Raw genomic sequence first — 56,997 nt, forward strand, 5'->3', positions numbered from 1 at the left:
CATCAATCTCCCAAATCAATGGGAAAATTGAATCAGAACTACAACTCTACTTCAACCGCGCCTTTTTCATCAAAATCGGCTCAAACCGGTCATTCATTCCATCTTGACGACTGGAGCGTTTTGGGTCGCTCCTATCTGCACTCGCGGCAGAAACCTGCGCGATCTGAGTAAGACCACAGTGAACTTGGACTTCATTCACGCAGCGCTGTTCCGTCCCCCAAACCGCAGCCACGATGACAGCATCGGATGGAACGCCACTCTGTTTGAACCCTCTCCCGCAAGTCGCTAATCTCCCCCCACACTCTTTGCCCCCTCCTTTTAAGAAAGCAATTTATGGGCCCGAAACCAGATCCCTTTTCAGGCGACCAAACCCTCCCAACGCGCGCTTCCGTCGTCGTCATCGGCGGCGGCATCATCGGCACTTCGACGGCGTTGGAACTGGCCGAGCGCGGCGTCGATGTCGTGCTTTGCGAGAAAGGAATCATCGCGGGCGAGCAGTCGAGTCGGAACTGGGGTTGGGTCCGGCAAATGGGACGTGACCCGCGGGAGATTCCGCTGATCCAGGAATCCATGCGGGCCTGGCGCGGCATGAACGAACGGATCGGGGCGGAGGCCGGTTATCGGGAGTGCGGCATCCTCTATCTCTGCGAAAGCGACGCCGACATGGCGGCGCGGGAGCAGTGGCTGGACGAGCACGCGCGGCCACACCAACTTGCCTCGCGCATGATCGCGGCGGAGCGCACGGCGGAATTGGCGCCCGGCTCGACCATCAAGTGGAAAGGCGCGCTCTATACCGAGAACGACGGCCGCGCCGAACCGCAGAAGGCCGCCCCGGCCATCGCCGAAGCCGCCCGCAGGCACGGCGCGAAGATCTTCACCAACTGCGCGGTGCGCGGCATCGAGAAGCAGGCCGGGCGGATCAGCGGCGTGGTCACCGAGAAGGGCCGGATCGACTGCGACGCGGTGGTCGTGGCCGGCGGCGCCTGGTCGCGGCGCTTCTGCACCAACGCCGAGGTCGAGCTGCAGGCCCTGAATGTGACCTCTTCCTGCCTGCGCACCGAGCCCCTGGAGACCGACCTGGAGGCTTCGGCGGCGGGCAACGGTTTTGCCTACCGCAAGCGCCTGGACGGCGGCTACACCGTGGCCCACGGCGGGCTCAGCGTCGCGGATATCGTGCCCGACAGCTTCCGCCTCTTCTTTCCCTTCATTCCCAACCTGAAGGCCGAGTGGCCGCACCTCAAACTGCGCCTGGGCAAACGCTTCATCGAGGAAGCGACCATGGCGCGGCGCTGGGCGCTGGATAGCGTTTCCCCCTTCGAGCAGGTGCGCGTCCTGGATCCGGAGCCGGTGTCCTCCATCATCGAGCACTCGATCCGCAATCTGAAAAAGGCCTACCCCGCCTTCGAAAAGATGAAGGTCGCCCAGACCTGGGCCGGCTGCATCGACGTGACGCCGGATGCCGTGCCGGTGATTTCCGAAGTCGAGGCGATCCCCGGCTTCTTCATCTCATCCGGCTTTTCCGGTCATGGCTTCGGCATCGGCCCTGGCGCCGGAAAACTGACCGCGGACCTGGTGACTGGCGCCCCGCCCTGCGTCGATCCAGCTCCCTTTCGCCACAGCCGCATGACCGACGGCTCGAAAGCGTCAATGATGGCCGAGGTATAGCCTGCGCCTTCCTCCGACCGACTACACGCACACCGAGTCCCAATTGAGCAATGGAACCCGCGCATTCTGGGATGGGCGATAGTGGAAATCCCTGGTCAGGGCATCAAGATCAATCTTCGACGCCAGCAACTGCAGTAGCGCCCCCTTGGTCATTGCAATTGCCATCTCGTTACCGGGGCACAGGTGTGCACCGGCACTGAAGGTAAAAACCACAGGATCAACGCGCCTGGGATTAAAATCTCCAGGGTCTGGGTTAACCTCTACGTCGCGATTGGCTGCCGCCAGAACCAGCAGGACAGCCTCGCCGGCTTTTATCTTTTCACCGGCAACCAGGCTGTCCACAGCGGCAAAGCGCCGTGTATTTTGGATTGGCGGATCGAAACGTGTGACTTCCCTGATGACGGCTTCGAGCAGGTCCGGATCGGTTCCGACCGCTTCCGCGAGCCCAGGCCTCCGCGCCAAGGCAACCAGACTATTACCGATCAATCCCGCCGTTGCCTCATAACTCTGAGACAAAAACCCGATCGCGTTGGCAATGATCAAACCCTCGTCATGACCGAGGTGCCGACAGGCCGATCGCGCGAAACTGCTCAGGAGCCCTTGGTCCAAGGGTCGCCCAAGGGGATTCCGGTGGCAAGGAAACTGGGCCTGTTGAAGCAACTCATAGAAAAGATCCCATAGGGATTCCGCTGCTTGCCGGCCCTGCTCAACCTGTTGAGGGTTGCTTCCTGGTGCAAGACACCGTGCAAAGTCGTTCATCCAATGCACGGTTTGGGGCAAGTGGTCGCTGGGAACGCCGAGCAGGGAACCGACAGCATAGATCGGCAGGCGGAAAGTAATGTCAGGCGCGGTTTCATCCTGGCTTTCGACGATCGGCAACTGCAAAAGGTGGTGCGTCCAGTCTTCGCTGCGTGTCGTCAGATGCCTTAAATCGACCGGAGTCAGAGCCTTGCAGATCGCTTGTTTCAGCGGACGCTGCGCGCCTCCATCCCTCATGCGCACCAGTCGCGCGAAGATATCCGCCGCCCGAGTCCCCTTGATCGCTGTCGGCACCGGCTCTTCCAGAGGGCGAACGGAAAAAGCACTGTCCTGGAGAATGGCCTCTACCACCCCTGCTCCGCTGGCGACCCAGAATCCAAGCCGTTCATCGAAATAGAGCGGGTGGCGCCCGACAAGTTCCCTGTAAAAACGATAGGGTGCCGGGTCAGTAACTGCGGAAATTGGATCCCTTGTCGGTTGGCGCAAGCCACGCACTTTGGGTTCCGGGTGAAGAATCTGCGCGGATGCTCCGGGCAGGTTCATATTTTGTGCTGTTGTGACACTGGACATGCTCAAAAGACTACAGCAGTCGACAACATCTATGTTTCGGTACAGACCGTAGTATCATTTAATTTCGATACCCAACCCAGTCATAAGTAATCGTAATGATGCTTCCCACGAATTCCTCGTTTGTCCACGGAAACCAATCGTGGCAACCTATAACTCCAATAGAAACAGAGCGACCTCGGCTGGGGTTTTCCAGAGACGAGACGCGACGTCTGACCGAAATATCAGCAAGGATCACATCATGGCCGTCTCCGCCGTCAAACCGCTTCGCGATAACGGGGCTTATTTCGAGCAGCGCGTCGATCTCGCCTGCGCGTTTCGTTGGACCGCGAAGCTGAACATGCACGAGTCGGTTGCCAACCACTTCAGCTTGGCAGTGAATGACGATGGCACGCAGTTCCTGTTGAACCCCAATGCCATGCATTTCTCTCGGATCCGTGCCAGCGACCTGATCCTGATCGATGCCAACGAGCCTAGCACCATGGATCAGCCCAATGCGCCTGAACGAACAGCCTGGGCTCTGCATGGCGCCATTCACCGCAACAACCCTCAGGCCCGCTGCGTCCTGCATGCCCATTCGAAGTACGCGACGGTCCTCGCCTGCCTGGCCGACAGCACAATCCCGCCGATCGACCAGAACACCGCGCGGTTTTTCAATCGAATCGCCGTTGACGAAGGCTACGACGGCATGGCCCTGGACGACGAAGCGGAGCGTTGCTCACAACTGCTCGGCGACAAGAAGGTCATGGTGATGGGCAACCACGGCGTCCTCGTGACCGGCCAGAACGTGGCGGAGGCTTTCGACTGCCTTTATTACCTCGAACGTTCCGCCGAAACCCTGATCACCGCCTATATGACTGGCCGGCCTCTGCGCGTCCTGTCCGACGAGGTTGCTGAAAAGACCGCACAGCAATGGGAAGATGACGCCTTGGGGCAAAACCACTTCCGCGAACTGAAGATGATGCTGGATCAAGAGGCGCCAGACTACCGCACGTAAGACCGCAGGTCCGCCGACGTGGGTGCGCCAAACGTCCTGATCCTCTGTTCCGACGAACATGCGCGCTCTGCGGCCGGCTGCTATGGACATACCGTCGTCCAAACCCCGACCCTCGACAGGCTGGCGGCGCAGGGCACCCGTTTTACACGGGCCTACACGCCCTCCCCGATCTGCGTACCTGCGCGGGCAAGTCTTGCCACGGGATTGCACGTCCACGAAACCCGCTGCTGGTCTTCGGCCGAACCTTATCACGGACAGATCGAAAGCTGGATGCACCGTCTACGCGCCGGCGGTCAGACCGTCGTTTCCATCGGTAAGTTGCACTTCCGCTTAAGCGACGACGACAATGGCTTCAGCGAAGAAATTCTGCCGATGCATGTCACCAACGGCGGCATGGGTTGGCCGCAGGGACTTCTCCGCAATCCCCTGCCCACCTTCGAGAGTGTGGCGGAACTTGCCGCCGAAACCGGGCCGGGTGAGAGCGATTATACCGAGTATGACAGGCGCGTCACGCGCGAGGCCTGCAACTGGTTGCGGGGCAGACCGTTGGCGGATGCAAAGGCGCCTTGGTCGCTGTTCGTCTCCTTCGTCAGTCCGCATTATCCCCTGACGGCCCCCAAACCTTTTTTCGATCTCTATGACGGCTGCGAAATACCTGATCCCCTCGATCGCGAGACCGCGTCCTGCACCGGTCACCCTGTCCTCCGTGAGATGGCCGGGTTCTGGGACTACGACAGCCATTTTGATCCGGACAAGCGTCGGCTCGCGCGCCGTTGTTACTACGGCCTCTGCAGCTTTCTAGACGATAATATCCGTCAAGTTTTGGAGGCCCTGGAAGACTCGGAACAGGCACGCGACACCTTGATTCTCTATCTAAGCGATCACGGCGAAATGCTTGGAAACCATGGTTTTTGGACCAAGTCCTTGATGTACGAAGATTCAGTCGCAATCCCGTTCCTTCTGGCGGGCGCAGGCGTGCCGCGCAGCGTCAATCGGACGCCGATCTCGCTGACCGATGTCGCCGCTACGGTCGAACAGGCAGCCGGTCTGTCGCCCAAACCCGCTGCCGAAGCTTGGCAGGGCCGTCCACTGCAGAGTTTTGTCGAGCAGCCCGAACCCGGGCGTTTCATCCTCAGCGAATACCACGACGGCGGCAGTCCGACCGGCTTTTTCATGCTCCGGCAAGGCGCTTGGAAATACGTCTACTACGCGGGCGGCTACCCGTCGCAACTCTTCAATCTCGAGGAAGATCCAAGGGAAACAAACGACCTCTCCTCAAGCGGCGCGGCAGAGGTTGCCCGCGAGGCATTGCACAAACAACTGATCTCGATTCTCAATCCGGAAGCGGTCAACAGAGCCGCTTTCTCCGACCAGGCGAGCTTGTTGGCGCAGTACGGCGGCGCGGAGAAGGTCCTTGCCATGCAAAGCTTCAACCATACGCCAGTCGACTAGGCTTCTTGAGTCTGATTCTTATTGGGTACGAGCGAACCACGCTTGCATCCGGCCAGTCTTTCCGGATGCCGTCTTCTTGGTTGTCCGCTAAAATCTGATCCACGCTGTCTATTCAGCTTACGAGGAGTCACGCCAGTATGCTCGCCAACACCGAGTTCTATTTTCTCCGTCACGGGGAGACTGACTGGAATCTGCAAGGTTTGGCACAGGGATTAAAAGACGTCCCGCTGAATGAAAATGGCCGGACTCAGGCCTATGCGGCACGCGCTGCGACAGCCTCTATTTCCATCGGAACCATTTGCAGCAGCCCGCTTTCACGCGCCCTTGAAACAGCAAAAATTATACAAGAAGCAGCGGCTTGTCCGATCGAAGTTATTGACGATCTGAAGGAATGCAGCTGGGGAGATTTCGAAGGGCAAGGAAAGGGCGATTGGTTCGACAGTTGGAAACGCGGCTCCCTGCAGGCAACGGGCGTTGAACCCTACGATTTTTTTCTGAAGCGCGCGTTGCGTGGCATAAACAGGGCACTAGCCTATCCCGGTCCGGTGCTGATCGTCGCCCATGGCGGGGTCTATTGGGCGGTACAAAAATACGGCGCGTTGGGCGAGGAATTTGACCTGCCGAACGCGACACCCGTCAGGCACAGGCCGCCACGGGATGACTTTCCCTGGTGGGAAACAACAGTTTTGCAGCCACAGCAAGCTGACTCGGATAACCGAGAGGGCATCGTTCCATGACTGAGTTTACCGACGCGCTGACGGCAATGGCCCGCAACTCCGCCTGGGCCAATCATCGGTTGTTAAGCGTCTGCTGCAAGTTGAGCCAAGACGAGTTTACTGCCGAACGAACGGGGTTCTTTCCGTCGCTTAAGGACACGCTTAATCACAATCTGCAGGTCGACTGCTTCTACATCGATGCCCTCGAGGGCAATCCCATGGGTCCGGCCGCGCGAGAGCTACCGCCGGAAGAAACCGCTCCAGCGCTCATGACCGCTCAATGCAAGTGGGATCAGCGTCTCATCGTCTTTTGCGAAGCACTGATGCCGCAGGATCTTCAGAGCGCAGTCCGGTTGGTCCGGGGCGCAGACGTCCAGGTCGACCGTGCCGATCGTGTTCTGCTCCACCTCTTCGAGCATCAAATTCATCATCGAGGTCAGGCTCACGCCATGCTCTCGGCAACATCGGTTGCGCCACCTCAGCTCGACGAGTTTTTCCTTGCCGGCGACCTCCCGCTTCGCACCAAAGAGTTCAAGGCCATGGGTTGGGAGTCAGATAAGCTGTGGCCTTAGACTTCTAGGTTGGAACTCCTATTCCTTGATGGCCTCAACCTAGGCTTGGGCTGCAGAATTTAGACCGCAGTCCTGCAGTTTTAAGCAAGCGAAGGTTACCCAGTGCCTTCGTCCGCTTCCGGCGGACGGTTTGCGCGGGAATTGACGAAAGCCTCCAGATCTTTCTTGGCCACACGCCAATCCCGGCCGAATTTTACGGCACGCAGGCTTTCGTCGTGAATCCACGCACGCACGGTACTTTCCTTGACTTTCAGCAGGTCAGCGACTTCGTGCAGGGTTAACATTGGTTGGCTTAGCATGCCTCATTATCTCGTAGATTAACGCAGAATTAAATAGTTTTTATCTGTTTGTTGAAGTTTATATAAGTTTCACTATCTTCTTAAATGCTCTCTGGTCTTGCCAGTTTCTGGTCCTCGGAAGGGAAATGAATGCGCAGTCTGCGGCAGCGAATTTCATCGCTTATGCATCATGAAGCTGCAGGCGGCGTCCTACTGATGGCAGCAGCCGCTGCGGCTCTGCTCCTCGACAACTCGCCGCTTAACTGGCTTTACGACGCAATCCTCTCCACTCCCGTGGTGGTGCAGATCGGCGCGCTCGCCATCGACAAACCACTGCTGCTATGGATCAACGACGGGCTGATGGCCGTGTTCTTTTTCCTGGTCGGGCTGGAAATCAAACGGGAACTGCTTCAGGGACAACTTTTGAGCTGGAACGAGGCCGCTCTTCCCGCTGTTGCTGCCCTGGGTGGAATGCTGCTTCCGGCTTTGATCTATGTGGCGTTCAATATGGGCGACCCATCGGCGCTGAACGGTTGGGCGATTCCGGCCGCCACGGATATTGCCTTTGCGCTTGGTGTGCTGGCTCTTCTGGGCAGTCGTGTCCCCGTTGCCCTGAAAATCTTCTTACTCGCTCTTGCAATCCTGGACGATCTGGGCGCCATCGTCATCATCGCGCTGTTCTACACGGCCGACCTGTCAGTCATGTCGTTGGCCATCGCAGGGATCTGCGTGGCCATTCTGCTCGGACTGAACTTTGTCGGCGTGCGGCGCATCGCGCCCTATATCATCGTGGGATTGGTAATGTGGGTCTGTGTTCTAAAATCCGGCGTCCACGCCACACTTGCAGGCGTCGTCATAGCACTGACAATCCCACTGCGTGTGCCCGATACCGAGAAACCGGCGCCGTTGCTCCGGCTGGAGCATGAACTACACCCCTGGGTCGCCTTTTTCGTGATGCCTGTCTTCGCCTTCGCCAATGCAGGCGTTTCCCTCACCGGGCTGTCGTTTGCCGATCTGCTCGCACCGATTCCCCTGGGGATTGCCCTTGGCCTCTTCTTCGGCAAGCAATTGGGCGTGTTCGGCTTCGCCTGGCTTGCGGCCCGCGCCGGCATTTGCCGCTTGCCTGAAGGGACCAACTGGTTGCAAATCTACGGCATCTCTCTTCTGGCAGGTATTGGCTTCACCATGAGTCTATTCATCGGTACATTGGCATTTGCCGACCCAGAGCATGCCGCGGCTGTAAGGCTCGGTGTATTGTCCGGGTCAATCCTCTCTGCCCTGGCTGGATATACTGTATTGCGAATTGCTTCGATGCCCGCTGCATTGCAGCCTGCAAGCAATCCCCGGCCAGCGGGCGGTTAGAGGCCATTGAGGGGTGGAGCACGTGCGGGCGTGGTTCGAAAATTGAAACGATTAACTGACGAGGTAGAGAAACAGCATGCGTGACGTATCGGAACTGGTGGAGGGCTACCACCGCTTTCTTACCGGCCGCTATCCGGAAGAAGCCGAACTCTACCGGACACTGGCGGAATCGGGACAGTCACCCAAGACCATGATCATTGCCTGTTGCGACAGCCGTGTTGATCCGGCCGCGATCTTCAGCGCCGGTCCGGGGCGTCTGTTCATCGTTCGAAACGTCGCCAACCTTGTGCCGCCTTTCGAGCCGCACGGCGACTATCACGGAACCAGCGCAGCACTCGAATTCGCGGTAACGGGCCTCGAAGTAGAAAACATTCTGGTCATGGGCCATGGCCGCTGTGGCGGGGTTAGCGCGTTTCTGGAAGGACTCTATGAACGGTCTGACAAACGCGGCTTCATCGACCGCTGGATGTCGCTGTTAAACCCTGCACGGACGGAAGCTCTCCGCGACTGCGCTGGAGAGCCGATCGAAGTGCAACAACGCGCACTCGAGCATGCGTCGATCCGTCATTCGATCGAAAACCTGAAGACTTTTCCGTTCATCAAAGAGCGTCTGAACGACGGCCGGCTGCGTCTTCGCGGTGCCTTTTTCGATATCGCCGAAGGCAGGCTGCTCGCGCTGGACCCCGAAAGCGGACAATTCGAAGCGGTCGACTGACATCGCGTCGTTTTGGTCAACGACCAACGCAGCAAGGCGCACTCAATCTATTGCACGACGGTGCTAGGCGCGCTTGTGGACAAGCTTGGATTCGGGGCTGTGAATACGGCGCAGACAATCCAAAAACTCCTGGACCAGGCGCGATGGCTGCGGCGAGCGGCGTACGACCACCGAGTGACTGCTCCGATAGTGGTACTCTTCGGGACGCAGGCAGCGCATGGAACCGGAATCAACAAATCTCTTGGCGTAATGGTCAGGCAAAAAGCCTAAATAACAGCCCGATAGAATGAGCACCGCCAAGGCTTCTTCGTCGTAGGCATCCGCACTACGTTTTAAGTTGAGGCGATGGCTCACTTCCATGTTAGGCGAATGGAATCCGATGCCGGCATATTTGTGCTGCCGCACGTCCTGCCGCGAAATCTCGGAATCGGCCCGCCCGAATAAAGGATGATTGGCGCCACAGTACAGGTACATCTCTTCCGAATAGACCGGATAGTAATTCAGGCTGCTGGATTGCCTGTGTGGCGGAATAATCGCAAGATGGAAGCGTCCTGACAGAACGCCGCTTTCGATCGCGTTGAATGGCTCGACGTGAATTTCGATCGTCGCCTTGGGTGCAATCTCGTCGAACGACCTGATGGTCTCGGGAAGGCGTGCGTCCGGATTTGTCACGGTTTTGTCGAACAGCGCGATGGATAGATGTCCTGTAAGCCGGAGGTGAACCTCGTCGATATCGGACTGAAAATTGTTAATCGCCGACAAAAGACGGGCCGACGCATCGAGAACCCGCTCCCCTTCCGAAGTAAGGGCAAAACCCGCCGGTCCGCGGTCGCACAGCTTGACGCCCAGCCGCATCTCAAGATCAGTCAGATGGCGACTGATCGTAGAGCGTCCAATATTGAGTTCGAGCTCAGCTGCCGACAGTCCACCACAGGCGACGACTGAGCGAAATACGCGCAGTAACCGTATGTCGACATCGCTCACTCGGCCAAGCAGTGCTTTTCGTGCCATCTCTAATGTTTCACAGTTATCAAACTATCCTTCCAGCTTCTACTATACATGAAACGTACATGTCATGGTAAAGTTGTGAATAAGGTCCGATAAATGGTAGCGTTAACCATAAGAAGAGGTAGCGTGAACCATAAGGAGCGATAAACCGACGCAGCAAAGCCGGAAACCCCGCTTGCGAGCAGTCATCAACGGGACCACAGGGAGTGATGGCTACCGTTCTTCGTAGCTTGCTCACTTGTTGGCCTAATCAAGCATTGGCCCAGCGGTTGTAACGACTGCCGGAATCAAATGCGTACTAAGGAGGTTCAAGTGAAATTTGCGGGAAAACTAGCCGCCACGGCCGGACTTGCCGTAGCATTGTTTCTCAATGCTGCTGAGGACGTCTCGGCTAAAAACTTCAAGATGGCAGTCGGTGACGCTCATGGCAGTGCCCAGCACGCTTTGGGCGAGAAGTTCGTTGAGCTCTTTGAAGCAAAAACCGGTGGCAAGCATACGGCCAAAATGTTCCTCAATGGCCAGCTTGGCAGTGAGCAGGACACCGTCAACGAGGCCGCCATTGGAACTCTCGACTTCTCCATTCTGGCAATCAACAACATCACCCCTTTCTCGCCGACCGTCGGCGTGTTCACGCTTCCCTACGTCATCCTGAGCCTGGAAGACGCCGAGAAGCTTACGCAGGGTGAAATTGGTCAGGAACTGGTCGACAACACGCTGCGTGACGCAGGTGTGCGCATCGTCGGCTGGACCTACACGGGCTTCCGTGTCCTGACCAACTCCAAAAAGCCCATCAAGACTCTCGAGGATCTGGACGGCGTGGTCGTACGTGTCCCGAAAAACGAGATCATGATCGATACCTACAAGTCCTGGGGCATCAACCCAACGCCGATGGCGTGGTCTGAAACCTTTACGGCCCTGCAGCAGAAGGTCGTCGACGGTCAGGACAACCCCTACCTGACGGTTCACTCGATGAAGTTCTACGAAGTCCAGAAGTATGTCACGGCGATCCGTTACATCTTCTCGATCGAGCCGCTGATCGTCAGTGAAGCCGTCTTCCAGGATATGGACGAAGACGTCCAGAAGGCCGTCATCGAAGCCGGCAAGGAAGCAACTTTGCACAGCGCAAATCATCTGCGTGAGTCTGAAGCTGCAATCCGGGAAGACCTGCTCGCGAAGGGTATGCAGATTGACGAGCCTGCAGACGGTGAAAAAGAGTGGATCGAAAAAGCCACGACCGCTGTCTGGCCCAAGTACTACGACTCCATCGGTGGCGTCGACAAGCTGAACACGGTTCTGACGTCTCTCGGCCGCGATCCGGTCAAAGAGTAAAAAAAGACCGTCGTGGAGTGGCGGCTGTAATGGCCGCCACTCTTCGTCAGCTGCATATGTTTGCTAGCGGGAAACGACGTTTCCGTCCCGTAACCTCATTGAATTCAGACGTTACAGGCCGGTTTTAACGAGGCGTCTTTCATCTCGAATAACGGGGGTTCGAACAGTGGGTAATAAGGTTCTCAGTTTCTTCGACAATATCGAAAGCTACATTTGCCGAACCTTGCTTGCTTTGTTCGTGCTTCTGCTTTTTGCGCAGATTCTGTCGCGTGAAATTTTCGGTCACTCCTTCTCCTGGAGTGAAGAGCTTTCAACCTACATGTTCGTTTGGTTCGTTTTCTTCGGTGCCAGTTATGCCGCCAAAATGTCGGCCCATAACCGTGTTACCTTTCAGCTCAAGTTTCTATCGCCTAAAGGCGTCCAGATCGTCGAAGGCATAGCCGATCTCTTCTGGTTGGCCTTCAATGTCTATTTTATCTACCTCAGCTACGACTTCGTCTTTAACAAGATGAACCTGTTCTGGAAGTCCCAAACCTTGGGCGTTCCCATGAAGTACATCTACATCATCCTGCCGCTCGCCTTCACGCTGATGACATTCCGGATCCTCCAGATCAACTATTTGAAGCTCGTAAAGGGCGTTGACATTCGGGATCCTGAAAAAGCGGAAGTCGAGAAAATGATCAAAGAAGGCGGGCAGTAAACCACCCACCGGCACCGGCAATATGCCTGGTGCGCAGAGTAAGCCGAACGGCTTTGAGGGGACGCGACAGCAAGTTCGCGAGTTAGGGGAAGCAGTTTCATGGAAACGACCATTGTCTTTATCCTGTTTGGGTCTTTCTTAGGTCTCCTGTTACTGGGAGCACCGATCACCGTTGCATTGGGCGTCTCTGCCCTGATCTCGTTTCTGTATCTGGACGAGAACCCAATCAAGTTTGTCCAGATCGCCTTCACTTCAGTTGGCTCCTTTCCACTCATGGCGTTGCCGGCCTTTATCCTGGCCGGTGCTTTAATGGAGGCAGCGGGGATTTCGAGACGATTGGTGAACGTCGCGGAGAGTTTCGCCGGGCCGTTCACAGGTGGTATTTCGGCCGCCACCGTCTTTGCCTGCCTCTTTTTCGGTGCAATCTCCGGCTCAGGTCCCGCGACCACAGCAGCCGTCGGCATGCTGATGATCCCTGCCATGATCGATCGCGGCTACGACAAAGGTATCGCGTCTGCCATTACCGCCTCGTCCGGTAGCCTCGGAATCATTATTCCGCCCTCGATCCCCATGGTGATTTTCGGCATCTCCGCGCTTGGCCTGCAGCCGCCGCCCGAAGCAGTCGAGAAATTCGGTATCTTCCAGTCGGTCTCGATTCCCAAGCTTTTCATCGCCGGTGTACTGCCAGGCCTGGTGATATCGGTCAGCTTGCTGATCATGAACTACATCGTCTGCAAGAAGAAGGGCTACAAAGGCTCAGCGGATGGCTTCTCAGCCCGCAATATTCTTTGCACGCTCTACAATGGTTTTTGGGCACTGCTGGCGCCGATCGTCATCCTGGGCGGTATTTACTCGGGTTTCTTTACACCGACTGAAGCCGCCATCGTCGCGATCTTCTATACCTTGATCGTGGGCTTCTTCATCTATCGCGAACTTGATTGGAGATCGCTTGCACGCTCGCTCGAAACCACAACCTGGCTGACCGGGCGCGTCCTGCTGATCCTATTCACTGCAACGGTCTTCGGCAGGCTTCTGGTAGAAAACCAGATTCCCGCAATCATCGCCGAAGCCATGCTGAGCGCAACGGACAATCTCTACCTGATCTGGGCCATGCTGATCCTCTTCCTGCTCTTTGTCGGAATGTTCATGGAAACTTTGGCAACGATCCTGATCCTGACTCCGGTGCTGCTGCCAATCACCTATAGCCTGGGGATCGATCCGGTCCATTTCGGTGTGGTGATGGTCTGTGCGCTGGGCATCGGTTTCCAGACACCACCTCTGGGCGAAAACCTCTTTATCGCCTCAGGTATTTCCAACGTGTCGATCGAGGAAATCTCCCTCAAAGCCCTGCCCTTCGCGGCGGTCAACACGATCGCGGTTTTCATCATCGCTTTCTTCCCGCAAATCGTGCTCTGGCTGCCACAGGCATTCGGATACTGATAGGCGTTATTGAGCGACAAGGAACGAACAGATGCAACATGACGTAAAGAACGTGCTCTACAGCACCGATCTGTCGCAAAACTCCCACATCGCTTTTGGCTATGCGGCTTATCTCGCCAAGCTGACGGGGGCGGATATTCATCTGCTTCACGTTCTGGAGAAGCTCAGAGACGACGTAGCTTTTACGATTCAAGCGTATGTTCTCGACGATAATAAACGTCACGAGATCATGGACCTCCGTGTCAAAAATGCGGAGAAGCTGTTGAAGGAAAGACAGGACAGCTTTTGGGCTTCGCAAAGTGCAGAGGATCAAAAGGTCCGGGATCAGATCAAATCGACAACGGTATGCGAATCCTATCCGGCTGAGGAAATTCTACAGACAGCCAAGAAGCGCAATTGCGATCTCATCGTCATGGGTTCGCACGAACGTGGCATGAGCCACACCTTTCTCGGCTCGGTCGCAAAGAGCGTCCTGCGCCGATCGCACGTTCCGACCCTGATCGTTCCCCTGGTGGACGCTGAGTAGCCCGCCATTGGGAATGACTCCGGGCAGCTGGACTTAGAGCACGATCGTTCTTGATCGAACCGACCAAGAACGTGAATCGTCCTCTAACCAAATGAATTAGAGGCTGATTCACGCTTCTCTTTGATTCAAAGAAAAACGATCAGTCTCTAGCCGAACTGCTGGAGGCAGAAATATGAAGAGTTTTTTCGCTACGGTATTGGTGGCGGGTTCGGTCATGGGCGCGGCGGTATCTTCCGCGTTTGCCGCCAGCCACGAAAAGGTGACCATCGCCTACTTCAAGGAATGGCCAACGGCCAACCAGGTTGCGCAAGCCGAAAAATGGTATGATGAAGCAATGGGTGTGGAGGTCGAATGGCGAGCCTTTAATACCGGCGTTGAAATGGCCGAAGCCATGGTTGCGGGCGACGTGCAAATCTCGTTCTCCATGGGCATCGTCCCCTTTGCCCTTGCGGTGACCGATGGTGCACCGATCAAAGTGGTCGGAATGGCGGTCGATACCGGTGGTGCCGACAACTGCGTGATCTATAAGAAAGAAGCGATCGACCGTGCCAATGCGCACGAATTGGAAGGCCGCAAGGTCGCCGTTCCCCTCAACACCGTGACCCACTACAAGATGCTGCGCAGTCTGGTCTTTCTGGGCGTCGACATCGGCAAGCTGGATGTCGTGGATATGTCACCGCACGATATCGATGACGCTTTCATTGGGGGCGAACTGGCAATGGGCTGTTCCTGGGGCGGACCGCTCCGTCGCATGAAGGGGCATGGTTGGGAACTACTCTCTGCAAACGAACAGGATCGTCTCGGTATCCGCGCCTTCGACGTTATCGCAGTCACCAACGATTACGCCAGCGAGCATCCGGATCAGGTGGTCAAGTTTCTGGAAGTCACCGACCGCGCGATCAAACATCTGGATGATGACCCCAAAGCCGCAGAGGCGGTGATCGCCGAGGCCGCAGGCCTTGAGCTGAAAGATTCGAATATCGTCCTTTCTCTCTTTGATTTTTATACCCGCGAAGATCAGCTTACGGAACGCTGGATGAAAGGCGGAATTCAAACCTTTATCAAAGAAGTGGCGGATTTCTTCGAACAACAAGGAAAAATCGGCAAGGCGTTGGACGACTATGCTCCAACTGTCGACGCGAGCTTTTACGAGAAAGCCCAATAGCTCAGTTACTTTAACGCACGGCGTCCGCGCAGGTTAAACGCTCGGAGCCGGATCGGTTTTCACGAAGCTTCCGAAACATGTGAGCCAGCCTCCAGTTCTAATGGATAGAGGCTGGCTCACACAGTTAATGGCATCCATCAAGAAGGATCGCACGTTAGACGCGCCCGTAAAAAGTCTATGGTGGCACGCACCTTGTTGGGCAAAAACGAACGGCTGGGATAGAGCAACCATGCGCCCGTCTCAAAAGTCGTTGCTGCAACCGAATAGTTCGGGAAGAGGTCGACCAGCCGCCCCTCTGCAATATCCTGATCAATCAGCCAGTCAGCCAGCAAGGCAGGTCCCAGTCCCGCCAGCGCCGCATGCCTTAATGCCAGGGCATTGGATATCGCAATTTCACCGCTCACCGGAATCTCGCGTAGATGATCCTGCCGATCACGAAAAAGCCATCGCGACCGAAAAGCCGGAAAGGTGAATAGCAAACAGGAACATCCCGTCAGGTCGTTCGGCTCGCGAACAGGTCCACAGTTGTCCAAGTAACCTCTGCTTGCGCACACACGGTAACGTGTGGTCATCAGCTTGCTACCGATCACATCAGCACTGACGGAAGGCGCCAGACGGATCGCCAGATCGATACGCTCGGCAATAAGATCGACGTTTTCGTCCGTCAGCAGAAGTTCGAGTTTAAGATCCGCGTGAGTCGCTCTTAAATCGGCAAGCAATGGAACGATGCAGCGCTGTCCAAAGGCCACCGAAGTGCTTAAGCGGAGTGTCCCGTGCGGTATCGCGCTGACGGCCAGCGCCTCTTCACGTGCCCGGTCCATCTCCTCAACCAAGGGCTCGACCCGTTGCAGATAGAGCTCACCGGCTTCTGTAAGTGATAAATGCCTTGTTGTGCGCTGAAGCAGCCGGACACCGACTTCTTCTTCCATCGCGGCGACTGCTCGCGATACCGAAGACGGATCCAGGTCATGATTACGCGCAGCCGCAGCAAAGCTGCCCTGGCGTACCACGTCTAAAAGTAGCTCGAGATTTTTCAATTCCATTCATGAAAATTTTGCATGAAAGGAGCAAATTTAAAAGCGATATCAGGTAAATCAACAGGAATATCCGCCGGGTGATAAACCGAAGAGTCAGATCAAACGATGGATTTTTCGGGCGTTGAATCGACACGCCGGGTTTCACCCTGCTTCTCATCACCGAGATAGATCGCGAAGCGCCCTTGGCGCAGTTCGCTGACGTAACGCCGCAACATAAAACGCATAGCCTCGTCTTCGATTTTCTCGAAGGGGATATCGTCTAACTCAAAGAACTGCATGCCCTCAGGCGCCTCTCCGGTCGCCGTTCCCCGATAGTAGATCGAACAGTCACCGGTCGTGTTGTCGTCGTAGACAGACAGCAGAAAATCTATGGATAACTTGAGGCTCTGCGTCTCAAGAGCTCCCGAAAGAGCGTCAAGGTTTGCTTCAACACCCCATAGCCCCGTGTTTGGAACAGTAACAGGGCCGTCGTCACTCCCAGCCTGCAAAAGGACCCGCTGGCCCTGCGCGAGTACTGCACCGATCACGGTTCCGGAAGATCGGCCCGCTGCCTTTACCAGAGAGCGCTCCATTTCCAGAGTAAAGTAGCCGCCGTTCACGTAGCCAAGTGGTGGGTTTCGCCGGTAGGCATAGTCACTCACACGCCCGATAAGAATAACATGGTCACCGGCATCAACCACCGTTTCGCGACTGCATTCGAACCACGACAGCGTACCCGCAAGCAGCGGCATACCGCTTTTACCGCTGGTCCATTCGGTAACCTCGAACTTGTCCGGCCGCTGGGTGGCGAAGAGGCCGGAGAGGTCTTTCTGGTCTTCCCCCAGGATATTGACCGCGAAGCCGTGCCCCTCGCTAAAAACCGGCAAGCTGGCGGCAGACTTTCCGATACAAACAAGCAAAAGTGGTGGATCGAGTGAAACCGACGTAAAGGAATTCGCCGTGAATCCGCGCGGCGTCCCGGCTTCCTCACGGGTGGTAATCACCGTGACGCCCGTCGCAAAAGTTCCGAAGGCATTGCGCAGATCCCGTGGGTCAAAACGGGATGGAGTTTGGCTCTCCAGGGTATCGCTCATCTATCACCCCTCAGTCTGAAGACGGGAAGTATCCACGTCGACGCAGGCGTTCTAAAGCCGTCCGGCCTCTTTCAGCACGGCGTGGGCCGCCTTGAAAGCCGCCAGACCGGCCGGAATGCCCGCGTAAATCGAGACCTGCTTCAAAGCTTCTTTGATTTCATCGTTGGAAAGGCCGTTATTGATCGCACCGCGCACGTGCAGTTTAAGTTCATCGGTCTTTCCCAGTGCCCCCAACATGCCGAGGTTCAAGAGGCTCCGATCGCGCCGTGACAGACCTTCTCCACCCCATCCGTCGCCCCAGCAGTAAGTCGTCACCTGCTCCTGGAACGCCATCATAAAATCATCGGCACTCTCTAGAGAGCGCTCCACGTACTCGGCTCCCAGAACAGCCTTGCGAATCTCCAGACCCTTCTCAAACATCTCGTCAGCCATTGGCCACTCCCTTCACCCGATCCAAAAAAGACAACAGTACAGTATTTACTTGGCCGGGATCTTCGACCATAGCCATATGCCTGAGGCCAGGCAGAATTTTGATCTGCGCACCGGAAATCTCTCCGGCAATTGCCTGCGACATCTCCGGTGAGTTCCCGAAATCCTCATCTCCCGTCATGACCAGCGTCGGACAGGAAATGGCCGGATCTGGCGCGACCAGCTCGTCGACACCGTCAGCCAGCACCTGATAGATGCTGGGATACACCTGTTTGCTGTTGGCCATCACCCACCGCCGCACGAGTCCGGTCCTATCTTGATCCGACTTTCTGAAGCCTTCCGTGAACCAGCGGTCCAAGGCAGCCTCGACCGTGGCGGACGGCCCATCCTGCCTCGCCTGCGCGACGCGTTTAAGGATCGCATCCTGGGCAGCCGCTTTACGCTTGTGCGGCGAGTGCAGGATTCCGAGTGCCGAGACGCGCCCTGGATGATCCATCGCAAAACGCCTGCAAATCATTCCCCCGAGCGAAAAACCCAGAACGGCACAGGATTCGATATCGTTCTCGTCAAGCAGCTTCAGAAGTTGCGTCGAAAAAAGCGTGAGATCGGGCGTAGACGGCGGCGTCTGGCTGTCGCCGTGCCCATAAAGATCGTAGGTCAGTACACGATAACTCTGTGCGAGCACCGGAACTTGCCACTGCCACATGGCCTTATTGAGACCCAGGCCATGAATGAGAACGACGACGGAACCAGAATCTCCATGCCACTCGAAACTCGTACCATCCACCGCCATGAGCGCCATCAAACCTGTTCCGGCTTCAAGGGTTTGTACGCAACCACTTCGACCTCGACACGTGCATCCACCAACAGGTCGTTGACCACAGCGGACCGGGTTGGAGGCTCGTCCGGAAAGTACTCGCCATAGACAGCATTGAAACCAGGAAAGTCAGCGCGATCCGTCAACCAAACCATGGCCTTGACCACATCCTCCAGCGCACATCCAGCCAGCGCCAGGGTTGCTTCGATATCGTCGAGCACGGCACGGGTCTGCTCTTCAATCGTCCCATCGGTCATCGGCACGCCATCCTTGAATGGGACCTGCCCGGTCAGAAAAACGAAATCACCGGCCCTGATGGCGCGCGATAACGTCAGCGTTCGCCCGCCGATAACAAGGGGTTCGCCGATAACCTGCTTTTTTTGGGCTCGTATGTCGTTCATCCCGTCCTCCGCTGGCTAAAACCTACAGTGCAAAATCCATCCTTCGACACCGATTATTCGCCTAGTAGTGTCGAAAAATCTGGGTTATGCCAGAGATATCGCGACACAATTGAAGTTGAAGAACTCACGGTCGCAAAAATGCGTCCCTGCCAGTCCATAAAGTCCAGTTTGGACGAGGCCCAGGTCGGAAGAGACCCAAGTCGAAAGAGGAATGAATCATGACGGATCTTGTCCGCTATCAAATGCTCATCAACGGCGAGTGGGTCGATGCAGAAGACGGAAAAAGCTTTGCCAGCGTGAACCCGGCCACTCAGCAGGCCTGGGCGGACATTCCGGAAGCAACAGCAAACGACGTCGATCGTGCGGTCAAAACAGCTCACCAGGCCTTTTTGGAGGGCCCTTGGGCAGCCTGCACAGCGACCGAACGCGGTAAATATCTGCGCAGGCTGGCGGACCTGCTTGCCGAAAAATCAGAGGAACTGGGCCGAACTGAATCCGTCGACACAGGCAAGATGCTGAAAGAGACTCGCTGGCAGGCTAAGTACATCGCTGAGTTCTTCCATTACTACGCCGGCTGTGCCGACAAGATCCACGGCGAGACGCTGCCCATTGACAAGCCGGATATGCTGACCTTCACCTCGCGGGAGCCTTTGGGTGTCGTGGCGGCCGTCGTCCCCTGGAATTCCCAGTTGTTTCTTGTCGCGGTCAAAATCGGCCCAGCCCTCGCTGCGGGCAACACGGTCGTTCTAAAAGCCTCAGAGCATGCGTCCGCCGCGATGCTTGAATTCGGCCGTTTGATCGAGGCCGCAGGCTTCCCGCCAGGCGTGGTCAATATCGTCACCGGCCACGGTGACCCCTGCGGCAAAGCCCTGACGTCGCATCCGTTGGTGCAGCGCATCAGCTTTACCGGTGGTCCGGGCGCGGCAAAGCACGTCCTCTACAACTCCGCGGAAAACTTTGCTGAGGTTTCCTTAGAACTCGGCGGAAAGTCGCCTTTCATCGTTTTCGAAGATGCCAACATTGAAAGCGCAGTGAACGGCTCCATCGCCGGCATCTTCGGCGCGACCGGCCAAAGCTGCGTCGCCGGTTCCCGCCTCTATCTGCAAGAGAAGATTGCCGACGCCTTCCTTGAGCGCATGGTCGGACTCGCAGGTCAGATCCGGATCGGCGATCCACTCGCCGAAGAAACCCAGATGGGTCCGCTTTGCACACAAGGACAGATGGACTGTATCGAGCGCGAAGTTGCCTTTGCTCTCGAGGAAGGCGGCAAGCTGCTGTGCGGCGGCAAGCGGCCGGCAGACCGCAACGATGGACTATTCTATGAACCTACGATCATCGAGTGCCAAAGTCAGAATCAGCGCATCGTCGATACAGAACTGTTCGGTCCGGTCCTCAGCGTACAGCGCTTCAAAGACGAGGCTGAAGTGATCCGCCTCGCGAACGATACCAAACATGGACTTGCAGCCGGAATTTTCACGACTGACAGTGCCCGCTCCATGCGCGTGGCCAAGGCCGTGCGCGCGGGCATCGTCTGGGTCAACACCTACCGGGTCGTCTCACCCATCGCAGAATTCGGCGGTTTCAAGGGCTCCGGTTACGGACGGGAATCCGGCTTTCAGGCCATGTACGACTATACGCGGCCGAAGACCGTTTGGGTCAATACTTCCAGCGAACCCATGGCAAACCCCTTCGTGATGCGTTAGGGGATTCAGGGCCTTTTAATTTCGAAGCGCATGGAACCGCTCAAGACTTTCCGGCGGCCAGTAGGCCTTGCGGTCATAGTATTCTTCGACCGCAGGGATATCTGTTGATAGAGGTAACCAGGGCTGTTTTGAACCCGTGAAGATGTGGATATCGGGCGATAGTCTGCGTGGTTCATCGAGCGTCCCGCTGCGCAGGAACAAGACCTTGTCTCCAACAGCCATCGCATAATGGCTCCACAAGGCGATCTGGCAGTTCGGACAGCGGAAAAACTTTTGTCCCTCGCCGCTCTGTGAGGGCGCGCCCACCTGTATCGGCTTTTCCTTCAGCAGCATCACCCGGTCACTCTCGATAATCGCATTCAAGGCGAAGGCCGAGCCGCTTTCCCGCTGACACCACAGGCAATGACAGCAGTGAACGAACATGGGAGCCGTCAGCATGCGATAGCGCACGGCTCCACAACCGCAGCCACCGTCGAGGTGATAACCTGCGTCGACTTTTTCAGACATTTAATGGTTCCGGCTCAGATAAACAGAATGAAAGCGTAACGGCGTGACTGAGACGCGGCAAGTGCGGTCGGAATGACCCACATATTTACGACGGTTCATCCCACAGGTGCATCAGAACATCAACTGCACAAACCCTATCCGGCAGCACAAACAGTGGGTTGATTTCCAACTCGGCGATCCGACAGGACTGCAATTGTACGTATTTCGCGAGCCTCGACAGATCGCCTGCCAACCGCGTTACATCAGTAGCTGGCTGTCCGCGAAACCCGTTGAGGAGGCGCGACACCTTAAGCCGGCAAAGAGCATTGAATACATCCTGCTCACTCGACGGTAACAGCAGGGTCACCGCGTCACCGACAAGCTCAACGAGCACGCCGCCGCTCGCCAAGGTCATAGCAAGACCGAATTGGGCATCGCTGCGGATGCTAACCAAGAGTTCGGCAATGCTTCCCTCGACCATCTGCTCGACCAAAAAACGATCGCTGACGGCCTCCGGCTTGCCGTTCATCACGTCCCGGCTCATCTCCTCGAGGGCACTCTCCAGAGCCGATGCCGAACACAGATTAAGCCGGACCGCTCCGACGTCCGTTTTATGCGCCAATTGCGGGCTGACCATTTTCAGCGCAACCGGATAGCCAATCTCGCTTGCGGCGCTTGCAGCGTCTCCAGGCACCACACAGCGACCGTTGGGAATCGGGAAATTACCCGCCTTCAGCAATGACTTGCCGGACCATTCGTCGAGCAGAAACGTTTGCTCGTTCTTGCAGGCAGACAGCAGCGGTTCAGGCTCTTGTTTCAGGATTTCCGTGCGGCGTTTTCCGTACCAGGCGGCAACCTTAATTGCATTCAGAGCCTCATGGATACCCTGCAGAGGCGCGATCCCCTCTCGCACCAAAAAGTCGCGTGTTTCCAAGTCCATGTTTTCCGGCAGACTGCTGCAAACGGCCGCCGGCACTCCCGCCTCTTTTACTGCGGCGATAAAGGCTCTTGTGTCGTTGAGGTAAAGCGGCTTGGTTTCATCAAGTCCCGGAAAGGGGAAATCCTGCACAATGACTGCAGCATCACAGTCATCCTGGCAAGCCGTCCTGAACACCGGAAGGACGCGCTCGAACACACCCCAGATCGGCGTGGTGTAATCGAGAGGATTGGATACTGTCGCGATATCCGGTAATTGGGTCTTCAAAATCGCCGCCGTTGCCTGCTCCGGCTGGGGAAACTTCAATCCGATCGTTTCTCCGTAGTCGGCCAGCATCGTCGCGCCACCGCCCGAGCAGGTGAAGCCAAGCAACCGGTCACTCTTCGGGACACCCGAAATGGCGAGGAACTTCAGTGTTTCCAGCATCTGCGCAGGATTGTGAACCCGGATGATTCCCAGTCTGTCGAACAGCGCCTGATAGAGATCGTCCGCCCCGGACAAGGATCCGGTATGGCTGACCGTCAATCGAGCACCAACCTCTGAGCTTCCCGTTTTCAAGGCGATGAGCGGCTTACCAAGCCGAAGTGCCTTCATGGCGGCATCGACAAAGCGCCCGATATCCCGCAAACCTTCGATATGAAGCCCAATGGCGCGCACTTCGTCTTGCTCACAGAGTACGTCGACGAAATCTTCCAGCTGCAGAACAGCCTGATTACCGGCTGAAATCATATGAGTGAATGGCACGGAGCGTTGGCTCATGATCAGATCAGAAGAGATCATTCCGCTTTGGGTGATAACTGCGGCGCCGTATCCCGGGCAAGAGCCACCATGTGCAAAGGGCCAGAGTGCAACCTGATCCAGATAGTTGATCATGCCATAACAATTCGGCCCGATCAGCGCCATGTCTCCCGCCGCCTCGATCAGGGCCTTCTGGGCGCTCCGCCCGTCTTCGCCGGCTTCAGCAAAGCCGGCCGTGTAGCAAACAACACCGCCCGCGCCAAGGCGCCGCAAATCGGCGATCACCTCGACTGCGCCGGCGACTGGGATTGCCAGGAACACCGCATCTGGCGGTTCGGGCAGATCCAGGACAGACGCAAAACACGGGAAACCGCCAAGAGTTTCGCGTTTCGGATTAACCGGCCAGATAGCCCCTGAGTACCCGATCCTGCCGCATTCCATAATGGCAGTGGCCGCATCTCGTCCACCAACGACGGCGACGTGCCGCGGTTTCAGAAGTCGCTGCAGGTTCTGCCGTTGCTTCGGTGTCACGCGCCAAGCGGCCTTAAGATGGAGCGGGTGATGATGTGGCGCTGGATCTCAGATGTACCGTCCCAGATCCGCTCAAGCCGTGAATCACGCCAGAGGCGTTGGATCGGCAGTTCCTCCATCAAACCCATGCCGCCATAGATCTGCACGGCATCATCAGCCACCCTGTTCAGCATCTCCGAGCAGTAGACCTTGACCATCGCCGCATCGGCATCCTGCATGATGCCCTGATCCGCCTTGGCAACCGCGTCCATCACCAGGAGGTCTGCAGTTTTCAATCCGATGGTCATGTCAGCGAGACGAAAGCCCGTCGCCTGAAACTGGCCGATGGGCTTGCCAAACTGCTTTCTGGTCGCCGCCCAGTCGATCGCCAGGTCCCGAATACGTTCAGCCTTTCCGCAGCAGGTTGCGCCAACCCAGACCCGTCCCATACCCAGCCATTTGCCGGAAAGCTCCAGACCACGCCCCTCTTCACCCAGGATCTGATCGGGCCCGAGCCGAACATCCGAAAAACTGAGCGCAAAATTCTGATAACCTCGATAGCTGACACACTTGTTGCCCTCGCGAATATCAAAGCCGGGCAAACCGACATCGACTAAGAAGGCCGTCACCCGCTTACGCGGACCACGCGATGTTTCATCGATACCCGTCGCCGCAAAGACAATCGCAAAATCCGGCATGCAGGGCCCGGAGATGAAGTGTTTCGATCCGTTCAGGATCCAATCATCTCCATCACGCCTCGCATTGGTTTTCATACCCATAACGTCAGAACCCGCTTCCGGTTCAGTCAGCGCGAAAAGCTCGCGCTTTTCCGCCCGCACGCAGGGCATCAGGTAGCGATCGACCTGATCACCCGCGCAGGCCATCAGCAGTTCTGTCGGACGGCCGATCCAGGAATGCAGTGCATGAGAGGTCTTGCCATATTCGCGTTCCATGATCGCCATAGCCGTATAGTCGAGCCCGCCACCACCGACGGCCTCGGGCAAATTGGCCGCATAGAGGCCGGTCTCGATGGCGCGTTTCTCGATCTGTTTTCCCAGCTCGGGCGGAACTTCGCCGTTACGGTCCACCTCTTCCTCGTGAGGGTAGATTTCCGCCTCCATAAAGGCGCGCACCGTTTGCAGCAAAAGCTCATTTTCGTGGCTTAGCGTGATGTCCATAACAGACTCCGAAAACTCAGGTTTCTTTGGTTTCAGCCGCAGGCGCCCGCCCGCGGGAGAGCAGCACCGACAGCAGCAGCGCAGTGAGAGTCACCACGATCAGCACCACTGCGGCGGCGGCCACGGTGGGGTCGGTGTTCTCGCGGATGCCGTCCCACATGCGCCGCGGCAAGGTGAAGACCCGGAACTTCGCGATAAAGAGAGTGACCACGATTTCGTCCCAAGAAAGGATGAAGGCAAATACGGCGCCGGCCAGAATGCCTGGTCTGATTGAAGGAAAAATCACCCGGCGTAAGGTGGTTGGCAGAGCCGCACCAAGATTGCGCGACGCCTGCTCCAGCTTGGGATCAAAATTCGCCAGGGCGGCCGACACGGTGATCAGCACCATGGGCGCAGCCAGGATCGCATGCGCGATGATCATACCCAGGTAACTGTCCAGTAAACCCAGTTTGACCCAGACCCGATAGAAGGCCATGGCCGAAATAATCGGCGGGATAATCAACGGCAACAGCAGTAACGCCCGGATGGCCTCGGAAAAGCGGGTCGAGATCCGCCACAGGCCGATCGCGCAGAGCGTGCCCAGAACCGTCGCCAGGATGGCGGCACCACACGCGATAACCAGGCTTTGGAAGATACTTGAGATCCATTCGTCGCTGCTGAAGAGATTGGCGTAATGGCGCAGCGACATACTGTCTTTCGGCACGGAAAGATAGCGTTCCGGAGTCAAGGACACGGGAAGTGCGATCAGGGCAGGCAAGACCAAAAACAAAAGCACCAGCCAGGCCCCTGCCCTGCCGAAACACCAACCCATGGAAGACCTGCCGTTCATGCCTTGGCTCCGAAGACTTCGCTCAGTTTCATGAAGCGCGAAAGGGTGAACATCAGCGCCAGGACACCTCCGAGCATTAGGGTGGCCAGCATGGAGGCCGTACCCCACTGCAGCGTCACCAGAACCTGCACGGAGATGTATTCGGCGGCCATCAGAACCCGGCCGCCGCCTAATATCGCAGGTGTCACGTAAAAGCCGAGGGAGATAACAAAGACCAGGATCGAAGCAGCAAAGATGCCGGGCATCGTCAGCGGAAGGTAGATCCGTCGGAAAGTCACCAAAGGACCTGCCCCCAGACTGCGCGATGCAGACATCACACGGCCATCGAGCCCCTGCATATTGGCCAGCAGCGGCAGGACGGCATAGGGAATCATGTAGTGGATCATGCCGATCAAAACGCCCAGTTCGTTTCGGACGAAAGTAATCGGTTCATCAGTAAGCCCACTTGAAATCAGAGCCCCGTTTAGCAACCCGTTCCGTCCCAACAGAGTCAACCAGGCGAAGGCCCGGACCAGGACAGAAACCCAGAACGAGACCAGCACGAAAGTCAGCATCCAGGATCGTTCGCCGCTTGCCAGATGAGCCATCATGTAGGCGACGAGATAGCCCGCCAGAACCGCACCGAAGGTCGTCAAAAGACAAACTCGCAGCGTTGTCCACAAAATCCGCGCCAACGACGAGCTCGCGAACAGCTTTTCGTAATTCTGCAAGCCCGCTTGCGGCTCCGTGACGCTGAGCCAGAGAATGTTGATCACCGGCCAGGCATAGAGCGCCATTACGAGCAGGAGCAGCGGCGCCACCAGCAGCCAGTAATTGTTCAGTCTCATGTGTGCGGTTCCCGCAGGCATGGAAAAAGATGGTTCGGAATGACGGGCTGCCCGCCCAACAGCAGAGGCTTTCAGGCGGGCAGCCTCGTCAATCAGCCGATGGCATCCAGATACCTGTTCAAGGTGTCACCGCCATTTTCTGCCCACCAGGCCGGGTCATTGAAGACGACCTTGTCGATGTTCTCTGCCGAGGTCACCGCAAAGCGCTTCAGATCGTCGGGTATCATCGCGAAGGCTTCCGGATTGGCCGGCGTCATCCCATGACAGGACAGCATGTTAATCTGGCGCTCCGGAGTCTGGCAGGACGCCAGGAACTTCATAACATTCTCGCGGCCTGCGGGATTGCCCTTGGGCACAATGTAGGCGCCCGGCATGGCGATCGCTTCATTCATGACCAGCTTGAAACGTCCCTTGGTGTCTGCCTCGACAGCCTTTGCCCGATTGATCCAGACCATGCCCATAGTCACTTCACCGTCAATGATCATCTGCGAGGCTTCGGCTCCCGATCCCCAATAGATTGAGTCGTCTTTGATCGACTGAATCTTGCTGATCGCCCGGTCGACATCGCAAGGATAGAGGTCCGCCTTGGCCACGCCATCGGCCAGCAAAGCCCCTTCAATCGCGCCGTTCGCCCATTTGTAGAGCGAACGCTTGCCGGCAAATTTATTTGTATCGAAGAAGTCGGCCCAGGTGCTCGGCGGGTTATCTCCGAACTTCTCACTGTCATACATGAAGCCGTAACCGTAAAAGATGGCCGAGAAGCCGTGGTCCCAGGCAAAACCCTCCAAGACTTTTTTCTTGTCGACCACGGAATAATCGATGGCTTCAAGATGTCCCGACTTGCCCAGGGCAATAGCATCGAAAGCATCGGCGTCGGCAACATCGGCCGTGATATTGCCGGAATCGACCATCTCCTTCACCTTGCCCTGCAGTGGGCCGGAGGTATCGACCTTAAAGCCCAGGCCACTATCGGTGGAAAAGGGAGACCCGAAGGAATCGGTGTGGCACTTCACGGCATCGCCGCCCCAATTCCAGAACACGATCTCATCGGCAGCGGCCTGTGCGTCGCCAATAGAAACAGCGTAGGTGGCAACACCCGCCACGGCACAAAGACCCAGAAAATCCCGCCGATCCATACGGCCCGCTTTGAAGTCTTCAGCGCTCTTGGTCAAAAGTTCTTTAAAAAAGTTCTTGTCTTGCATCTTTTCCTCCTTCCGCCCCCCTGTGGAGCTCTCGTGAATAAGCGCGGTTTTCTGAATTTTTGATCCGCTAGCTTTCAGTACCTTCCGAAACCAGGACCGTGGCATCTTCCTGCCACGATAAATCGACCGTTTGTCCTGTTTCAAAGCGATGCGGGTTGCGCCACGCGCCGACTTCGGCGGTGACAGATCCGAAGCCCGCGACTTCGGTTGTGACGGTGAAATTCGATCCGTAGTAAGTCAGGCTGGAGACTGTGCCTTGCAGTCCGTTCGACAACGGGGCATCGCCCAACGGCGCCACGTCTATCTTCTCCGGGCGCAGAGCAAGCGTGACCAGTTCCCCGACACCGGGCGCGGCTCCATTGCATCTGTGATGAACGTCCGCTCCCGCGACGACACAGGACAGGGTCTGCCCATTGGCGGCGGTGACCGAGCCTCGCAGGAAATTGCTTTTCCCCAGGAAATTGGCCGCAAACACCGTCTCCGGCCGTTCATAGAGATCATTGGGCGCGCCGACCTGAACGACCTTGCCATGATTCATAATCACCACACGGTCGGACATGGAGAGGGCTTCTTCCTGATCGTGCGTCACATAGATGAAGGTCGCGCCCACCCGTCGATGAAGGTCCTTAAGCTGTTCCTGAACGTCCGTTCGAAGCTTCTTATCGAGTGCGCCAAGTGGTTCATCCAACAACAGTATCTGTGGATTGAAGCTGAGGGCCCGTGCCAGGGCGACCCGTTGTTGCTGACCGCCGGACAGTTGCCGGGGAAGCCGATCGCTGAACTCTGTCAACTGCACTAGGTCCAGCATTTCCTGAACGCGCGACTGTATCTGCGCCCGTGGCTGTTTTCGCACCTCCAAAGGATAAGCGATGTTCTGCCAGACGCTCATATGGGGAAAGAGCGCATAGCCCTGAAACACCATACCGAAGTTTCGTTTTTCGGCCGGCAGTCGGATGATCGATTGACCGTCGAGTGCGATATCCCCGTCACTGGGATCCAGAAAACCAGCGATCATCATCAACAGGCTGGTTTTCCCCGAACCCGATGGCCCGAGCAGGGTCAGGAACTCTCCCCGGCGAACGTCAAGACAGACATCTGTCACAGCCTCGAATGAGCCGAAGCGTTTTGACAGGCCTTTCAGTGTGAGGCCGTCTGACGAGGCGGGATCCGGCATTGTCGGTCAGGCTCCGCGCAGGTTGAGTTTTTGACGCGCCTCTGCCGGCGAAACCGCCCGTGCGCCCAGGCGTTCGATAATCTCTACGGCTCGTTCGACAAGCTGACCGTTGGATGCAAGGACACCACGGTCGAGGTAGAGGTTGTCCTCCAAGCCGACGCGTACATTCCCGCCCATAACCACCGCAGCAGCCGCCATCGGCATCTGCATTCGGGAGATCCCGAAACCACCCCATGCGGCATTGAGCGGCAGTGCATCCTTCATGGCCTTCATGGTGTCGACGCTTTGATCCGCACCCCAGGGAATGCCCAGACAGATCTGAAACATCGGCGGTTCGGCAATCAGGCCCTCCGCGATCATCTGCTTTGCAAAACGGACGTGGCCGAGCTCGAAGACTTCCAGTTCCGGCTTGACGCCCCATTCCTTGGTCAGTGCCGCCATCTTGCGAAGAGTCGGCGGGGTCGAGATGTAGATTTCGTCGCCATCGCCGAAGTTCAAAGTCCCGCAGTCAAGACTGCAGATTTCGGGCAGCAGCGCCTCGACATGCGCCAGTCGTTCCAGCGGCCCAATCATGTCGGTTCCAGGTCCGGGCATGGCAGGATTTTCACCGTCTGGAACCCAGTCTCCCCCCATGCCGGCGGTCAGGTTGATCACCACATCGGTGTCGCTGTCGCGCACCCGATCAACCACCTCTTTGAAGAGTTCCGGGTCACGCGAACCTCGACCGGTTTCCGGATCACGGACGTGTATGTGAGCGATAGCCGCACCGGCTTTTGCAGCTTCGATCGCCGCCTCGGCGATTGCCTCTGGCGTCACCGGCACTCCCGGATGTCGTTTTGTCGTATCGCCGGCTCCGGTCACCGCGCAACTCACTATGACGTCGTAATTCAAGATGGTTCCTCCCGTTCTTCTGCTTATTTTGCGGTCAGTTTTTTTGATTTTTGTCGATTTCTCGACAATGAAGCGCATTATTCGCCGTAGATTGAGAGTGCCTGGTGATTTGAGGAGGAGGCAGATATGGCGACGGATATGACGTCCTTTGCCGGTCGTGAGTTTTCGAAAATCGCGTTCGTGCTTATTCCGCGGTTCAACATGATGACCTTGATGACCACCATCGAGCCGATGCGGATCGCCAACTATCTGTCGCCGCAATCCCTCTTCGAATGGACGTATCTGTCGTTCGAAGGCGAGGAAATCAGTGCCAACAACGGGATGCGGGTCCGCTGCGAAACCCCGCACAACGACTCGAAATTCGACATTGTTTTCGTGGTCGGCAGTTGGGGATGCGAACGCTATGTCAGTCCGAGTGTGATCAACTGGATCCGTCGACAGGAACGAAAGGGTTCCGTCATCTGTGCCTTCGAGCTGGGTGTCTATGTGCTTGCGCAGGCCGGTTTGCTATCCGGCCGATTGGCAACAACCCACTGGTCCTGCATGGCAGGCTTCGCCGAGCAGTTCCCCATGATCGATTTGCGCGAGCAACTCTTCACTATCGACCGGAATCTGATCACCTGCGCCGGCGGCACGACCGGCATCGATCTCATGCTGCACCTGATCGCGACCTGCCATAATGAGCAGCTGGCATCGGAGGTTGCCGATCAGATCATGCATCATCCTGTCAGAAAGGGGGACGCGGTTCAGCGGCATACGCTGGGCGGCACGACCGACATGATCCACCCCGATGTGGCAGCGGCGGTCAAGATCATCGAAGACAACGTTTCCAGCCCCTTAAGCGTGCCCGAGGTCGCCCAGGAGATCGGACTTTCGCAACGGCAGCTTGAACGTTACTTCAAACGCTACATGGGCTGCTCTGTTGTTCAGTTCAGCCAGTTGATGCGTTTGCAGTACGCCCGCGTCCTGCTGACCACGACACGCCTTTCCATCCGCGAGGTCTCGGTCGCCAGCGGCTTCAACTCCATGTCGCACTTCTCGCATGCTTTCCTGAAGTGCTTCGGCAAGAAACCGAGTCAGTACCGTCAGGCCTGGCCAGACAACGAAACCGCGCCGACCTGGCGCGGCACGGTCTATTCCCTGGTCGAAGCCTCGCGACTGAACGCGCAGCGCAAAGCACAGGTGATCAAGTAATCAAGCATGATACGGCGAGGGTATGCACTCCAGCGTATCAGGCTCTGGCCGCACGCACGCCTTTCAACACGGCGACGATGCCGCGGTCTCGTTCGGCAGCAAGCTCCTCGAAGCGGCGTCCGGCAGCCATTTCATCGCAACCATAAACCATACGATCGCGTAGCGCCTTGGTCAGCTCGGGCGCTTCGAGGCGGGTCCAGGGGAGTTTCAGTGCAGGGCCGAACTGATCCAGATTTGTCGCCATACCGCCTTCCCCGCAGGCGATATGAAAGGCCATGCACTGGCCGAACATCGCCATACGTGGAGCCGGGCCATTGATCAGAGCCGTATCGATCTGCTCTGCAGTCGCCTCGCCGTTGGCGACCATATGCAGTGCCTCGCGCCATAAGGCCTCCTGCAGGCGGGTCGCAATGAATCCGGGAATTTCCTTGTTGAGCACAAGTGGCGCCTTACCGGCAACCTGATAGAAATCCCGCGCCCAGGAAATCGCGTCTCGCGAGGTCTTGTCACCGCCGACGATTTCGACGAGAGGTAAGAGATAAGGCGGGTTGAAAGGATGCCCGACCACCGTTCTTTCCGGCGTCGCACAGTCCGCCTGTATTTCCGTCATCGTCAATCCCGAGGTGGATGACGAAATCACGACAGTTTCCGGCACAAGGTTGCCCAGTTGCTTGTAGAGGGCCTGTTTCAGGCCAAGATTCTCAGGTGCGCTTTCCTGAACGAACTCGGCCATTTCGACGGCCTGCGCCAAATCGGAAGTAATGGTAAGACGATCACGCGACGCCCCCTTTTCCAATCCAAGTGCTTCCAGGCTGATCCAGGCCGTATCGACAATTTCACGAAAGGCATCCGCTTCGGCAGGATCATGCAGGTAGCTGACGACGTCGTAGCCACGGGCTAGAAAATGCGCAGTCCAGCCGCCACCGATTGGCCCGCCGCCGATGCTGGCGATGCGGGTAATCGCCTCAGGGTTTTTAAAGACCACGGTCAACGCCCTTTGAATACGGGCTGTCGCTTTTCCACAAAGGCCCGGACTCCCTCTTCCGCATCTTCCGACTTCAGCATGGCACGGTAGGTCGGCAAATCGCCCGTCCGCATAGTCTCGAAAGCCCCTTCAAGCGGCACGCATTCAATCGAGCGCAGGACCTCTTTGACGGTTTGCAGAGCGAGTGGCGCCGCTGCTGCAAGCTGCGCGGCCCAGGCGCGTGCTTCGTCCATCAGCTTATCGTAGCTGACGACCTTATTAATCAGCCCGTAGTGTGCTGCCTCCGACGCGGTCATGCGCCGCCCCATCAGGAACATTTCCATGGCAATGTTATAGGGGATACGGCGCGGCAGGCGTTGAATTGCACCGGCGTCAGGCACCATTCCCAGCGGCATTTCCGGTAAACCGAATTCAACGTGGTCCGCGGCGATCAGCAGGTCACACCCCATAGCCAACTCAAATCCGCCGCCGATCACCAGTCCGTTCAGAGCCGCAATGACCGGCTTGTTCAGATTCCAGTTTTCGGTCAAGCCGGCAAATCCGCCGTCGCCGTAGTCGGCATCTTCCCACCAGTTGTCGAGTTTGGTGTCCCCCGAATTAAGCGCCTTGAGATCCCAGCCTGCAGAAAAGATCTTGCTTCCCTCAGCCGTCAGGATGCCAACCCGCAGTTCCGGATCGTCACGAAGCTGGGCGAAGGCGGCACCCAGCTCCTGGCTCATCTTGATGTCGATGGCATTGACCTTGGGCTTGTTGAGTTTGACCTCGAGAACGTGACCGTTGCGGACGACTTCGACAAAGTCAGTCACAGGTTTTCTCCCCTATTATTGCTTATCTAAACGCTTGGCTTTTATGAAAATTCCGGGATGACCTCTTTACAGAAGAGTTCCAGGGATCGCTTTTGTTCCTCGAGCCCCAGGCCCATACTCGCATAGTAAATGAACTCATCCACGCCGAGGGCCTCATAGAGTTTCAGCTTGGAAATGACTTCATCCGGTGTCCCGAATATCAAATTCTCATGCAGCATCTCGGGATCATATTCGGCCCGGTTCTCCAACTCTGAAAACTCAACAGTCTTGGGGAAACCGTTCTCGACGTCTCCCAAGTTCTTGAACAGGTTTTCAAACTGTCCGAGCTGACGCTGTGCGGCATGGATCGGCACGCTGCGTTCGCTCTGGGTATCGTAGAGCGCGGTATGGCGCATGATCGCGAAAACCGGCCGCGGACATCCGGGGTTATTTGTCACGGCTTCATCGAGGCGTTCTTTATAGAGCTCGACTTCGCTCATGGGGCGGGTCAACGGCCAGGACATGATGTTGCAGTTGTTCTTAACCGAATAGTCGAAGGTGATCGGTGCCCGCGCAGCGACCCAGATCGGCGGATGGGGTTTCTGTAGCGGTTTCGGGACCGAAGTTGATTTCGGAAAGGACCAAAATTCGCCCTCGTGTTCGTAGTCGCCAGCCCAAAGCGCCTTCAAGGCCGGCAGCATTTCCTGCATGTAGCGGTAAGCATCCGACTGTTTAAGGCCAGGTGCCATGCGATCGAATTCACGCTGATAAGCGCCTGAGCCAATTCCGAATTCCAGACGGCCACCGCTGATCAGATCGGTAAAAGCGGCTTCGCCCGCCAGATTGATCGGATGCCAGTAAGCCGCGACCGCCACCGCGGTGCCCAGGCGGATCCTGTTTGTGTGCGTCGCCCACCAGGTGAGGATCTGAAAGGGATTGGGGGCAATCGTCATTTCCAGCGCATGATGCTCTGCGGCCCAGACAATGTTGAAACCGCCTTCATCGGCCATCTGCACCATGTCGAGCGTGTGCCGGGACACATCGCGCATGTCGCGGGTTTCATCCATGCGCTCAAGATTAATCGCCAATTGAAATTTCATGTCCGGCCTCCATAACGGCAGAGTGTTCAGAGTCTGGTCGTGTTCACGCAGTCGGTGAAAACTCGAACCAGCCTCTTCATCCTGTTGTTAGAGGGCGATTCACGATCCTTGCCGTTGCCGTCAAGAACGATCGCACTCAAGTGCCGCAACTTTTGGCTAGAAATCGACGAACTTCTAGCGTCCGTTCGCACAAATTATCGATTTTTCGACAGATCGAAAGAATCGATCCAGGGCAGGCTGCAAAAACTCGAAAGGCCTTGGCAAGCCGGTTTTAGCGAGGCGTGCAGTCGCAGGTTCTTTTCGAACCTCAAATCAGAGATTCACGCATTTGAAAACCAGGGGGCAGACGCAACATTCAGCGTTCACACAAGCTTAACCGAAGCCGGCATGCCTCCGTCTATTCTCTAATCCGGTTATCCGATGCAGTTGTGTAAGCTCTCAACGCCGCTGATGACCCCAGACCCCCACATCGGATCAGACTCCAATACAAAAGGTTAGAATTGCGATCGCTCTTGACCGATTCCATCAATGGCGATTGCATTCCAGTCAGTCGAGTTGCTTAAAACTGGACCGCTTAGGCGGCATTGCTTCAGGGGTACCGTGTGGATGGCGGTCGGCTGACTCTCTTGGCAGATCTACCGGTCTTTAGCACACTGGCTAAAATCGGCTTGGAGCCGCATTTCGGACAGACAACAGGTTCCCTCCCAAGGTCATAATACTTGATCGCGCACTCTGGGCAGGTGTGTTTGGCGCCTCGGTTTAATGTCGTCATACTTTCAGATCTCTCCCGTTTTTTTTGCTAGAAAACGCGTTGCAATCGCGAAAGGCCTAGTCGCGAGGCGGCTCTAACCTAACTGCCAGCATTACAAAAACTTCAAGTCCGCGTGGCTGTCCTAACCATTCTTGCCCGAAGGACGCGCTATCAATGGCGCTCCATTCCGCCACGCGGTCGTGCTCTTACAGCGGGTGCAGATGCGCTCGCCAGACCATTCACTCTCGAAAGCCGCGCTGCATCTCAAGCATTCGCGTGTTTTGACCTCACTTCTTTCGCATAAATCTCCAAGTGCATTTGTCGCCTGAGACTCTGTCATGAAGGCTCCTTTTCAAGGTCACATAAACGGACGAGGTCCCCCAGGGTCTGGGCAACAAGCTCTTTTCGCTTGGGCTCCTGAGCTTCGGGCAACGCGGCGAAGGCCTGCAAAAGGTATTGCGCCTTCGCTGCTGCCTCTGACCAAGTCTTTGCCGGGCCGGCGTCGAGGAGCTCCATCAACTTCTCATGGCGACCGTGCATTGCACTCTGATCGACCTCAAACTCGTGAAGACGGTGGCGCCGAATTTCGATCATCTTCTGAGCGGTCAAGCTGCGATGTTCGTCCAGATCAACAGTATCGTCCGTCATGATCGCCAGCCTTTTTCGGATCCCATTGCAGCTCCAGAGTTCAAGTCACTCCGAGCGCCTGCGCCGGTTACTTCGCAGCGAGAACACAACGACCCTGCTGTTTTCGATAAGGCCGGTCGCAATCCCAACCATGCCCAGAGAAATTAATGTGAGCGTTTTCCGGCACCTTGACCGCCGCACAGGATTCGCCAACCGCCAGATAGCCACGACTGCATTCCCAGCCGGCGCCATAGGAGGAACCAGCTAGATATCCGTTGGTGGGTACCTTCACCACAACGCAGGCCTCACCGATCGCACGGTATCCCCGTTCGCACTCCCATCCGACGCCGTAATTAGATTCAACTAGATAGCCGTTTTCCGGTACCTTGATCGCAATACAGCGCTCCCCGTCCGCCTGGTACCCACGCTCACATTCCCAGCCGTCACCATAGGAGGAATCGACGAAGTATCCATTCTCCGGCACATTTACAGCGATGCAAGCGTCCCCTGTCTCGCGGTAACCCCGGTCACATGTCCAACCGTCGCCAGACGTATCCAGATAACCATTCTCAGGCACTACAATGATTGCGCAGGCTTCGGCGGCCTCCCGATAGCCCCGCTTACACTTCCAGCCCAACCCGAACGAGGTGTTGGTCGAATAAGCATTCGCGGGCACTTCGACCGCACTACAGGCATTGTCGGCTTTTCGAAAGCCTCGCTCACATTCCCATCTGCTGCCGTAACTCCTCGCAACGGCGTTCTCTGGAATGGCTGATAAAGTCCCCTGAGCGACGGCATCCTGAGCGAAGGCGGTGCCGAGGCTGACTGCTACAATTGCAAGGGCCAGTTTCAGAGCCATTGCATGAATAGAACCACGACGTAAGCGCCGCACACTCGTCATACATCACGCCTTGTGTTGGATCCTGAGGAACCGCCAGCAATTGTTCGCCAGCTCACTCAAGTCTGATCAGTAGGTACCCCTCCATGACCTTCAGGCTCATGGGTTCGGGTTCGGAGGACACTCCGGTTTTAGCAAAAAAGCATAACCACCTGTGTATACGTGGTGATAGTATAGTATTTTTTCAATAATGCACTTGTTATTATTTTTTTTCTGGAAAAAAATTTCCAAATATACATCATAACTATATTATTTTTTTTGATACGATACAGGAATTTTATTTAACATTTCCAAATACAGACCCGAGCAATAAGCGTCAACACGCCAATAGAGTCGTGCAATCAATAACGGCCTTAGTGAAGGTTCGATCGATCTGATAAACACGAACGTACGCACTGCAGACTGTCTAAAGATGATACCGGCGGTCCGAGACAAGCAGTTTTATGAGCCTTCACTCTCGTCATCCATGACGCTTCTACGCGCGGAATCACGGCGTACGAGCTGCAGGGCGACTTGTCGTTCGACATAGAGAAGATGTGCCTCCATCGCCGCCTCGGCTTTATCCGGGTCGCGGGCGGCAATCGCTTCAAATATCGCCTTGTGCTGATGATAAGCGCGCTCGTCGCTCCCGACTTCGCTCACAGTCACTCGGCGATTGTCGATTAACCATTCGAGCACGGCGTCGATGACAGTCGGTGTAATGGGGTTGCCGCTCATACGCGCAATCGCGGCATGAAATGCAGTGTCGGTCTCCCAGAATTTCTGGAGGTAGCCAAGGGCCTGCCGGTTTGCCTCGAGCCTGGATTTTAGCTCAGCGATCTGAGTGTCTGTCGCTTCGACCGCAGCTTTACGGGCAAGTGCAGACTCTAGGAGCCGCCTGATTTCCATCAAATGGACAATGTTCTCGGGGCTGTTGAGAACCTGGCGGACAATGAGATTGAGTTCCCGCAGTACAACATTGAACGAAGGCTGAAGCACGCGCGGCCGCCGGCCGCTTCCGGCTTCGATCAATCCTCGCCGGGATAACGAAAAAAGAGCCTCGCGCACTGACGGACGCCCAACATCGAAACGCTCCATCAACTCTCGCTCGGTCGGCAGGGCGTCGCCCGGCTGGTAGACGCCATTCGCGATTTCCTCCGCAAGTGTTTCTTCAACCTGCTCATAGAGCTTGATTTGTTTCATACTCGCCAGTCGCCCGCCTATCGAATCCAATTTCAACCCAGGGGCTGATTCGCGTTCTTGAGCGGTTCCGTCAAGAACGATCGCACTCAAGAGTCTGATCGTTTTTCACTGAACCAGCGAAAAACGTGAACCAGCCTCTTCGCTTTTGGTTAGAGGGCGATTCACGTTCTTGAGCGGTTCCGTCAAGAACGATCGCACTCTAGCACTTCGCTTTGAACCGTTCCACAGAGAGCGCTTGCCATTTTGGTATAATCTTTATACTTTACGATTTATGGAATAGATCGCAACAAAGCGATCGGGCATTAAGACCTACAAAAGGGAGGCTTAAATGAAGAAACTCGCGTGCATGTTTGCGCTCGCCATGGGAACCGTCGTTGCCGCGACTGCGAACGCAGCCGAAACGCTTAAGCTCGCGCACCCCTATGAACCGAGCACCGCTCATCACAAGTGGGCTGTTTGGATCTCTTCGGAAATCGAAAAGCGGACCGAAGGCCGCTACAAAATCGATGTTTTTCCGTCGGGTCAGTTGGGCAACGAGCGCGACATCGAAGAGGCGCTGATCCTCGGGACGGTCGATATCGGCACTGTCGGCCCTGGGCACATGGCGCAACGCTATAAGCCGATTTCCATCCACTTGGCGGCGTTTCTTTGGCGCGACCTTGATCATTTCCTCAAGTACCCGACCAGCAATACCTACAAGGAACTGACTTCAGAGTATGAGAAGGTTTCCGGCAGTAAAATTATGTCTCTTACCTACTACGGTCAGCGGCATGTTACGGCGAATGAGCCGCTGCTGACACCTGCCGACTTCAAAGGTGTGAAAATGCGGGTTCCGCCCGTCCCGATCTACATGGTGTTCCCCGAAGCGGTCGATGCAAATGCAACGCCAATCAATTTCTCAGAGCTCTACATCGCGCTCCAGCAAGGTGTCGTGGTCGCCCAGGAAAACCCCTTGCCGACTATTCAAGGCAAAAAATTCTACGAAGTCCAAAGCGATATTATGCTGACCGGGCATATGACGGACGGATACTTTACCCTTGTGGGCGGCCCGACCTGGAACAAATTGTCGGAGAGCGATCAAGGGATTTTCCAGGCTGTCATCAAGGAAGGTGCCGCAGGCGCATCTGCAGACATCATCCAGTCGGAGAAAGATCTGGTTCAGTGGTTCCGGGACAAGGGCATCAAGGTTCACGAAGTTGACCGCGCCAAGTTTCAGGCAATCGTCAAACCTAAGATTCTGACCGACGACTGGCCCTGGAAACCTGAGCAAATTCAGGAGCTTCTAACACTCGGTCAATAAATTTTATTACTATGTTACCGTCGGCGCTCCTGCTTCCCTGCCGGGGGCGCCGACTCTGTTTTGGGGATCTGATTGTATCTCATGAAAAGTGTCTTTCATTGGGTGTCGCGTTTGGAAGACGCCGCGCTGACCATCGTCCTCTGGGTGCTTTTCGTGGTCGTTGGATTGCAATTCTTCACCCGCTACATTCTGAACAACTCCCTCGGTTGGACTGAAGAAATCGCCCGCATGATTTTGATCGTCCTCTGCTATACGGGTGCGATCGTTTGCGCCCGTAACCGTTCTCACATCAGCGTCGAACTGCTGACGCTGTTATTGCCCGCTTCCTTTCGTTCGTCGTTCCGTCGGGTGATGGATTTCGTCTGCATGCTTCTGTTTGGCTTACTGGCATCGACAGCCGGCCGCTTCGCCATGACAACACAGCAGAGTATGTCGAGCGTGGATGTTCCCAAAAGCATCATCTACTGGATCTGCGCTCTCTCTCTGGGGCTGATGGCGATCCACTATCTTGTCCATCTGCTCTTTCCTCAGGCTGAACCTGAACAGCCTCCCGAGCCCAAAGGATTGTAGAGGCAATGGCTGCCACTCTTCTCATCATCGCCGTTACGATCATGATCGTTATCGGCGTGCCAGTTGCCGCATCCCTCGCACTAGGATCGCTGGTTTTCGTTCTGTTTCAGGGCTTGCCTGACTTCGTCGTCATCCATCGTATGGTCAGCGGCGTCGATAGCTTTCCCCTGCTGGCAATTCCGTTTTTCATTTTTGCCGGCAATCTGATGAACTCGTCGGCTATCACGGATCGGATCTTCCTGTTCGCGTCCGCGTTGCTCGGCTGGGCGCGCGGCGGTCTTTGCTACGTCAATGTCGGCGCGAGCGTGATATTCGCAGGCATGAGCGGCGCGGCGGTTGCCGACGCCGGCGGCCTCGGTGCGATCGAGATCAAGGCAATGCGCGATCGGGGTTACGGCGACCGTCTTTCCGTCGGTGTTACGGCTGCGAGTTCGATTATCGGTCCACTGATCCCGCCGTCTCTGCCAATGATCATTGTCGGGTTTGTCGGCAACATCTCAATCGGAAAGCTGTTTGTAGCCGGGTTCATGCCGGGGCTTTTGATGGCAGTTTGCCTTTCGGCGATGATCTACTTCATTGCGAAACGCAACAACCTGCCGCGCGACGGTGCCTTTTCATTTTCAGGCGTAAGATCGTCTTTTAACCGGGCCTTCCTGTCCCTTCTGACCCCCATCATCATTGTCGGCGGTATATTGGGGGGCCTGTTTACACCGACCGAAGCGGCCATCGCCGCCTCGGCCTATGCCATACTCCTTGGGCTTGTGGTCTACCGGACCCTCGACCTTTCCGGTCTCTGGCGCGCATCGCGCGAGACCGCGGAGATGACCGCCTCGATCCTCTTCATCGTCAGCGCAGCCTCAATCTTCGCCTGGATCCTGACCAGTGAGCGCATTGCCGAGCAGTTTTCAGTTTTTGTTTTCGGATTTACCGAAGACCCACTGATCATACTGCTGCTGATCAACCTGTTGCTTCTACTTGTCGGCTGTTTCCTGGAAACTATTGCAGCGATTTCCATCCTGACACCGGTTCTGCTCCCCATCGCGGTTCAAGCTGGAATTGATCCGGTCCAGTTCGGCGTTATGATGGTGCTCAACCTGATGATTGGACTGCTGACCCCGCCCTTGGGCATGGTGCTCTATGTGCTAAGCGCGGTCAGCGGCATTTCACTGCAGGACACGATCAAGGGCACGGTGCCCTTTCTCATTCCCCTGCTCGCCACCTTGCTGCTGGTCACCTTCATACCAGCCGTTTCGCTGTGGCTTCCCGCGCTCTTGGGCTTCTAATCTAGCGTCGACTAATTTGTCCGTTTAAGCGGTGAAGTTGCCTGTCTATAGATTCAGCGGGAGAGCAGATCATGTAATGCGATTCCGTTGAATCCTGATCTAATCTAAATGCCTGCCGCTAAGGGTTCGACATCACCGATAAGCGGTTGGGCATAGGAGCGGAAATCTTCCGCAATGCCAAATGGATCAATCGCAAGGAATTCAGCCGGAAGCGACCTGCTTCCCTGACTGTCACTTAGGGGCTGCAAGGCAAACCCGAGCTGCGCATCAATCGTAACCATCTGCCCTGCGCCATTGCCCTCGGCAACTGCTGCCAGCGCTTCCACACCGACCTGCCTTGCGAGCTCACGATCCGGTTCCGAGACACAGAACGACATCGCCCGGCCAAGATTACCGGGCCTGAGGCAGCGGGTCTGCAATCCGAGTTCGCTCCAAATCCTCTGTGCCAGATAATTCCCAGTGCCCAGCGAGAGCGAATACATACGTCTGCCAAGGCTGTCACAGGGTCCGTTCTGGAACGCCTCACCGATCAGACCTCCGTTCAAGTCATGCAGCATCTCGTTGACGACGATAAAGACGTGCCCGCGGTGCACATGTTGCCTACGCACTTCCGCTAGCAGTTCGGTCTCGTCGACCGGCCGTTCTGGGACAAGAACGATATGCGGGGGATCATGATCGCACTGCTTCAACAGCACGGAGGCTGCAGCAAGCCAGCCGCTGTTGCGCCCCATAGTCTCCAGAATCGTGACGTCATCGAAGCTCGACATGGCACGGAAATCATAGCCGTAGTCACGGGTCGCGAGAGCGACGAAACGGGCGGCGCTGCCGTAACCCGGCGCCACATGGACACCCGGCAGGTCGTTGTCGACCGTCTTGGGCACGCCGCTCACAACAATTTCGTGTCCTACATCCCGGGCATGGTCGGCCATCATCTGCAGGGTCGCCATCGTTCCGTTCCCCCCGATGCCAATCAAGGTGTCGGCACCCTTCTGCTGCATCAAGCGCAGGACACGCGCAAAGTCGTCCGCACTGGTCTTTTTACGGCTCGACCCGAGGGCAGCCCCCGGCGTGGACGCAAGCCGGTTCAGTCCGGTCGTCGCATCCCCGCCCCTCAGAAAATGTGAAAGATCGATTGTTTGCCGTCCGTCCGCACCTTCCAGGCTGTGGGGCAAGCCGATCACGCTTTCGAAATGTGGCTTGGCAGCTTCAAGAACACCCGCGAGCGTCGCATTGATGACCGCGGTCGGACCACCGCCTTGAAAGACGAACAGACTGCGAGACATGATCTCTATTCCGGCTTTATGAGAACCTTGCCGCTTTCGCGGCCGTCTGCAACGTCCGAGACAGTCTTTCCAAGGTCTTCCAAGCCACGGACCGCCGTGACAATCCTGGTGAAATCAACCGCCTTGCGGCGAAAAATGTCATGCAGAAGGAAAAGAGTGTCGCGAAATTCGGTGAGCGGGTAGACCCGGCTGCCGATAAATTCCAACTCCTTGATGATGCCTCGCGTAACGTTATAGGGCGCAAAATTCTCAGACGGAAATCCCAGAGAGGCAATCCGGCCGCGTACTGCGGCTGCCTCTATCGCACAATTTATCCCGGCACCAACGCCGGAGGTCTCAATCACAACGTCGTAGCCTTTGCCATCGCTTACTTTTTTGAGATCGGCAAGGCAGGCGTCGTTTGCGGGATCAAAAGCGGCAAAGCCGAAGCCTTCGGCAAGCGCCCGGCGATCCGGCCGGGTTTCGCATACGACGACATCACCAGCACCCAATTCGCGCGCTGTGATAGCTGCATAGAGACCGATCGGGCCCGCACCGATGATGAGCACCGCCTCCCCCTTGTTCAGTCGAGCGCGACTGCAGGCGTGATAGCCAACCGCAAAAGGTTCGGTCAGGGTCGCGATCTCGTCAGGCATGTCGTCGGGCACCGCGATCAGCTTCTCGGCCGGCACCCGGACAAATTCGGCGAAACCGCCGTCCCGGTTAACGCCAATCACAACGAGCTTTTCGCAGACATGCGGCAATCCCTTTTTACAGGGACTGCAGAGCCCGCAGGAGACGAGCGGTTGAACAACGACACGGCCACCTGCCGCTATCCCCTCAGGCAATGCGCCGAGAGCTTCCACAAGCTGACCCGTGAACTCATGACCCTGGATCACCGGCGTTCTGGCAATGGGGTTGTTGCCGTTAAAGATGTGAGCGTCAGACCCGCAGACGCCGGCATAGGAGACGCGTAGCAAGGCATCGCCGCCCTCGAGGACTGGCGGCTCCACCTGACGGGTTACGATGTGACGCCAGTCTTCCAGTACGGCGGCTTTCATGTCCTTTGTCTCCGTTAGCTGGCGAGGTCTTTTATCGCGATTTCATCATGATCGTTGCAGTCCGTCTGGTCTGCTGGAGGAATCCAGTCGACAGGCTCGTGTGCGATGATGCCGTTCACGAGGTCCCGTGTTTCATCGACGCGCAACGCCGAGAAATAGCTGCGGGCAAGTGTTCGTACACCACTGCGCACGGCATCGTGACACGCCTCTTCGTCCCACCAGGTTTGTTTGAAGGGACCGATGGGATACCGCCTGGCGTGATGCAAAAACTGAGCTTCAGACCAGTCTGCCCTCCATTCCTGCGCAAATTTCTGCTTTGCCCATTCATCCGCGTCCCTAACCCGGGCAGCCGGCAATGTCTCATAGACGACATTCAGAAAGGCAGCGGCAAGATGCACCTCCACACAGCGATATTCAGGAAGCTGGGCTATCTTTTCCATTGGCAGCAGCGACGCACCATGCTGCACGCATCCGGCCAAGCCAAAGCCATTGCGACAGGTACCGCTGAGGCCATCAATAAGTGCGAAATCAATCGGCATATCACCGAAGGAACCATCAGCTAGCACGTTGCCCCCGTGCCGAGTGCCGGACTGGATGGAGAGTTTTGTGAGTCCTGGCACTTCCGCGGGCATGGAAGCGGTGACGCCGTCGAGATAGGCCTGCACCTCTTCGGCTGTAGAGTTATGCTCGCCGACTTCGCCGATCTCACCGCCGAGTGAAATTGTCACGTGATCCGGCTCAATGTCGCGCGTATGCCACGCCAGGATCGCGGTCAGTTCGAAATTCGGCCGCTGTTGTTCCCGCACTGAAGATTGCGACAGATCGACCAAGGTTGAGGTGTCGACATCGATGTTAAAGAACCCAGCCCCCACAGCTTCGCTGATAAGCGCAGCCACCGCCGAAACCTCGGGCACCGGGTCCTCGGCAAAGCGCGATGCGGAAATCTGGAAATGGTCGCCTTGTAGGAACACTGGCCCTCGATGCCCTTCGGCGATAGCGGCGCAGAAAATGGACGTCGCATATTCCCGCGGACGCTGAGCGGTGAAACCGATCTCGCCGCGCGATAGTTCGAAAATGACCGCCCCGGCTTCGACGTCCTTCATCGCGCTGAACACTCCGCGCGCCGACTGAAATGCGATTGCTCTCACATTTATCGCAGGCACTGTGAACCGCCGGTCGATTTCTCCCCGGCCAATCGCCCTGTAAAGAGCATCGATAGAAGCCGGAAAAATACCAAGTGAATTGGCGATTTCCCAGGCGACTCGATGTGCGTGGCGCCTGGCATCCGAAGAACCAAAAGCGCCAATTCGCGCAAGGTTCCCAATTGAACGCCGCAAGGTGGCATCATCCTCAACCGCAATTCGGCCTTCGGTCACCGAAAGGCATGAGAAAAGCTCGGTGAGGTCGGCAGCAGCATCTCCTCCAACCAGCTCTTCCATGGCGGTTTCAACTGACATTGCGCCCCCTCGTCATCATTACTGAGTGTTAGAATATTATTTTTGACATAAAGATTATACCAAATCAATTATCTTTGGTCGATTGAGGACTGGGATCTTCGCCCTGACAGTCGTATTCCAGTCAAGGAGCCTCCCTTAACCAGTGAATTTGATGGAGAAAGCGATCTTGATTTAGCCCCGGCGTTCATGCCGTATTGGGGGTAACTGCGGAAAAAGAGGGGATGCATGAACAAGATTGATTTGGACGGGCATATTGCCATCGTCACCGGCGGCGCCCAGGGCATTGGTTTTGCGGTGGCCGAACGGCTTGCCGAGAGTGGTGCACAGGTCGCAAGCTGGGACCTTGCGGAGAGCAATGAAGCGGCTATGGAGAAACTCGGGTCGTCAGGCCTTGCAGTTTCCTGCGACATCACCGACTGGAACTCCGTCACGCAGGCCTTGGCGCAAACCCGAGATGCCCTCGACACACCGAACATCCTGGTCAACTCCGCGGGCATTGCCGGCCCCAACGCGCTGGTCGAAGATTACGCCCTGGACGACTGGCAACGGGTTATCCAGATCAATCTGACGGGAACCTTCCACGTGAACCGCGCAGTCCTCCCCGAGATGAAGTCAGCCAACTACGGGCGTATCGTCAACATCGCTTCGATTGCCGGTAAGGAAGGCAACCCCAACGCCTCAGCCTACAGTGCGTCGAAAGCGGCAGTGATCGCCCTGACCAAGTCACTCGGCAAGGAAACCGCCGGTCACGATATCGCCGTCAACGCCGTCACCCCTGCCGCTGCCCGTACCAGGATTTTCGACCAGATGAGCCAGGAGCATATTGACTACATGCTTTCCAAGATCCCAAGGAACCGTTTCCTGCAGGTCGAGGAAGCAGCCGGTATGATCGCATGGCTCGTCTCGCCGGAAAATTCCTTCACGACAGGCGCTGTGTTCGACCTGTCGGGCGGGCGGGCGACCTATTAAGGAGGCCACCGATTTGAGAGGACCGCAGGCGCGCCTCTCAGGATCGCTAGAATACCAAATTGGGTGCACATGGCATCAACGCCAGGCCGACGGGAGCGACGCAGCGACGGAGGTAATCGACCCCTTGGCGATGCGAAACTTGTAGCCTCTTGCAACACATTCGAAGGTTTCGTCGTGAAAGGTAAAGATAAAGTGGCGCAAATTTGCAAACATCTCAGGGCTATGATTTGGGTGCACCGCGTTCATGCGTTCCAGAGAACGAACCCATGAAGAGTGAAGGATCTCAAAGACAGCGTAATGGCTGAGCCCCCGGCGGGCGAGCGGATGCCCTGCCAGAGCTTCATCGTTGGGTGGGCCGAGCATATGGGCCCAAGTGGCGTCGAACCGGATGCAGGCGATCTTTGCGCGCTCAGTATCCGGCGACACCATGGTTGCGGTACTCCCATCCCAATTCGGGTCGGGCTCGTCGAGCAGATAGATTAGGTCAAGTCCGTCTTCATTCGTGACCAATTTTGGCAGAGGCGCGCCAGATTCCATCCGCGGGATATCCGTTAACTCGACAACCCTGTCGTGCATATCGATCTGGTACACCTGTGCTCCTAACCTGCATTCCCGCTGCCATAAACAGCACCGCACCGATCCGCAAATCAACAGAACTTCGCTAAACTACCGCGCCGTTCGTGCGAAAGACATCAGCACAGAGTCAAAAGCTTCTTCGGCCGAAAAGCTCATCGAATGGCACCATGACATGATCACGGTAGGCTTGGCTTTTCTGCAAACGGGTGTACCAGGCCTCGATGTTGGGCAAAGACGGGCGAAGGATTTCCATCTCAAAGTAGCGGTACAGCGTCGTACCTGCGGGAATGTCTGACAACGACAGAGAATCTCCGACCAGGTATTCGCGCCCAGCGATCAGTTTGTCGAGCAGTTGGAAATCGCTGTTGGTACGCTCGAGAGCGCTCTTGACAAAAGCAGGATCGCGCTCGGGTTCCGGCGTGCGGTAGTAACCCCAAAAGAGGTCCATGAAACTGCGCTGGAGGCCGGTTTGCGTCCATTCGATCCACTGGTCCGACTGAGCGCGTAGCGCGGGATCCGCTGGCCAGAATCGGCCGTCGCCTGAAGCTGCCGCCAGATAACGCAGGATCGCGTGGGATTCCCAAACGACCGTTTCTCCGTCTTCAAGAACCGGTATGCGGCCGTGGGGATTCAGTTGCCGGAACTCAGGTGTATCCAGGCCACCGAATTTCCCGCCGGCATCTATGCGCTCATGCTCCAAACCCAGTTCGGCGACCAGCCACATGACCTTTTGGACATTGGACGAGGTCCGTCGCCCCCAAATCTTCAGCATGCGTCCGGCTCCTTGTTCAGGTTGGGCTACAAGCCCAAGGCACAGCCATCCTTGCGCGGATCGGAACCGCCGATCAAGACCCCTCGCGCATGATCGATCCAGATTGCCTGTCCACCACCGATCGCCCGGTCGGCCCAAACCACTTGATGCCCGCGTGCGGCCAATCCCTGATACACGCTGTCGTCGTATCCGACTTCAATTTTCAGGGCACCGTCAGAGGCAAAGCTGCGCGGCCACTCAAGGGCCTGTTGCACGTTCACGCCCTCATCGAAGACTCGCGACAGAAAATTGGCATGACCGGTCGCTTGATAGTGACCTCCCATCACGCCAAACGGCATCACCGCCCTGCCCTCGCGCATTACCATGCCGGGAATGATCGTATGGAGAGGGCGTTTGCCCGGCGCGATGCCGTTGGGGTGATCGTTCGAAACCCGGAAACTGGCTCCGCGATTGTGCAGCATTACACCCGACTTCGGCGCGAGCCGCGTACTGCCGAAGGCTTCGAATATGGAGTTGATGAAGGAGATCGCATTACCGTCCCGGTCAACCACGGTCAGATATACGGTATCTTTATGCTCCGGCAGACCCGTGTCCGGCGTGTCGAGGGCGCTATCAGTCTTGATCTGCTGCCGCAGTTTGTCAGCGTAAGCTTCCGACAGCAATTGTTCGACCGGCACGTCGACCTTGGCGGGATCCGCGAGGAAACAATCCCGGCTGGCATAGCCAAGCTTGGTCGCCTCGGCAAGCAGATGCACCCGGTCGAGCTCCGATAGCTCGCCGTCGAAACCGAGACCGGACAGCTGGTTCAGAATCATCAAAGCAATCAGGCCCTGACCGTTCGGCGGACATTCGTACACTTCGTAGCCCCGGTAAGCGGTTTTTATCGGTTCAACGAACTCGCTGGTCTGGTTTACGAAATCTTCCAGTCTGTGAAATCCACCGAGGCCGCGCAGCGTATCAACAATGTCTTCGGCGACAGCGCCTTCGTAGAACGCGCTTCTGCCTTTTGCTGCGATACCGCGCAGGGTCGCAGCCAGCGCAGGCTGCGCGTGACGATCACCGGCCAGCGGCGCTGTACCGCCTGGCAGAAACGTCGCCGTGGCGTTGGCATCTTTCATCAGACGCTCAACGTTGTCCGCCCAGTCGAGCGCGATGCGCGGCAGAACCCGGTAACCGTTTTCGCCCAGTCCAATGGCGCGGGCGAAGATGGTGTCGAGAGGCCGGGAACCGTAGGTTTCATGCAGCTTACACCAGGCGTCGATGGCCCCCGGCACCGTGACCGCGTGAGCGCTTTGATAATCAATTTCCGTAATCCCTTGCGCCAGCAGGGCGTCGGACGTCATAGCCGATGGAGCGCGTCCCGAACCGTTAAGCGCAATGACCTGATTTGCTTTGGGGCCGCTGGCGGGGCAATAGAGGACAAAACAGTCGCCGCCCACACCGGTCATATGCGGTTCAACGACACAAAGCGTGGAAACGGCGGCTAAAGCGGCATCAACCGCATTTCCGCCGGCGCGCAACTGTTCCAGAGCCGCGAGAGACGCTTCCGGATGCGATGTCGCCACCATCCCCGTTTCGCCAAAAGCCGCCGAGCGCCCGCCCGCCTGAAAATCCCGCATCAATTATCTCCCTGGTGGGCGAGCGGAGGATTTGAACCGACCGCCGCCTCATTATTTTCTAACGGACGCCCTCGCGCCCTCCACGCACTCAACAGCGCAAAGTGGCGATAAGCGCCGAACCTGCCAGCTCAATACATGTGGTAGGTATTTAGCCGTCGCGCTGGTTCCCTTGTCTCAGGGCAGAAAACCTATGTCTTGGAAGTAGATTAATCCAGGGAGTGTTTCAGCTGTTCCACGATGCGGAAAAGATCACGGTTTGCCTTGGCATCAGACTTTTGCTGATTTGTCAGCTCGCGTCGCGGAACCCATTGTCATCGTAGCACCAAACCTGGGTTTCGCCAGCGCTTTCCGTCTTCAATGCAACCGGCCGCCCCCAAAGGCGATGGACATGCGCCAAGCTATGCTCGGCGTAACCGGGATGAAGATTGCGGCCGTCATGCTCATGCGCGAGCAGCAGCGTGCCATTTTGATCGTAATCGGCATCCTCAACCTTGATCACAGGCATCGACGCAGTCCCGACGGAACGCAGCAGGGTTTCGCGGATGGTCTTCCACTCGCCCTCGTCAGGCGTTTCAGTAACCACCAGAGCACCGTCTTGCGACTGAAACTCGAACAATCCAAGCTCGCCACAGAGATCTTCGGTCAAAAATCGCCGCAGGAAAGAGGAATCACGGTCGGTTTCACGCAATGCAAACATAGCCTCATTGCCGGTCATAACCGGTTTACCGTCTCGTGCGATTTCGTCGTCCGTCGGCTCGTCATAACGCCGTTTGATATCATCCCAAACCTTCAATCCCACATGGTAGGGATTGATATCGCCCGCAATCGGCTGGACCACCTGATTGTGACGCACCAGGAATTCCAGATAGATGTCCTGGGGCAGATCCAGGCTGTTCATGATCTCCCGATGCCAAAAAGTCGCCCAGCCTTCATTCATGATCTTGGTTTCCATCTGGGGAATGAAGTATTGAGCTTCCTGATGCACGATCGTCAGCAGATCCCGCTCCCAGTCTGAAAGCCTAGGCTGGTGATCACGAATGAAGAGTAGAATATCTTCGTCCGGCTCCAGAGGAACCTTGCTCAGATCCGGTTCGATATAGTCTGGCCGTTTGTGAATCTTGCTGTATTCATCGGCCGGCGGTTGGGCCGCCGCCAGTGCGCGCTGTTTCTGTTCATCCTGGGACAATTTCCGGATCGCCGGATTGCGGCTGCACTGCATGGAAAGTGCATGGGCGGCATCAAGAACCGGCTCGACCTTGCTCATCCCGATAGAGGGATCTTCCATATAGTCCCGCACCCGGTCGGCCCGCGCCTTAAAGGCCGGAATCACGTTGTCGGCCTGGGTGAATTTAAAGGTTGCGTTGTTACGGAAAAAGTCGTTGTGCGCGTAGACGTGCGCGATGGTGAGGATCTGCAGGCAAAGCGAGTTCTTACTCATGAGATAGGCAAGGCTCGGCGAGGCATTGATGACCATTTCGTAGGGCAGACCCGCCGCACCATGATTGTAAAGCGTCGACTGGCGCTCAAAGGCTTTGCCGTAGGACCAGTGTGGATAATGGGCCGGCATACCGTGATAGGCCATGGCGCCTAGCATCTGGGTGTGGTCGCAGAGTTCGAATTCTTGATCGTAGCAGGTCAGGCCGAATTCCTCGACCTTCACGCGGATCTTCTCGTCCCACGCCTCAAGATCACTGGTTTCGTAGATCCGTTCCATACGATTATCCGCTCCGTCGGTTGCTTTAGCTAAGAGACTTGAGCCCACCAAGCTGTTCGGAAAACTAGCCCGTGCCCTCCTTCTGGGGATCGACACGCTCCTTCGAAAGTACGGCTTTGAGGCTCGGCCAGACGTCTTCACGATCATCGATCACCACAGCGTGGAAATTGTCAGCCTTTAGGCGCTCGAACACCTTGCGCATCGAGGTTGCACCGAAATACTCGGCCTCGGATTTGATCTCGCCGTACCCGAAGAGATTACAGACATCGCAAAGATCCTGTGCAGCGTTACAGGCCTCTGTATTGTCGCTGCTGAAATTCTCGCCGTCCGAACAGTGGAAGGCATAGATATTCCAAAGCGAGGGATGATAGCGGTCCTGAATGATCTCGAGCGCTTTGCGGTATCCCGAGGAGATCATGGTGCCGCCGGACTCTCCCTTACTGAAAAATTCTTCTTCATCGACTTCGCGCGCCTGAGTGTGATGAGCGACAAAGACGAGTTCCGTGGTCTGGTAACGGGTCCGCACGAACTGGTAGAGCAAGAAGAAAAAGCTGCGCGCCAGATACTTCTTCATGACATCCATGGAGCCTGAGGTATCCATGATGCAGATCACCACAGCATTGGATTCAGGCCGCACGTCAGGCACACGCCGCCGATAGCGCAGGTCTTCCTTGTGGAAAGGAAAGCGCGGTTTTTCCGCGCCCGCTGCCGGATCCTGCAGCGACGCCGACGGCAATTCTTCCACTGGACCGGCGCTGCCGGTTGCCACACGGCGGCGGATCTTGGATTTCAACGTGCGTTTTTTGTCCAGATGCACACGAATACCGCTGCGGCGATAGCCGAGCCGTTTGGTGCCGTGATCCACCTCGATCTCGCGCAGATGCTTACGCTCCATATCCGGGAGCTGAAGATCCTCGAACAGCAGGTCGACCAACTCGTCGATCGTCACGTCGGTTTCGTAGTAGTCAACGCCGGGCCGGTCGCCGCCGGGGCCACGGCCAGTGCCTTCGCCCTCTTGCTCGTCCTGGCCGATGACCTGGCCTTTCTTGACCTCACCCTGGCCCGAGGAGGCAACCCGGGGCGAGCCGTCGCCATACACGAAACGGTATTCTTTGATGCCCCGGATCGGCACCTTGACGATGCGATCGGAACCGCGGGTCAAGATCGACTCCTCGGCCACGATCTCGGCAATGTTTTCCTTGAGTGCTTCGCGAATTTTCTGCCGATGCCGGAGACGATCTCCCGCGCTCCGGTCCGAGCGAAGAGCATCTGACGCGGAATAGGGCCGAAAAACGGTGGTCATACGATCACCTCCGGAGAAGGATTGGGGTAAGGCGGCCGCTGATCTGTCGTCAGCTTTCCAAAACAGTCTCGGCCAGGGGTGCCGCCTCTCATCATCGGGTCCTCATTCTCCCGTTTCCTGGTCAGTCCTTCCAAAGATTGTTTGCCGCATACTTCAGAACAATCTCAGCGGAAAACTCGTTGTAGCCACGATCCAACAGATTTTTGACCAGCGCGTCGTACTTTTCGCCCTGCTCTTCGTCGCGTGTCCGGGCTTTGGTAATGATCCGGCTGATCTCACGCACCGAGCTGGTCAGTTTCTTCTCGATAGCTTCCTTCAAAGGTTCGTAACTGTTGAAGCTGATCTTTTCATTCCGCCGGCTCGCCGCCCAAAGATAGGCGATGACTTCCTGCCGGAAACCGTCGGCAGCCGCACCGACGATGGCAATCTGCTCCTCGATCGACTGCAGGAAGGCCATATCGGGCTCCAGCTCCTCGCGGGTATCTTGATCCTTGACCGAAGTTTTGGTCACGTAGGCTTCGGCATGATCCAGGTAGTTCTGGAACAGAGAATCGGCCTGTTCCTCGTACGCAAAGACGAAAGCACGTGTTATTTCTTTCTCCAGGATCTCAAGATAGGCCTTGTGAATGGTGTCCTGCAGGAACTCGAGATAGCGCTTACGGGTGTCGTCAGGAAAATCCGCTTCCTTGACCATGTTGATCAAGGCTTCACGGACATGGATCGGCGTCAGACCATCCGAGCTTTCGGACAACGCATTGTCCACGGCCTTCATGATGAAACGCGGTGAGATCCCGTTCATGCCTTCAAAAGGCGCTTCTTCACGCAGCTCGTCGACATCGACCTTTTTCGCCCGGCCCTTCTCGACGATTTTTTCTCCATCGTAGATCTTCAGCTTGGTCATAAGATCGCATTTATTCGATGGCTGCAGCCGCGACAGAACGGCAAACATCGAAGTGATCTCGAGCGTATGTGGTGCGATATGGGCGCGGAAGCCGGAAGACTTCAGCATCTTGTCGACGATCTTCACTTCTTCGGAAACGCGTAGATTATACGGCACCTTCACCGTCACAATGCGGTCCAGGATCGCTTCGTTGGTCGGATCCGCCTTGAAACGTTGCCACTCGGCTTCATTCGAGTGCGCAACGATCGCGGTGTCCACATAGACGGTACCGTGCCGCCCGGGCGCCGGGACGAATTTTTCCTGCGTTGCCGTAATAATGGTGTGCAGGTATTCGGTCTCGTTCTTAAAGACTTCGATGAATTCGACCATGCCGCGGTTGCCGACGTTAAAGGCACCATTGAGGTCCAGAACGCGCGGATCACCTTCCGAATAACGGTCAAGCTTGGAGATGTCTTCCGACCCGATAAGAACAGAGGTGTCCTGATTGTTCGGATCGACTGGCGGCACGATCGCCATACCGCGTCGCGCGGCCTTGGAAAAGCGGACGGTCGTCACCGGGAATTTTTCGTAGTGACCGTCGAACTCATGCTCCAAGCGATAACGGCAGAGCGGACAGAGTTCGCCGATGATGCTGACATCCAACATCTTTTCGAATTCGCGCCGCAAATGGTTTGGAATAAGATGCAGAGGTTCTTCCTGAACCGGGCAGCCTTCAATGGCAAAGAAAGGCTCCGATGCTTCAAGACCTTTACGCAGCTTCTCGGCGAGAGACGACTTGCCAGCGCCGACCGGCCCCATGAGATAGAGAACCTGCCGGCTCTCTTCACCCTTGAGCGATGCAGAGTGGAGATAGCGGACGATCTGCGAGATAACCCGCTCCACGCCGAAGAACTCGTCTTTGAAAAAGCTGTATAGCTTGGGGGGATCGTCCCCAAACAGGCGCTTGACCTTCGGATCATCACCGCTGGAGAGCAATTCAGCGCCATCTTTGACGACGGCTTCGTAGAGTCTGGCGTGCGCCAGCTTGCAAAGATCCGGGTCGGTTTTGAGTTTGTCGAGATAGTCGAGGAGCGTGCCTTCCCACCGCGCTTCAGCATTCGCTGCGCGGTCGTTTTCGATCAGGCTTTTAAAGTCGCTCGCAGGCTTTACCATAGTTGAACCTCTTTCGCTTTGGGTGGCGGAAAGGCATCCCGCCAAACCGGCAGGGGTCACTCAACTTTTCTCTGCGTCTACTATGAGATTTGGACGCCAAAGATGGCGAAATCAAGATCTTATCGTTCACTTCCACGTCAAAATCTCGGTCGGGTCGTGTTCGAAAAGGTCGTTTTGCAGGTGTTATTTTAGACCGCAAGAAACGTCGATGCGTCACCCATTACGACCAATTTGCGAGGCTTTTGCCCGCGGGATCCGAGAGCGCTTTCGGCTGACGGATTCACAACCTGAACTGACCATCATTTTGTACGCAAACTTATTAAAATTGTATGTATTTTTCGGCCTTGCCTTCGATTGTGATCGAGGGCATCAGCAGAACCGGCGGTTTTCTCCTGCTTACAGGCACATTTCCGCCGCCATGTTTCGAACTTTATTTCTGCATTGGAGCCGCGACACCCGAGTCGCAATGGCAATTTTACAACCGAAGTTCGTCCAGTTTGCTCAATAGCCGCTCTATTTATCCTCGATACTTCCGCTAGGATGAGTTGACCTTGCGCGGCTGTTCCTCATCGAAAAGTTAAAATTTCACGATAAGCGAGTTGACCTGTCCGGCCCCAGGCACGAGACTTTAAGGCTGAGCCCGTACCAAGGTTCACTGATAATGACTCATCGAAGCTTCGCATTCCGCCCGCTAGGCCGGATGAACGGGTTTTCTGTGAGGCATCGTCAGTGAAGCTTGATATTACACTTTCATCGCATGTCGAGGTGGGCACCGGACGTGCTATGAAGGATATGCAGCGGATAACCCAGGTCGCCAGGCTACTAAAATCGGCGATTTCATCTTGGGACTCCGGAACAGTGGATTTAAGACAGGAGGAAAACATGCCCAACGTCTCAATGACGGTTAACGGTAAGGCAGTGTCGGCTGAGGTGGAGCCGCGCACACTGCTTGTGCAGTTTCTCAGAGAGAAGCTCTCGTTGACCGGAACCCATGTGGGTTGCGATACCAGCCAATGCGGCGCCTGCGTCGTGCACGTCAACGGCAAAAGCGTTAAAGCCTGCACCACTCTGGCCGTCCAGCATGAGGGTGCCGATGTGACAACCATCGAAGGCCTGGCTCAGAACGGCGAATTGCATCCAATGCAGGAAGCCTTCAAAGAGCACCATGGTCTGCAGTGCGGATTCTGCACGCCGGGCATGGTGATGAGCGCTATCGATCTGGTGAAGACTCATCCCAATCCTGATGAGAAAACCATCCGCGAAGGCCTGGAAGGTAACATTTGCCGCTGCACCGGCTACCACAATATCGTCAAGGCGGTGAAAGCTGCCGCCGACAACATGGGGGGTTGAGCATGACCAGCGAAACAGGCGTGGGCGCCTCGGTAAAGCGTAAGGAAGATAAGCGTTTTCTCACCGGCAAAGGCCGCTATCTCGACGACATCAACCGCCCGGGACAGGCATATGGCGCGTTCCTCCGCTCGCCACATGCTTTTGCCAAGATCAAATCCATCGACACGGCAGCGGCCAGTGCGGCCCCCGGTGTCGTTGCCATCTACACTGGCGCGGACGTTGCGGCCGACGGCGTCGGCGGTCTGATCTGCGGCTGGGCCATCACCTCGAAAGACGGTGAGCCTCATAAAGCGCCTGCCCATCCCGCGATCGCAGTCGATACCGTGCGCCATGTGGGCGATCAGGTTGCTTTTGTAATCGCGGACACTCTTGCGCAGGCCAAAGACGCCGCCGAGTTGATCGAGGTCGATTATGAGGAGATGACCCCGGTGGTTGACGGCGCGGCTGCGGTCGCAGCCGGTGCGCCACAGGTGCACGACGATGTGCCGGGCAACCTCTGTTATGACTGGGAACTGGGTGATCAGGCTGCAGTCGACGCGGCATTCGCTTCGGCGGCCCATGTCACTACGCTCGATATCTATAATAACCGCCTCGTTCCCAACGCCATGGAGCCCCGGGCAGCCATTGGCGACTACGATAGCGGCAACGATGAAATCCTGCTCTATACCACGAGCCAGAACCCGCATGTGGCACGCCTGGTGCTCTCCGCCTTTGTCGGTATTGCACCGGAACACAAACTGCGGGTGATCGCCCCCGATGTCGGTGGCGGCTTTGGCTCCAAGATCTTCATCTACGCCGAGGAGACGATCTGTGCCTGGGCGGCTAAAAAGCTCGACCGGGCTGTCAAATGGACTGCCGAACGTTCGGAATCCTTCCTTTCGGACGCTCACGGCCGTGACCACCACACCACCGCTGAACTGGCGATGGATGCGAACGGGAAGTTCCTGGGTCTGCGGGTCAACACCATCGCCAACATGGGGGCCTACCTATCCACCTTCGCGACATCGGTGCCCAGCTATCTCTATGCAACTCTGCTGGCCGGGCAGTACACTACGCCCGCGATCTACGCGAACGTAAAAGCGGTCTTCACCAATACCGCGCCCGTTGATGCCTACCGGGGCGCCGGCCGGCCCGAAGCCACCTATGTGGTTGAGCGCATCGTGGAGCGCGCAGCCAGGGATCTGGGGATTTCGCCGGTGGAACTGCGCAAACGCAATTTCATCGCACCGGACGCTTATCCTTACGAGACGCCGGTCATCATGACCTACGATTCCGGCAACTACCCACTCAACCTCGATACCGCCCTCAAGTTGATCGATTACGACGGCTTTGCGGCACGTCGGGCAGAGTCGGAAAGCCGCGGCAAGAAACGCGGCATCGGCCTGTCGTCTTTCATCGAAGCCTGCGGTATCGCTCCGTCAGCAGCAGTTGGCTCCCTGGGCGCCGGTGTCGGCCTCTGGGAATCGGCGCAGGTCCGCTTCAACCCAACTGGGGGCGTCACGGTCTTTACCGGCAGTCATTCGCACGGTCAGGGTCACGAGACGACCTTTGCGCAGTTGATCTCCGAACATCTGGGCGTGCCGATCGAGAACGTCGAGGTTTCGCATGGCGATACGGGCAAAGTGCCCTTCGGTATGGGGACCTACGGTTCGCGTTCGCTTGCCGTAGGTGGCTCGGCCATCATGCGGGCCGTCGACAAGATCGTCGAGAAAGGCAAAAAGGTGGCTGCCCACCTGATGGAAGCCTCCGCCGAAGATATCGAGCATGCGAATGGCGTGTTCAAGGTCGCCGGTACGGACAAACAGGTGACCATGGCCGAAGTGGCCTTTGCCGCCTATGTGCCGCACAACTATCCGCCGGATCTAGAGCCCGGCATGGATGAAACGGCCTTCTATGATCCGACCAACTTTACCTTCCCTGCCGGCACGCACATTGCAGAGGTCGAGGTGGATCCGGATACCGGTGCCGTTGAAGTCGTCGACTGGGCGGCTTCGGACGACTTCGGAAACGTCATCAACCCGATGATTGTCGAAGGCCAGATCCATGGTGGTGTGGCACAAGGCATTGGTCAGGCGCTGCTGGAGAACGCAGTCTATGATCCGGACACCGGGCAGCTGTTGAGCGGTTCCTACATGGATTACACCATGCCGCGTGCAGATGATCTGCCGAGCTTCAAAATCGAAACCACCAACACCCCCTGCCCCGGCAATCCGCTCGGTGTGAAGGGTTGCGGTGAAGCCGGTGCCATTGCCGCACCCGCGGCCTTGATGAACGCCATCACCGATGCCATCGGCGTCGAGATCGATATGCCGGCAACCCGTGAAAAAGTCTGGCGCGCGGCGCAATCCGCGCAACAGGCCGCCGAGTAAGGAGGAAATATCAATGTACGAATTTAATTATCATCGTCCTGGCTCGGTGGACGAAGCGGTTGGCTTGATCAGCGAAGACGCCAAAATCCTCGCTGGTGGACAATCGTTGCTGCCGACCATGAAGCTTCGGTTGGCTCAGCCATCCGACATGATCGATCTGGCCGGCATTCCGGGTCTTTCGGATATCTCCGTCGACGGCTCGACCGTGACGATTGGGGCCACGGCCACCCATGCTTCGGTTGCCGCTTCCTCCGCTGTCGCCGGTGCGATCCCGGCCCTGGCGAAACTGGCCTCAGGTATAGGCGATGCGCAGGTGCGCAACATGGGCACCATG

53 protein-coding genes (1 of these 53 only partly in view) are annotated in these 56,997 nt (G+C 56.7%); 21 read left to right on the top strand and 32 right to left on the bottom strand.

Annotation, left to right across the window (positions count from 1 at the left end; genetic code table 11):
* Positions 1-333 precede the first annotated feature (333 nt).
* Entirely contained in the window at positions 334-1,665 is a 1,332-nt protein-coding gene (locus tag QMZ18_RS30910) for an FAD-binding oxidoreductase (protein ID WP_282610281.1), read from the top strand.
* Between the two features lie 21 nt (positions 1,666-1,686).
* On the opposite strand, the gene QMZ18_RS30915 is transcribed toward QMZ18_RS30910, so the two are convergent.
* Positions 1,687-2,994 (bottom strand): cytochrome P450, encoded by a 1,308-nt coding sequence (locus QMZ18_RS30915; protein ID WP_282610282.1) that lies wholly within the window; start codon positions 2,992-2,994, stop codon positions 1,687-1,689.
* A gap of 238 nt (positions 2,995-3,232) precedes the next feature.
* Between QMZ18_RS30915 and QMZ18_RS30920 the strand changes: the two genes are divergently transcribed.
* The 4 genes from QMZ18_RS30920 to QMZ18_RS30935 all read left to right on the top strand — a co-directional run bounded on the left by QMZ18_RS30920 (position 3,233) and on the right by QMZ18_RS30935 (position 6,728).
* The gene (locus QMZ18_RS30920) at positions 3,233-3,988 is read left to right on the top strand and encodes a class II aldolase and adducin N-terminal domain-containing protein (protein WP_282610284.1); all 756 of its coding nucleotides are present in this window, start codon (positions 3,233-3,235) and stop codon (positions 3,986-3,988) included.
* 18 nt (positions 3,989-4,006) lie between these two features.
* Positions 4,007-5,440: a sulfatase-like hydrolase/transferase gene (locus QMZ18_RS30925; protein ID WP_282610285.1), complete on the top strand. Its 1,434-nt coding sequence runs from the start codon at positions 4,007-4,009 to the stop codon at positions 5,438-5,440.
* A 137-nt stretch (positions 5,441-5,577) separates the two neighbouring features.
* On the top strand, positions 5,578-6,177 hold the full coding sequence (locus QMZ18_RS30930; RefSeq protein ID WP_282610286.1) for a histidine phosphatase family protein: 600 nt from the start codon (positions 5,578-5,580) through the stop codon (positions 6,175-6,177).
* Positions 6,174-6,728, top strand: coding sequence for a DinB family protein (locus tag QMZ18_RS30935; RefSeq protein WP_282610287.1), 555 nt, complete (start codon positions 6,174-6,176; stop codon positions 6,726-6,728). Before QMZ18_RS30930 ends, QMZ18_RS30935 begins: the two co-directional genes overlap by 4 nt.
* Positions 6,729-6,823: 95 nt before the next feature.
* Here QMZ18_RS30935 and QMZ18_RS30940 read toward each other — a convergent pair whose 3' ends face one another.
* Positions 6,824-7,027 (bottom strand): helix-turn-helix domain-containing protein, encoded by a 204-nt coding sequence (locus QMZ18_RS30940; protein WP_282610288.1) that lies wholly within the window; start codon positions 7,025-7,027, stop codon positions 6,824-6,826.
* Positions 7,028-7,156: 129 nt separating this feature from the next.
* Here QMZ18_RS30940 and nhaA point away from each other — a divergent pair, with 129 nt between their 5' ends.
* Both nhaA and QMZ18_RS30950 read left to right on the top strand, forming a co-directional pair.
* Complete coding sequence (nhaA, locus tag QMZ18_RS30945) at positions 7,157-8,368, top strand: Na+/H+ antiporter NhaA (protein WP_282610289.1); 1,212 nt, start codon at positions 7,157-7,159, stop codon at positions 8,366-8,368.
* Between the two features lie 76 nt (positions 8,369-8,444).
* Positions 8,445-9,083: a carbonic anhydrase gene (locus tag QMZ18_RS30950; RefSeq protein ID WP_282610290.1), complete on the top strand. Its 639-nt coding sequence runs from the start codon at positions 8,445-8,447 to the stop codon at positions 9,081-9,083.
* 63 nt (positions 9,084-9,146) lie between these two features.
* Here QMZ18_RS30950 and QMZ18_RS30955 read toward each other — a convergent pair whose 3' ends face one another.
* A complete protein-coding gene (locus tag QMZ18_RS30955; RefSeq protein ID WP_282610291.1) occupies positions 9,147-10,094 on the bottom strand; it encodes a LysR family transcriptional regulator in 948 nt (315 codons plus the stop codon).
* Between the two features lie 309 nt (positions 10,095-10,403).
* On the opposite strand from QMZ18_RS30955, the gene QMZ18_RS30960 reads away from it, so the two are divergent.
* From QMZ18_RS30960 to QMZ18_RS30980, 5 genes are all read left to right on the top strand, one after another.
* Positions 10,404-11,420: a TRAP transporter substrate-binding protein gene (locus tag QMZ18_RS30960; protein ID WP_282610292.1), complete on the top strand. Its 1,017-nt coding sequence runs from the start codon at positions 10,404-10,406 to the stop codon at positions 11,418-11,420.
* Positions 11,421-11,586: 166 nt separating this feature from the next.
* Positions 11,587-12,120 carry a TRAP transporter small permease gene (locus QMZ18_RS30965; protein ID WP_282610293.1) on the top strand — a complete coding sequence of 178 codons (534 nt, stop codon included), beginning with the start codon at positions 11,587-11,589 and terminating at the stop codon, positions 12,118-12,120.
* Positions 12,121-12,219: 99 nt separating this feature from the next.
* Entirely contained in the window at positions 12,220-13,560 is a 1,341-nt protein-coding gene (locus QMZ18_RS30970; protein WP_282610294.1) for a TRAP transporter large permease, read from the top strand.
* A 31-nt stretch (positions 13,561-13,591) separates the two neighbouring features.
* Positions 13,592-14,086: a universal stress protein gene (locus QMZ18_RS30975; RefSeq protein ID WP_282610295.1), complete on the top strand. Its 495-nt coding sequence runs from the start codon at positions 13,592-13,594 to the stop codon at positions 14,084-14,086.
* A 172-nt stretch (positions 14,087-14,258) separates the two neighbouring features.
* Entirely contained in the window at positions 14,259-15,251 is a 993-nt protein-coding gene (locus QMZ18_RS30980) for an ABC transporter substrate-binding protein (RefSeq protein WP_282610296.1), read from the top strand.
* A 137-nt stretch (positions 15,252-15,388) separates the two neighbouring features.
* On the opposite strand, the gene QMZ18_RS30985 is transcribed toward QMZ18_RS30980, so the two are convergent.
* The 5 genes from QMZ18_RS30985 to QMZ18_RS31005 form a co-directional block, all read right to left on the bottom strand.
* Positions 15,389-16,294 (bottom strand): LysR family transcriptional regulator, encoded by a 906-nt coding sequence (locus tag QMZ18_RS30985; RefSeq protein WP_282610297.1) that lies wholly within the window; start codon positions 16,292-16,294, stop codon positions 15,389-15,391.
* 92 nt (positions 16,295-16,386) lie between these two features.
* The gene (locus tag QMZ18_RS30990) at positions 16,387-17,361 is read right to left on the bottom strand and encodes a flavin reductase family protein (protein ID WP_282610298.1); all 975 of its coding nucleotides are present in this window, start codon (positions 17,359-17,361) and stop codon (positions 16,387-16,389) included.
* Positions 17,362-17,412: 51 nt separating this feature from the next.
* Positions 17,413-17,793 (bottom strand): carboxymuconolactone decarboxylase family protein, encoded by a 381-nt coding sequence (locus tag QMZ18_RS30995; RefSeq protein ID WP_282610299.1) that lies wholly within the window; start codon positions 17,791-17,793, stop codon positions 17,413-17,415.
* Positions 17,786-18,592, bottom strand: a complete 807-nt coding sequence (locus tag QMZ18_RS31000) for an alpha/beta fold hydrolase (protein WP_282610300.1) — start codon at positions 18,590-18,592, stop codon at positions 17,786-17,788. The genes QMZ18_RS30995 and QMZ18_RS31000 overlap by 8 nt, the downstream gene beginning before the upstream one ends.
* A complete protein-coding gene (locus QMZ18_RS31005) occupies positions 18,592-19,008 on the bottom strand; it encodes a RidA family protein (protein WP_282610301.1) in 417 nt (138 codons plus the stop codon). The genes QMZ18_RS31000 and QMZ18_RS31005 overlap by 1 nt, the downstream gene beginning before the upstream one ends.
* A gap of 218 nt (positions 19,009-19,226) precedes the next feature.
* On the opposite strand from QMZ18_RS31005, the gene QMZ18_RS31010 reads away from it, so the two are divergent.
* Positions 19,227-20,711: an aldehyde dehydrogenase gene (locus QMZ18_RS31010; RefSeq protein WP_282610302.1), complete on the top strand. Its 1,485-nt coding sequence runs from the start codon at positions 19,227-19,229 to the stop codon at positions 20,709-20,711.
* Between the two features lie 15 nt (positions 20,712-20,726).
* On the opposite strand, the gene QMZ18_RS31015 is transcribed toward QMZ18_RS31010, so the two are convergent.
* The 8 genes from QMZ18_RS31015 to QMZ18_RS31050 form a co-directional block, all read right to left on the bottom strand.
* On the bottom strand, positions 20,727-21,218 hold the full coding sequence (locus tag QMZ18_RS31015; RefSeq protein WP_282610303.1) for a GFA family protein: 492 nt from the start codon (positions 21,216-21,218) through the stop codon (positions 20,727-20,729).
* 85 nt (positions 21,219-21,303) lie between these two features.
* Positions 21,304-23,403 (bottom strand): acetate--CoA ligase family protein, encoded by a 2,100-nt coding sequence (locus QMZ18_RS31020; protein ID WP_282610304.1) that lies wholly within the window; start codon positions 23,401-23,403, stop codon positions 21,304-21,306.
* The gene (locus tag QMZ18_RS31025) at positions 23,400-24,560 is read right to left on the bottom strand and encodes an acyl-CoA dehydrogenase family protein (RefSeq protein WP_282610305.1); all 1,161 of its coding nucleotides are present in this window, start codon (positions 24,558-24,560) and stop codon (positions 23,400-23,402) included. Before QMZ18_RS31025 ends, QMZ18_RS31020 begins: the two co-directional genes overlap by 4 nt.
* 16 nt (positions 24,561-24,576) lie before the next feature.
* Complete coding sequence (locus QMZ18_RS31030) at positions 24,577-25,389, bottom strand: ABC transporter permease (RefSeq protein WP_282610306.1); 813 nt, start codon at positions 25,387-25,389, stop codon at positions 24,577-24,579.
* Entirely contained in the window at positions 25,386-26,216 is an 831-nt protein-coding gene (locus QMZ18_RS31035; protein ID WP_282610307.1) for an ABC transporter permease, read from the bottom strand. The genes QMZ18_RS31030 and QMZ18_RS31035 overlap by 4 nt, the downstream gene beginning before the upstream one ends.
* Before the next feature lie 92 nt (positions 26,217-26,308).
* Positions 26,309-27,418, bottom strand: coding sequence for an extracellular solute-binding protein (locus QMZ18_RS31040; RefSeq protein ID WP_282610309.1), 1,110 nt, complete (start codon positions 27,416-27,418; stop codon positions 26,309-26,311).
* 67 nt (positions 27,419-27,485) lie between these two features.
* On the bottom strand, positions 27,486-28,592 hold the full coding sequence (locus QMZ18_RS31045) for an ABC transporter ATP-binding protein (protein ID WP_282610310.1): 1,107 nt from the start codon (positions 28,590-28,592) through the stop codon (positions 27,486-27,488).
* Between the two features lie 6 nt (positions 28,593-28,598).
* A complete protein-coding gene (locus QMZ18_RS31050; RefSeq protein ID WP_282610311.1) occupies positions 28,599-29,483 on the bottom strand; it encodes a 3-keto-5-aminohexanoate cleavage protein in 885 nt (294 codons plus the stop codon).
* 126 nt (positions 29,484-29,609) lie between these two features.
* On the opposite strand from QMZ18_RS31050, the gene QMZ18_RS31055 reads away from it, so the two are divergent.
* On the top strand, positions 29,610-30,677 hold the full coding sequence (locus QMZ18_RS31055) for a GlxA family transcriptional regulator (protein ID WP_282610312.1): 1,068 nt from the start codon (positions 29,610-29,612) through the stop codon (positions 30,675-30,677).
* A 37-nt stretch (positions 30,678-30,714) separates the two neighbouring features.
* Here the strand turns inward: QMZ18_RS31055 and QMZ18_RS31060 are convergent, their stop codons facing one another.
* The 7 genes from QMZ18_RS31060 to QMZ18_RS31085 all read right to left on the bottom strand — a co-directional run bounded on the left by QMZ18_RS31060 (position 30,715) and on the right by QMZ18_RS31085 (position 37,005).
* On the bottom strand, positions 30,715-31,662 hold the full coding sequence (locus QMZ18_RS31060) for a 3-hydroxyacyl-CoA dehydrogenase NAD-binding domain-containing protein (protein ID WP_282610313.1): 948 nt from the start codon (positions 31,660-31,662) through the stop codon (positions 30,715-30,717).
* 2 nt (positions 31,663-31,664) lie between these two features.
* Positions 31,665-32,468, bottom strand: a complete 804-nt coding sequence (locus tag QMZ18_RS31065) for an enoyl-CoA hydratase-related protein (RefSeq protein WP_282610314.1) — start codon at positions 32,466-32,468, stop codon at positions 31,665-31,667.
* Between the two features lie 41 nt (positions 32,469-32,509).
* Positions 32,510-33,547, bottom strand: coding sequence for an LLM class flavin-dependent oxidoreductase (locus QMZ18_RS31070; protein WP_282610315.1), 1,038 nt, complete (start codon positions 33,545-33,547; stop codon positions 32,510-32,512).
* 589 nt (positions 33,548-34,136) lie between these two features.
* The gene (locus QMZ18_RS37130; RefSeq protein WP_367575964.1) at positions 34,137-34,319 is read right to left on the bottom strand and encodes a TIGR02300 family protein; all 183 of its coding nucleotides are present in this window, start codon (positions 34,317-34,319) and stop codon (positions 34,137-34,139) included.
* Between the two features lie 315 nt (positions 34,320-34,634).
* Positions 34,635-34,946 (bottom strand): hypothetical protein, encoded by a 312-nt coding sequence (locus tag QMZ18_RS31075; protein WP_282610316.1) that lies wholly within the window; start codon positions 34,944-34,946, stop codon positions 34,635-34,637.
* 67 nt (positions 34,947-35,013) lie between these two features.
* A complete protein-coding gene (locus tag QMZ18_RS31080; protein WP_282610317.1) occupies positions 35,014-35,826 on the bottom strand; it encodes a hypothetical protein in 813 nt (270 codons plus the stop codon).
* A gap of 438 nt (positions 35,827-36,264) precedes the next feature.
* Positions 36,265-37,005 carry an FCD domain-containing protein gene (locus QMZ18_RS31085; protein WP_282610318.1) on the bottom strand — a complete coding sequence of 247 codons (741 nt, stop codon included), beginning with the start codon at positions 37,003-37,005 and terminating at the stop codon, positions 36,265-36,267.
* A gap of 328 nt (positions 37,006-37,333) precedes the next feature.
* Here QMZ18_RS31085 and QMZ18_RS31090 point away from each other — a divergent pair, with 328 nt between their 5' ends.
* The 3 genes from QMZ18_RS31090 to QMZ18_RS31100 all read left to right on the top strand — a co-directional run bounded on the left by QMZ18_RS31090 (position 37,334) and on the right by QMZ18_RS31100 (position 40,158).
* Positions 37,334-38,305, top strand: a complete 972-nt coding sequence (locus QMZ18_RS31090; protein WP_282610319.1) for a sialic acid TRAP transporter substrate-binding protein SiaP — start codon at positions 37,334-37,336, stop codon at positions 38,303-38,305.
* Between the two features lie 81 nt (positions 38,306-38,386).
* Positions 38,387-38,875 (top strand): TRAP transporter small permease, encoded by a 489-nt coding sequence (locus QMZ18_RS31095; RefSeq protein WP_282610320.1) that lies wholly within the window; start codon positions 38,387-38,389, stop codon positions 38,873-38,875.
* Positions 38,876-38,880: 5 nt separating this feature from the next.
* Entirely contained in the window at positions 38,881-40,158 is a 1,278-nt protein-coding gene (locus QMZ18_RS31100; RefSeq protein ID WP_282610321.1) for a TRAP transporter large permease, read from the top strand.
* Positions 40,159-40,262: 104 nt separating this feature from the next.
* Here the strand turns inward: QMZ18_RS31100 and QMZ18_RS31105 are convergent, their stop codons facing one another.
* From QMZ18_RS31105 to QMZ18_RS31115, 3 genes are read right to left on the bottom strand one after another with little or no spacing between them, the layout of a single operon-like run.
* Positions 40,263-41,441, bottom strand: coding sequence for a diphosphate--fructose-6-phosphate 1-phosphotransferase (locus QMZ18_RS31105; protein WP_282610322.1), 1,179 nt, complete (start codon positions 41,439-41,441; stop codon positions 40,263-40,265).
* Between the two features lie 5 nt (positions 41,442-41,446).
* Complete coding sequence (locus tag QMZ18_RS31110) at positions 41,447-42,481, bottom strand: zinc-binding dehydrogenase (protein WP_282610323.1); 1,035 nt, start codon at positions 42,479-42,481, stop codon at positions 41,447-41,449.
* A gap of 14 nt (positions 42,482-42,495) precedes the next feature.
* Positions 42,496-43,938: a class II fructose-bisphosphate aldolase gene (locus QMZ18_RS31115; RefSeq protein WP_282610324.1), complete on the bottom strand. Its 1,443-nt coding sequence runs from the start codon at positions 43,936-43,938 to the stop codon at positions 42,496-42,498.
* A gap of 225 nt (positions 43,939-44,163) precedes the next feature.
* On the opposite strand from QMZ18_RS31115, the gene QMZ18_RS31120 reads away from it, so the two are divergent.
* Positions 44,164-44,907 (top strand): SDR family NAD(P)-dependent oxidoreductase, encoded by a 744-nt coding sequence (locus tag QMZ18_RS31120; protein WP_282610325.1) that lies wholly within the window; start codon positions 44,164-44,166, stop codon positions 44,905-44,907.
* Positions 44,908-44,982: 75 nt separating this feature from the next.
* Here QMZ18_RS31120 and QMZ18_RS31125 read toward each other — a convergent pair whose 3' ends face one another.
* From QMZ18_RS31125 to QMZ18_RS31150, 6 genes are all read right to left on the bottom strand, one after another.
* On the bottom strand, positions 44,983-45,498 hold the full coding sequence (locus QMZ18_RS31125; protein WP_282610326.1) for a hypothetical protein: 516 nt from the start codon (positions 45,496-45,498) through the stop codon (positions 44,983-44,985).
* A gap of 112 nt (positions 45,499-45,610) precedes the next feature.
* A complete protein-coding gene (locus tag QMZ18_RS31130) occupies positions 45,611-46,255 on the bottom strand; it encodes a glutathione S-transferase family protein (RefSeq protein WP_282610327.1) in 645 nt (214 codons plus the stop codon).
* A 26-nt stretch (positions 46,256-46,281) separates the two neighbouring features.
* Complete coding sequence (ggt, locus tag QMZ18_RS31135) at positions 46,282-47,874, bottom strand: gamma-glutamyltransferase (protein WP_282610328.1); 1,593 nt, start codon at positions 47,872-47,874, stop codon at positions 46,282-46,284.
* 286 nt (positions 47,875-48,160) lie between these two features.
* A complete protein-coding gene (locus QMZ18_RS31140) occupies positions 48,161-49,588 on the bottom strand; it encodes a SpoVR family protein (RefSeq protein ID WP_282610329.1) in 1,428 nt (475 codons plus the stop codon).
* A gap of 64 nt (positions 49,589-49,652) precedes the next feature.
* Positions 49,653-50,891 carry a DUF444 family protein gene (locus QMZ18_RS31145; protein WP_282610330.1) on the bottom strand — a complete coding sequence of 413 codons (1,239 nt, stop codon included), beginning with the start codon at positions 50,889-50,891 and terminating at the stop codon, positions 49,653-49,655.
* A 121-nt stretch (positions 50,892-51,012) separates the two neighbouring features.
* Positions 51,013-52,944 (bottom strand): hypothetical protein, encoded by a 1,932-nt coding sequence (locus tag QMZ18_RS31150; protein ID WP_282610331.1) that lies wholly within the window; start codon positions 52,942-52,944, stop codon positions 51,013-51,015.
* Between the two features lie 882 nt (positions 52,945-53,826).
* Here QMZ18_RS31150 and QMZ18_RS31155 point away from each other — a divergent pair.
* The 3 genes in view from QMZ18_RS31155 to QMZ18_RS31165 are tightly spaced (at most 13 nt apart) and all read left to right on the top strand, a layout consistent with a single transcriptional unit that may run on beyond the window.
* Complete coding sequence (locus tag QMZ18_RS31155) at positions 53,827-54,294, top strand: (2Fe-2S)-binding protein (protein ID WP_282610332.1); 468 nt, start codon at positions 53,827-53,829, stop codon at positions 54,292-54,294.
* 2 nt (positions 54,295-54,296) lie between these two features.
* Positions 54,297-56,663 (top strand): xanthine dehydrogenase family protein molybdopterin-binding subunit, encoded by a 2,367-nt coding sequence (locus tag QMZ18_RS31160; protein WP_282610333.1) that lies wholly within the window; start codon positions 54,297-54,299, stop codon positions 56,661-56,663.
* A 13-nt stretch (positions 56,664-56,676) separates the two neighbouring features.
* A protein-coding gene (locus QMZ18_RS31165) for a xanthine dehydrogenase family protein subunit M (RefSeq protein WP_282610334.1) crosses the window boundary here: on the top strand, positions 56,677-56,997 show its start. Its footprint extends 471 nt past the window's final position; only the first 321 of its 792 coding nucleotides appear in the window; its start codon is at positions 56,677-56,679; the stop codon falls past the right edge of the window.

The sequence above is a fragment of the Pelagibius sp. Alg239-R121 genome (genome assembly GCF_947331435.1).
GTDB lineage: Bacteria > Pseudomonadota > Alphaproteobacteria > Kiloniellales > Kiloniellaceae > Denitrobaculum.

Bases quoted from the DNA above. Each gene is read 5' to 3' on its own strand.
- QMZ18_RS30990 (WP_282610298.1), bottom strand. From the start codon at position 17,361: ATGAGCGATACCCTGGAGAGCCAAACTCCATCCCGTTTTGACCCACGG.
- QMZ18_RS31035 (WP_282610307.1), bottom strand. From the start codon at position 26,216: ATGAGACTGAACAATTACTGGCTGCTGGTGGCGCCGCTGCTCCTGCTC.
- QMZ18_RS31015 (WP_282610303.1), bottom strand. From the start codon at position 21,218: ATGTCTGAAAAAGTCGACGCAGGTTATCACCTCGACGGTGGCTGCGGT.
- QMZ18_RS30970 (WP_282610294.1), top strand. From the start codon at position 12,220: ATGGAAACGACCATTGTCTTTATCCTGTTTGGGTCTTTCTTAGGTCTC.
- QMZ18_RS31090 (WP_282610319.1), top strand. From the start codon at position 37,334: ATGAAGAAACTCGCGTGCATGTTTGCGCTCGCCATGGGAACCGTCGTT.
- QMZ18_RS31075 (WP_282610316.1), bottom strand. From the start codon at position 34,946: ATGACGGACGATACTGTTGATCTGGACGAACATCGCAGCTTGACCGCT.
- QMZ18_RS30980 (WP_282610296.1), top strand. From the start codon at position 14,259: ATGAAGAGTTTTTTCGCTACGGTATTGGTGGCGGGTTCGGTCATGGGC.
- QMZ18_RS37130 (WP_367575964.1), bottom strand. From the start codon at position 34,319: ATGACGACATTAAACCGAGGCGCCAAACACACCTGCCCAGAGTGCGCG.
- QMZ18_RS30920 (WP_282610284.1), top strand. From the start codon at position 3,233: ATGGCCGTCTCCGCCGTCAAACCGCTTCGCGATAACGGGGCTTATTTC.
- QMZ18_RS30985 (WP_282610297.1), bottom strand. From the start codon at position 16,294: ATGGAATTGAAAAATCTCGAGCTACTTTTAGACGTGGTACGCCAGGGC.
- QMZ18_RS31120 (WP_282610325.1), top strand. From the start codon at position 44,164: ATGAACAAGATTGATTTGGACGGGCATATTGCCATCGTCACCGGCGGC.
- QMZ18_RS30950 (WP_282610290.1), top strand. From the start codon at position 8,445: ATGCGTGACGTATCGGAACTGGTGGAGGGCTACCACCGCTTTCTTACC.
- QMZ18_RS31025 (WP_282610305.1), bottom strand. From the start codon at position 24,560: ATGGACATCACGCTAAGCCACGAAAATGAGCTTTTGCTGCAAACGGTG.
- QMZ18_RS30915 (WP_282610282.1), bottom strand. From the start codon at position 2,994: ATGTCCAGTGTCACAACAGCACAAAATATGAACCTGCCCGGAGCATCC.
- nhaA (WP_282610289.1), top strand. From the start codon at position 7,157: ATGCGCAGTCTGCGGCAGCGAATTTCATCGCTTATGCATCATGAAGCT.
- QMZ18_RS31145 (WP_282610330.1), bottom strand. From the start codon at position 50,891: ATGACCACCGTTTTTCGGCCCTATTCCGCGTCAGATGCTCTTCGCTCG.
- QMZ18_RS31085 (WP_282610318.1), bottom strand. From the start codon at position 37,005: ATGAAACAAATCAAGCTCTATGAGCAGGTTGAAGAAACACTTGCGGAG.
- QMZ18_RS31010 (WP_282610302.1), top strand. From the start codon at position 19,227: ATGACGGATCTTGTCCGCTATCAAATGCTCATCAACGGCGAGTGGGTC.
- QMZ18_RS31045 (WP_282610310.1), bottom strand. From the start codon at position 28,592: ATGCCGGATCCCGCCTCGTCAGACGGCCTCACACTGAAAGGCCTGTCA.
- QMZ18_RS31155 (WP_282610332.1), top strand. From the start codon at position 53,827: ATGCCCAACGTCTCAATGACGGTTAACGGTAAGGCAGTGTCGGCTGAG.
- QMZ18_RS31105 (WP_282610322.1), bottom strand. From the start codon at position 41,441: ATGTCTCGCAGTCTGTTCGTCTTTCAAGGCGGTGGTCCGACCGCGGTC.
- QMZ18_RS31130 (WP_282610327.1), bottom strand. From the start codon at position 46,255: ATGCTGAAGATTTGGGGGCGACGGACCTCGTCCAATGTCCAAAAGGTC.
- QMZ18_RS31005 (WP_282610301.1), bottom strand. From the start codon at position 19,008: ATGAACGACATACGAGCCCAAAAAAAGCAGGTTATCGGCGAACCCCTT.
- QMZ18_RS31115 (WP_282610324.1), bottom strand. From the start codon at position 43,938: ATGTCAGTTGAAACCGCCATGGAAGAGCTGGTTGGAGGAGATGCTGCT.
- QMZ18_RS30955 (WP_282610291.1), bottom strand. From the start codon at position 10,094: ATGGCACGAAAAGCACTGCTTGGCCGAGTGAGCGATGTCGACATACGG.
- QMZ18_RS30975 (WP_282610295.1), top strand. From the start codon at position 13,592: ATGCAACATGACGTAAAGAACGTGCTCTACAGCACCGATCTGTCGCAA.
- QMZ18_RS31030 (WP_282610306.1), bottom strand. From the start codon at position 25,389: ATGAACGGCAGGTCTTCCATGGGTTGGTGTTTCGGCAGGGCAGGGGCC.
- QMZ18_RS31140 (WP_282610329.1), bottom strand. From the start codon at position 49,588: ATGGAACGGATCTACGAAACCAGTGATCTTGAGGCGTGGGACGAGAAG.
- QMZ18_RS31150 (WP_282610331.1), bottom strand. From the start codon at position 52,944: ATGGTAAAGCCTGCGAGCGACTTTAAAAGCCTGATCGAAAACGACCGC.
- QMZ18_RS30940 (WP_282610288.1), bottom strand. From the start codon at position 7,027: ATGCTAAGCCAACCAATGTTAACCCTGCACGAAGTCGCTGACCTGCTG.
- QMZ18_RS31070 (WP_282610315.1), bottom strand. From the start codon at position 33,547: ATGAAATTTCAATTGGCGATTAATCTTGAGCGCATGGATGAAACCCGC.
- QMZ18_RS31095 (WP_282610320.1), top strand. From the start codon at position 38,387: ATGAAAAGTGTCTTTCATTGGGTGTCGCGTTTGGAAGACGCCGCGCTG.
- QMZ18_RS31110 (WP_282610323.1), bottom strand. From the start codon at position 42,481: ATGAAAGCCGCCGTACTGGAAGACTGGCGTCACATCGTAACCCGTCAG.
- QMZ18_RS31055 (WP_282610312.1), top strand. From the start codon at position 29,610: ATGGCGACGGATATGACGTCCTTTGCCGGTCGTGAGTTTTCGAAAATC.
- QMZ18_RS30995 (WP_282610299.1), bottom strand. From the start codon at position 17,793: ATGGCTGACGAGATGTTTGAGAAGGGTCTGGAGATTCGCAAGGCTGTT.
- QMZ18_RS31080 (WP_282610317.1), bottom strand. From the start codon at position 35,826: ATGACGAGTGTGCGGCGCTTACGTCGTGGTTCTATTCATGCAATGGCT.
- QMZ18_RS31000 (WP_282610300.1), bottom strand. From the start codon at position 18,592: ATGGCGCTCATGGCGGTGGATGGTACGAGTTTCGAGTGGCATGGAGAT.
- QMZ18_RS30935 (WP_282610287.1), top strand. From the start codon at position 6,174: ATGACTGAGTTTACCGACGCGCTGACGGCAATGGCCCGCAACTCCGCC.
- QMZ18_RS30910 (WP_282610281.1), top strand. From the start codon at position 334: ATGGGCCCGAAACCAGATCCCTTTTCAGGCGACCAAACCCTCCCAACG.
- QMZ18_RS31100 (WP_282610321.1), top strand. From the start codon at position 38,881: ATGGCTGCCACTCTTCTCATCATCGCCGTTACGATCATGATCGTTATC.
- QMZ18_RS31160 (WP_282610333.1), top strand. From the start codon at position 54,297: ATGACCAGCGAAACAGGCGTGGGCGCCTCGGTAAAGCGTAAGGAAGAT.
- QMZ18_RS31040 (WP_282610309.1), bottom strand. From the start codon at position 27,418: ATGCAAGACAAGAACTTTTTTAAAGAACTTTTGACCAAGAGCGCTGAA.
- ggt (WP_282610328.1), bottom strand. From the start codon at position 47,874: ATGCGGGATTTTCAGGCGGGCGGGCGCTCGGCGGCTTTTGGCGAAACG.
- QMZ18_RS30930 (WP_282610286.1), top strand. From the start codon at position 5,578: ATGCTCGCCAACACCGAGTTCTATTTTCTCCGTCACGGGGAGACTGAC.